Here is a 57,671-nt window from a genome sequence, read left to right as displayed (position 1 = left end):
GTGGCCAGTAAAAATCCTCAAAAGCAGGTGGATTTGCCGGATCAAAGGCAGGAATATCTTTTTTAAGCCATTGCACCAGCTCAAGATCGGTTTGTTTCAATCCCTCGACAATACAGCGCGCCAGTTGATAGGCACCATAGGTACTGAAATGGGTATTGTCCGCAAAGTCCTCCGTCTGTCCTTCGAATGTTCCCGCAGGAAAATGCACAAAAGCCTTTTTGGAAGCCTCTACTCCCCAGGCTTCATAAAGGGTCTTGCTCATGGCATTGAGGTCGATCATGGCCACACCATCTTCCTTGGCCAGTTGCCTTACTGCTTCGGGATAGTCGGAAAGGGTATTGACAATCTTCCCGTTTTCGTCAAATCTTCTCCTGTGCATGGAAGTCACCAAAACCGGTATCCCCCCTTTTTCCTTTACTGCTGCAATGTACTCCCTGATCACCTCCTGATAGCTTGTGAAGGGCTCTACATGGGAACCTCCTGGTTTCTGGTCATTATGCGCAAACTCAATAAACAAATAATCGCCGGGCTTCATGAGGCTCAGCACTTTTTTCAGCCTTCCAGAACCCTGGAAACCTTTCAGGGTGAGTCCCGATTCTGCATGGTTGGCAATGACTACTTTTTCCGCTTGGAAAAATGAAGGAAACATCTGTCCCCATGCTGCCCAAGGCTCATTGGCCTGGTCCACCACGGTACTGTTCCCGGCAAGGAAGACAGTCGGGGCAGAATAGTTAGGGCTGATTTCAATGGCTGCCACCTTAGGTTCCTTCCCATTGATCTCCAAGGTCAACTGATGGTCCCAATGCAAATAGTCGTGTTCCCGCGATTTCAATTTTACTTTTTCCTCCGTTCCCGTGATTTCAGGATAACGCACATTGACAGAAAATACTTTTTCTACTAATTCTCCTTTCTTGGTATCGGTCTTACCCAACATCAGCCTCCTGTTTTCCGCCCGAATGGTAGTGGATGAAGTTCCTTCGCTATCCCCCAAAAGCACTTTGACGTCATAATTTCCCTCAGGCACATCCACCGTAAAGAAAAACGGCGCATCACTGGTGCTAAAATCACCTTTCAGTCCGTCATTATCCCGGTTTATGGCTTTCACCGGCTTTCCCTCCAAAAAACCATATCCTCTGGAAATATCATACCCCATATCCGGCAATACCTGTTGGTACCCTTCTGCCACTTCACCATTTCCAAAATCAAACCTGTACCCGGGGGCTTCCTCCTTTGACAACACCTTGCAACTTACACTGCCAGCCGTCAATAGGCCCATTACGAAAAACTTTTGTAGAATATGCATAATAACTGTATCACTTTAATAAATCAGGGCCATTTATGATTTGGTTTATTTCCCATAAAAGCACCTTAAAGCAAGTTATCATACATCCCCCTAAAAACTGTACGGGCTTGTAAGGGTAAACCTAAGGGGATTAAGCATCAAAATAGTTCATAGTTTATCCGTCGCGAAAAAAGAGCAACGGAGTGAAGCCCTCCTACCGGAGGACAGGAGATCTCATCATAAATAAATGTCACTGCCACGTTGTTCCTCCTACCTTTGACAGGATACGTGCGGAGGAGTTCCCTTTGGTTGCTGAGCTTCGGTCCCTGAGCTCAGTCGAAGGGTCGAAGCATAAGGGAGCTAGGGGGTAAAGAGGGCGGACTGATATCTGTCCCTTAATATTTGAAAAAATGTTGACCTCTCGCAGTGACGTTCTCTCTCGGTTGTGCCAATCCGCCGCGACAGATCGGCACAACCGAGAATAATCCTTTAAAATTTAGTGGCCATAGCGGCTTAGCGAGAGATAATTAAACACACCTAATCAATATCAACCCCTTTACACATTCTTCCTCCCTATTCCTCCAGGTACTCCCCTACTTGTCCCATACACTGTATCGCGGCCAATCCCCATTGAGCGGTGGCATTGGTAGACACTCTGCCTTCCTCTACAGGCTGCAATACCTCGCTTCCTTCCACGGTATACATCTCCGGCTTTTCGAAACGGTAACCTGCATCCCCGCCGAAAAACTCATCCCAAGCCCTTCTGGCCAGTTGGGCATCTTGCTTTTCCATGGCCGCATAGGCAGTTAACCTGCTATGCCCCTGGCCAAGGTTTTTACGCCCAAATGCCTGTCCCAAGACTTCACGCTGTTCCCTATCGGAAGCATTGTATAACTGACAATACTGTATCCAGGCCTTTTTAAATTCCGGCATGTCTATATTCTGGACCAGCTCAGCACAGATTTCCATCAGGCCAAAAACAGCACTCAGATGTGAAACGGAAATCCGCTGGTTATCTTGGATTTCAAAAGCTCCCGTACGCAAATCCATGCGGCTTCCACCTGTAAAAAAACCTTTGGGCTGTGCAGCAATGGTCCGCATGCTGTTCACCAACTTTTCCTTGATTTGCCGGTCTCCTGTCCGCTCCCACTCGGTAAACCAAGCCGCCGAAACCGCCCCATAATCTGTCCCAAAACTCACATACACCTTATGGGGATCATCTTCTGTTTCCCATACCGATCGGTCACTTACTTTGCGCGTCGGTGGAATTTCCTTTAAAGTAGCCACAGCATTGAGCTGTTCGCGCATCAGGTCTCCGACCCGCTCATCAGCGGTCAGGTAGTAGTAAAAGCGGCGGTTGGCAGCGGTAGAAATCCGTAGCTGCTTGGCACTACAGCCCCAGTGCTGGACATTATGCCGGCTTCCCAACGGGGCAAACTTTCCCAGATGGTGCACATCAACTTCCCCGGTATGCCGGGTCATCGCCTCTGCCATTCGGAAAACATCGGCCCGCCCGGTGCGAAGAAAATAATACCACAGCCATAGGTCGGTAGAAAGCTCGGAATTGTCCCAGGCAAAGCCTCCCACATCATAACGCCAGCTATGTCGGTCAAAATCATAGCTGTGCATCACATCCCCAAAATCCCAGAACCCATACCACCGGCGGTCATCTACCTGCCCTTTGTAAAACTCAAAGTAATCGCTCAGGTATTCTTCTATTTTCGCTTTGTTGGGTGTACTCGTATCCGGTAGTCCCCATATCTTCCCCAAAACCCCGGCAGCATGAAGCTGTTCGGGGCTGACAGTAAGTCGGGCAGGTGTGGCGTTCCCATTGGCCAGTTCATTAAAGAAGGTATTGTTGGGAGTCTCTCCCAGGATATAAATGTTCATTTCACTGGTTCTGGCCACCCCTTTGGCCGTACCAAAACCGGGCTCGTAATCTTCATAAGTGATATTGAGCGCATCCAATTGCTTTTCATAGGTATCCTGTCCCATGCCATCGTGATAAAAGCGCAGGTCCATGGCCGGGGCATCCGGTGCCCATAACCAAAGGGTCACCTCAGCCTGCTCAGTATCCGCCTTTCGGATATCCAACTGAGCAGGATAGCTTTGCCAGAAATTCCGGATACCAAAGGCTACCCCACCGGAAGGCCCTCCTATATAGCCCAGCCCCCTGGAACGGTCACCGAAACCGGACTTCAGCCAGGAATGTCCTGCTGCTGTACGCTTTCGGATAGCAAATGCATCTGGACTGGTCTGCGACAAGGTGTAGTCCCCAAAGGCCGGGACATAGTGTAACCTGGAGGCAACATTCTCAGGAAACGCTGAGACAGGCGGTGTTTTCTCCCCCTTTACCTGTGCTTCACGTACTTTTCTACCGGCATCCCTTCTCAAGCCGGTCAATCCCCTGACGGCTTCTGCAAAGACACCCTGATCCTTTCCCGCAAATCGGACATGCCTGTCATGTAAGGCATCTTCCATAGGAACGTCAAAACGTAATCCAAGCCCCTTGATAAAATCTTTTTCCTCCTCCCCGTCAAAAATGATGGTGTGCATCGTCTTTATGGCCTCCGAACCGGCATAAAAGTAAAAGCGGAGTACAAAAGGCAACCAGCCCCTTTTCCCCTCATCGGCATGCTTGCCTTCAATCTTTATGACGGCCCTCACCGGTCCGCTTTGCTCTATGGACACTTTTTCTATCCTTCCCTGAAAATTCCCGGTACTGATGGTATCTTTTTCTCCTACCACGCCATCTTGCTTCATCAGTACCAAACGGCCATTTTTCAGGCTTTCTCTTCCATTCCGGCTGACCGATCTGATGATACTTTGTCCCTCCTTATTTATCCGACAACTGACCTCCCCTGTATCCACCAATATAGCCTCCTCATTTTCTGTAACTTCAATGGCCTTTTCTGGCTGCACTCCTTTTCCGGGAATCAATTGTAAACCTCTGCCCAATTTTTCCGGATCCGCCACCGCATGTCCGGTCCACTTCAAAGAACCATCCGGCCAATACGCCAAGGGCCAGGACTGTATCGGCTGTTGTTTTCCGGATGCATCAAGGAGAAAAAAATCTTCCTTTTTCACCTGCCCTTTTGGCCAGGGCACTCCCAGGGTAGTACCTCCTGAAAATACCCGCTCTTTATTTTCCAACCACCTTAGGGCAATCGGATCGGGCTGAACGGCTTCTTCACTTCTACTTCCAACTGCTTCTGCCAGGCCAGGTGCCAGATAAAGCGAAGAGGATAACAGTGCAGATTGTTTTACAAATTTTCTCCTTGAGGGAAAATGGTCTTTCATGGTCTTTTAGGTTTATCAGATTAAAGTTGATCCCCAATCAATGCTACATTTCTAAACCACAGATAGACGCTGATAAACACAGATAATTTTGTAGAGATTCATAATTGATCCTTTACTTACCTTTAATCCATCTGTGTTTATCCTATTTATCTGTGGAAAATACTATTTATAGTTCCAGCATAAAATTGGATCATTTTATTTTCCTTGGAATGTTCTCTTCCAATTGCTTAATCTTTAATTCATCAATTTCATGTCTGGACCAGGTACTTCGAAAGCCGAAATATCCGGAAGTCAACGGGGCTTCGTCCTTGTATTCAAAGAACTTTTCACCGTCCACCCAATAACTGATAAGGCCGTTTTCTACCCTGATCCTGATGGAATACCAGTGATTGGGTTTTAACAGATGGGCCTTATCCTTCAGGTCAGACAACAGGGTCTTTTCTCCGTTTCCCTGATATTTCCGGAAACGGGTAGTGGAATTATAATTGCCACCGAAGCCCACATAATACATGCTCAGCGAATCGTATTCCTCAAACCTCCCGTTTCGAGTAAACAGCTGTGTATTGCGCGGATCAGTGGCCATCCAAAACTGGTTGAGGTCTGATAGCCGGTCGTTCACCCCATCCCCAAGCACCACCTGGCGCTTATACGTGATTTCAAGGTTTCCTTCCAGCTTCTTTTTGAGCCATACAGTCACACCTCCTTTGGTGTCCAACACCAGCTTTCCCTCTTTGACCGAGACGGAAGAATGCGGGAGATCATCCATTTCCACCTCCCAAATTTCCGGATCCAGGTCGGTAGAAAAATCCGCCTCAAAAACCGCCTTCTGATCAGCAATCACCGTTTGTTTTGATCGCTCGCTGCTGACAGAACAAGTACAGGAAACCAGAAGACTTCCTGTCATACATATCAGTAAAGAGAGGTAGTTAAATGACATCATTCTTCCCAGGTAACCGTTACTTCAGCACTCAATTGTTTTACCAAACCGGTCACATAATTGGTAAAGTATTGCCTGTCGGTAAACTGCTCATCGGAAAGCTCCCATCCCGCTACCGCAAAGTATTCCACAGGTTGGTTTTCTTCTATCGAAAGCTTAGCCAGGTAGCTGTTTGACAGCGGACCTTCTTCGGGAGCCTCCGTGTAGCCTTGGTAAAGGGCTTTGGGCAAAATCAGGGCCATGCCCAACCACCATTCCTTTTCATAGCTTTGCTGATCATGGGTCAGGAGCACCAGCCAATCTTCATTCACCTCAATTTCACTCAGTTCACGGTCATTATGGATATTGACCAGACCTACCAATAGCGTTTCATCTCCTTTCAGTCCTTTGACAGAAACCGCATTCTTATAGGCATACATCCCTGGCCATATGCTGCTGACCTCCTTTACATCGTAGCTCCGGTCATGGGTCTGCCAATTACGGTAATCGTATTGAATGACCGACCTTGCGGGACCTTCTTCCACAACCTGGAAAATACTTTCCTCCACATTATTAATGGAATCATTTACCGTCACCCCCAGGCGGGCAGGCTTCCCTTCGATCATCAGGGCCATGCCGCCCAGCCCCACTGAGTTGCCTACAGCCAAAATATCCCGTCCCCAGTCATGCATCGCATGGTAATTATCTTCAACCGCCCCTGCAGCATCAATTCCTACGTTCTCGGGACTCATTGCTGAAGTTTTCTTGCCAAACAGATCCTTGGCATTACGCCCGTCAAAATAATGACGGAAGCCAACTTTATCATTTTCCCAAGTAGGCCCATCCGTCTGATAGGGCTGATAGCCTACACTTTTGGGAAGACCATCAGCGGGCAGCGTATCTCCCAAAGCAGGTTGAACGGCAATATCAGCTCCTTCCCGCTTCCCAAAGCGCACACTGGTGCGCGCCGGAAAATCAATCTCTTGATCAATCCAATCCAGATAAAACGTCTTGGAACCGTTTGGACTAAAGTCTGAAACAAAAAACAGCTCGTCCCATTGCCCGTCCCCATCCAGATCATCCAGTTGGGCAGGAAGGGTATCTCCCTCCATGGTGGTAAGCAAGGGGAATTGTCCCGCCCCTTCTTCCCAATGGGGAATGGAAGACCTTTCGAGGCTGACCGCTTTGTCCGAAAGGGCAATAGCAGCGGTGTTCTTCACCTCAAAACCCTGCGATTTTTGCTCCTCCTTCGATGGGCTGCAGGCTGCCACTATAAGGCAAGCGCCAAGTAACCAAAAAGATTGTTTCATATTTTCTCCATTTTTGTTGACCAAAAGAGAAGTTATAAAGAATTTCCCGCTAAACTCTTATGGTCTGTCATGGTTGGGTTGTGAGTTACTGGGTTATTTAGTTATTGGTTATTGAGAAATTCATGCCATGACTTGGAGTCATGGCATGAATAGTGCTTGGGCTTTAATGGACGATCAATTTATTCACTTCGATCTTATCAGCGGTTATTAAACGAACCAGATAAATACCATTGGAAAAACCTGAACAATCCAGCTCCAGCTGCCGGGAGGACCATTCACCTTTTATTTCCTTCCTGAGCAGCACCTGACCGGATTGATGGTCGGCAATTTCCACCAGGGCATCTTCTTTTATTTCCTGGCCAAAATCAAGGGTAAACTGTCCTGCAGTAGGGTTTGGATATATTCTGGAGGCATTATCCTCTTTTTCATTGCCATTGGTGCCCAAAACTATCGGGGTTTCGTAATTATTGGAAATCATGGGTACTTCAAGGCTCAGGTAATCATACATGGCATGATCAGCCCCTCCGTCACTCCTCCCTTGGGCAATTGTAATCGTATTCCCTTTTTTCTTCAGTTTTTCCACTGGAATCTTCACTTCATACACAGCGTATTTACCATGTATGCCTTCCCTAAGCAGGGCATTGCCCCGGGCATGGCTTGGGTAAAAACGTTCCAAAAGCTCGTCATCATTGACAAATACCTCCATACGGGCATAATGGGCTCCGGCAAAGGCAATGGTCAAAGTAGCTTCCCCTTCGGCCATTTTCCCTTTGATGTCAAAATTCACATTCCAGTTCCATCGCTGCCATTCATCGTCTTTCAGGTAGCCATTATGGGCATAGTTCCAATCCCTGCTCCAGTCACTTTCCCCAACGGTATATTCCAAAGGATTGGAAAAATCCTCAGCAAAGGTGGTCCATAGATATCCTTGGAAATAGTCATTACCATGAAAAAACTCCCTGGCTGTCCGGTCGGGAACCCCGATCTCCCAGATCAAACTTCCCTTCTCTCTCGGAATATCCCATTTAAGGCCGCCAAGATCGGTACTTTGTCCTGCCTCAACCCGAACATTCCCCAATTTATATTCTCCAACAGCACCGTCTGAAAAAGCATAAAGGGTATAGACTCCTGGCCGTACATGGGGGATTTCGAAGTTGCCCGTGGCATCTGCCTTTACCCAATACTGGTAATTTTTGGATTCAAACTGCCAGTTTCCCTCCGGTTCATGTTGGGCCAACCCTACCAAGGCCCCTCCGCCTGTCACATCGGGCAGGAAAGGATCTTCTATGCTAAACGTTCCGCTTACCGTACCCCGGCCACCGGCCAAAGGATATTCCGGTGTATCGGTCAACCATGCATATGGCCATTTGGCTTCTTCCTCTTTCGCCTGGGCTTTGGCATCCTCCCAAAGGGACTCCACACTGCCCTGTCCATCGTTAAGGTACAGTTTATAGGGCCCATAAATTTTGCTCCACTTTTCTCCGGATTCCAGGCTGGTAGAACTTCCATGGTAATGGTTCATCCCAAAATGCACATGTATAATGCCGGAGGCGGAACTCAAGTCCTGCTTGGTAGGTCCATCATTAAAATAATCGTATCCTCCAAAAACCAGCCACGAACCGATGTCGTTCTTCTTGCTGGCGTGACCATAGGTCCCTATATTCCAATATTCCACGTTGAAATCGTATTTGCAATCGTATTTCCCTGCCCTGACACCCGTATTGATCTTCGTGATTTCCGGGATCCCAGTAGGGGTCGCATTCGCATAATCAAAAGAGTTGGGCATTTCCCAATGCCGCAATGAATCCACACATATATATTCCACCTGATCCTGATCCAGCTTCCACACCATTCTCCATTCGCTAAAACCGGTGGACGGATAATCTTCGGGATGGTTCAAGATCGCATAGGTGTATACGCCCTGCCCATCTCTTTCCAATACATAGTGAATATCGATATCCACTGCCTGGGATCTTCTGCCCGGTTCCCATTTGCTTTTAAGGGAAATATCCACAAAATCCTCGTTCCACTCTTTGATGCTGTACTCACAGCTGGAGGGTTGCGTATAATTGGAGCCCCCGTCCATACTGAAGTAAATATCCCCGGCCATTTCCCGGCCTTTCAGCTGATACGAGCTTATATGGGCATTTCTTTTTATGATTCGCGCATGCACATAATCGTTTTCCAGGACAATTTCATTCGGGTATTCCTTCAGCAAACTGTTAGGATCCTGGTAAATGGAAATAATGGTCCGGTTGGCTCCGGCATCATATTCCCAGACCAATTGGTCAAAGCTTCTCTCCGGGGCAATGGTACCTTGATCAACCCAAGAAGCCACCTGTGCCTGCATATCGCCGCGGAGCTTGAGTTGGGCAGCCCCCTTAAGGATCACATTTCCCTGAGCGCCCCCTTCTCCGATAAAGAAATACTCGCCGGGCTGGACCACGCCGTCTTCTATATATAAAGTGCCGTTTCCCCCGGCACCATAGCCAAGATAGAGGTTTTGACGGGTGTAAAAGGAACCTCCACGCACCTCCACACGGCCATTGCCTTCTTTTCCTATATAGCCATGGGAACGGACATTGAGTTCACGCCCATCATTGACGATGACCGTTCCGTTCAGCACATCACTGCCCCAGCTCATCAACAGACCATCCACCGTCAGTTCACCACCTTCTAAAGTATTGATGCGACTAAATCGGTTTCGATTGGAATTTCCGGTAAATATGGGATTGTAGGGGTTTCCCGGCCCTATATTGACTTCCGCTCCGCCCCCGGGCGCCGTTCCGGATGCGTAATTTGCTGCATTCCAAAAGTCGGTATCCGCCTCACCCTTCCAATGCAGGGTTTGAGCAACAAGGGTACCGGGCAGCCATAGCAATAGCATGCCCAAACAAATATCCCGAAGGATAATCGTAGAAGTTTTCATGGTTAATAAGGGTTTTGGTTGTTAAAAATTAAAAGATTACAAAATCTTGTGCGCCGAGGCACTTTGAAAGATTGGAAAATTAGATTCAGGATTTTAATCAGTACAAGTAGAAAATCAACGGATATTGGATATTCATGCCATGACTTGGAGTCATGGCATGAATCACCTTGTTCTTTTCTCTTTTCTCTTTATTCTTTACTCTTCACCCTGATCGCTGGCCTTGCTGGCTGGGCCATTCCCGCGCCCAGATAAAAACCGGTGTGGGCGGGCTGGTTATAGCCGACGTTTTGCCAGGCTACACTTAACCTGTACACCGGGTCATGCATAAGGGTATAAAATTTATGTTCGGTCGGAATGGTAGTGGTAAAAATCCTTAACTCCTGTCCATCTTCCGTCCGCGCAATGAGTTCCTCGCGCCAATCACCAAAAATATCCGCACACAGGGCGGGGTTGGACTTGGTCCCATTGTTCTTGGCCAGTTGATGGTTCCTTCCAGAAAAAATCCTGTCAGACTGACTGTTCAGGTAATCCCACTTATCGATATCCACACCGTTTAGGATCTCCCTGAGCAGGTCTCCGTCCCACCAGATGCCCATATTACAGGAAGAGGGTTTCTGTGTGGAGATCATTTCTCCTTTGATGTTCCAAAGCCCTTTTAGCCCATCGCCGGATGCCCAGCATTCGTGGCCTTGGTGTCTGGGATCGATGTCAATGGCCAAGCCCCTGCCCACATCAGGGGAAGGGTAAGACCAGATGATTTCACCGGTCTGGGCATCGCGCAAATTGGCTCCATGCTCATGACGTACATGTTCATGGATTCCAAAAATCTCCATTCCCGGCCTCTCCGGATCCAAATCGGACAGATGTAAAGCATCCCCATGCCCTAAACCGGTACTATAAAGTCCTTTTCCATCATTATCTACTACCATGGCGCCAAAGACAACTTCATCCTTCCCGTCTTCATCCACATCGGCTACATGAAGGCTGTGATAGCCCTGACCGGCAAATTTCCGGTTTGCCGGATCACCATCATGGCTGTCAAAGGTCCAGGCTTTGGAAAGTTTGCCATCCCTCCAGTTCCAGGCGGCAATCACCGTCCGGGTATAGTAACCCCGGCTCATGATGAGGCTGGGCCGCTCTCCATCCAAATAGGCAATACCGGCCAGAAACCTGTCCATGCGGTTGCCATACCCGTCCCCCCAAAGTTCTTTGAGTTCGGCAGTACTGGGGGCTAGCTTGTCCGGATAGCGAGGCGGATCATAGGCTGCGGTAGCCAACTCCCTGCCGGATTCCCCATCGAAAATGGTCAAAAACTCAGGGCCTTCGAGGATATAGCCCTGATCATTTCTATAATCAGCATTGGGATCTCCGATCAGGTTTCCCAATCCGTCTTTTGTCCCATCAGCGGTTTTGCAGGCCACTTCAGCCTTTCCGTCTCCGTCCAGGTCATAAACCATAAATTGGGTATAATGTGCCCCCTCGCGGATATTCTTGCCCAAATTGATTTCCCAGAGCATTTCCCCAGCCAAGGTATAAGCTTGGAGAATGGGAGGGTCGGTGAGTCCCCTATGGGAATTATCATGGGATTTGCCAGTTTGGTGCAGGACAATTTCATATTGTCCATCTCCGTTAAGGTCTCCGACAGAAGCGTCATTTGGAGTGTAGCCCTCCGGCGTTTTTAGCGGTAGGGATAAATAAGCGTTTTCCCAAGGCCTGGAAGCTTGGGAGGAAGCCTGCTCTTCGCCATTGATCAGCGCCCTCACCTCATACCTTTCCTCTGCCCCATTAGGAGAGTCCACCAGATAACTGCTGGCCTTTTCAATTGGATGGGAATTGATTTTTTCCGCTTTTCCTTCAGCCGTGCCACGGTAGAGATTAAAAGCAATGTCTTCTGGTTCTGTGCCCAAAATTCGCCAGCTGACGAAGGTTTTTCCCTCTTGGGCTGGAAGGGCCACCAGTCCTCTGTCCAGATGTTCCATCTGACGGACTTGCTGTGCTTCAACAAAAAAATGAAAGGTAGTAAAGGATAATAGAACGGCAAGACCTAAGGCCTTGCCGTTTTTCCATATGTTGGTTAACATTTTTTATTCTTCTATAATGGAAAATTCTGCATTTATGCTATGCGAATTTCCAGTAAGGTGCTGTATTTCGGCACGAAAATTTGCAGCCAAAATACACAGCAGAATAGTAGTCAAATAAACCAACAGTTTTGTCTTCCAGCTTAAGCCGGACCTCCTTTTCATTCTCAAATACTTCATCATCAATTGGGTGATTGTTAACGTTGGCTTAATATATAGTTATTCTGCAATTATTCAAAAACCTATCTGAAATTATTTTTATCCAATCAAATACATTTTTTCGCACTTCACATGAAAATTCAACCTTTTAACCCAAACCATTGATCGAATGATTCAGGACCGTATTTCATTTCTAGATAGACCTGACAGGTCTAAAACTTGGAAGGTCTAAAACCTCACAAGTCTATTTGGAATTATTTCTGCTCCCAATGGAAGGGAAGGAACCAATCCCCACTGTTTAGCTTTGCCCTTACCCCGGCAGCCCTGGATACCGCCTCTGGGTTATTGGACTTGGACAGTTTTTCATACACCCTGTCCGCCAACACAGATGGATTTCTTCTCATGGCTATCCGAAGTAATTGAGGCCATCTGTGCCCTTCAAAGGCCAATTCCTGGGCCACCTCATCCATGATCAGGTCTTCTGTCCACTCTTTCTCTTCCTGATCGGAAGTGATGTTCTCAGGAAGCTCCTTGGCAGGCAAATAGGCCCTTCCACGTATACCAATATGACGGTACCATGGAGCCCTGAAGCGTGGAAAATCCCCCTCCCTCGCATCAAAATCATATGGATAGGGCAGGAACAGGGTATTCATGATTTCCGTTCTGTCATCTCCGGAAAAACCTTCCGGGGTAAATTCACTTTTTATCCCACTGTTTATGAAGGCTCTGGCCAATTTACTTGTCTGGTCCATATTATCCCGATTAGCCGCTTCAGCAAATTTCAAATGCACCGATGCCGCACGCTCCAGTAACCACTTCCCTTCTTCCTGCAATGGCCTTAGCATAGGGTCATAATTGACTGCATACTTATCGATTTCAGGTTCGGTGCTTTCCCAGTTTTTTGTTGATAGCACACCTCTGGCATCAAACTCAAAATTGTTCCACTGGGTTTCATTCTTCCACATATCCAAAATCTGCTGGGAAGGCTTCAACTGGTATTCCCCTTCTCCTGAATTAGTAAAAAGCCTGATAAAAGGATATTCTGGGGCAAAATCACTGTCAAAATGCATCACCCAAACCCATACCTGCTTCTCATAACGCTGATTGGAGCCGATACCAAAAATATGTTTCCATCCATCATTCGGACTATCGACAATGGAGTTGATATCATTACTTTTGCCGTATTTTACGCCAAAAAGTCCCCCATTCCCCCATCCTATCCTAAGGTTATCATAAAATTCTCCACTGCCAGAGGAAAAACTCCGAGTAGCCGTTTCCATAATATCCCTGTACATTTCCGCTGCTTGAGTATAACTTCCTTGCCATAAATACAGATCACCCAACAGGTTTTTCTTGTGTACAAAATATTTGTTTATGCCATAACCATTGGATGTTCCCACAAGGCCGATATTGGACGGGTACTCATCCAGATAGGGAAGGCCCTCCACAAATTCCACCAAGGTATTGATCAACTCGGGCAATGCCAGCTTGGGGAACAATGCAGAATTGTTGACATCATCGATGCTTTCCAGGCTTTTGGTCACATAGGGCACTTCTCCAAAGTGGATCCCCAGCTGCAAATACACCCAAGAACGTACGGCTCCGATATCCGAATACCGCTGGCTAAACTGTTCCTCAGTGATCCGGTTTTCATCCCGCATCTTCTGCAGGCCTTCTAAAACATCGTTACAGTTCAAAATCACCCTGTAAAAAGGCTTAGGGTCTGCATATTTATTATTGTCAGAAGCCACCACACTATGGTTACTTAAATCTACCAAGTCCGGGTCCGCCATCATCGTAGGCTCCATCAGGTCGGCACGAACCTCATTGAGCACCACGTAATGTTCTGCCAATCCCATCAGCTGGCCATAAACCCCCATCACGGCCACATCGGCATCCAGGGCATTTTGGTAATATTGTTCTTTCTCCAACTCTGCAGTGGGCTCCACATCGAGCATGCCCGAGCAGGAACTGATCCCTGCCCCGAGCAGTGCCACTGCCATATATTTTTTCACTGAATGGCGTATCGATTTCATATTTTGGGCTTTTATAATTTTCCTAAACTTTTGCATGGTTACAATCCGATTTTAAGTCCCAAGAGTACACTGCTAAACTGTGGAAGCAACCCCATATCCACTCCCTGGCCGAAAATGCTTCTGGTATAGCTGAATTCCGGATCATAACCAAGGTAGTTGGTCATGGTGAACAGGTTTTGCCCCGCCGCATACACATTGATGTTCTTAACAATAGTCCCATCCACCGGAATATCATAGCTGATGTTGATGGTTTTCAATCGTAGATAAGAACCATCCTCTATCCAGCGGTCTGAAAAACGGCTGTTTCCTGCCGGATCACCATAAGCCAATCTCGGCACATCAGTCACCTGTCCTTCTGCCCTCCAACGGTTTCTCACAAGCTGCAATTGATTATCGTAACCGGACATACTTTCCAGTTGCTGTCTTTGATAGTTGTAAATATCATTGCCATAGGAGAAGGTAAAGGCCGCGTCAAACGTAAAGCGCCTATAAGTAGCATGCGCAGTAAAGGCCCCATGGAAATCAGGATTGGGATTACCGATGATGGTCTTGTCCTTTTGGTCGATCATACCGTCCCCATTTTGGTCCACAAACCTGACATCACCGGCCCGAAAGGCCACCGGATTTCCGTCTGCGCCGATGGTGCTCAGACCTGCGGTAGCCGCTTGCTCGGAAGTACTGTACACCCCTGCTGTTTCATAGCCATAAAACACATTGGCGGCTTCACCTTCTTTGGTGATCACTTCACCTCCTGCTACAGGAGTGATCCTTTGGTCATAGGGAAGGGATTTGATTTCATTGGCATACTTCCCTATCTGGAGGCCAAGCTCCAATTTCACCTCTCTGTCCAACACCCTGGAACTAAGTCCGAGATCAACGCCCCGGTTGACCATTTCCCCGCTATTGGCCAGGTAATAGTCCAAACCGGTCACCGTTCTCAAAGGCTGATAGGTCAGCATATTGGAAATGGTGTTCTGATAAATATCCAGGCTTAAGCCAAATACCTTATTGGCAATGGCCAGGTCAAAACCTGCATTGATTTTATTATTGGTCTCCCACTGGATTTCCTTGTTGGCCAGATTGGCCCTTACCAAGCCCTGTACGGCGATGACATTCGCTCCTGTGTACAGCTGATATTGATGGTAATTTCCTATGCCATCATTTCCTGTCTGGCTGTAGCTCAGCCGCAGTTTCAACAGGTCCAAGCTGCTATTGGCCATAAAATCCTCAGAGGAAAGCAACCAGGCACCTTTGATAGAAGGGAATACCCCGAACTTGTGTCCAAAAAGGCTGATTCCTTCCTGTGCCTCTGTTCCAAACCTGGAAGAACCGTCCACTGCAAGGTTTAGGTCCAAGAAATATTTGCTCAGGTAATCGTAGCCGGCATCCAGGTAATAGCTCATCCAGATCCACTCACCCACTGTTCCATAATTCTGGTTCAAAGCAACCACCCCTGATCCCAGGGTAATAAAATCATCCGTACCGGAGTTAAAGGCCAAACCTTTGTCCTCTTCCAAATTGTTTTTATGGTAGCGGAAACCCAATCCCACATTCAGGTTATGGCCATATCCATAAGTGTTGGTATAATCAAAACGGGTATCGCTGTAGGAGCTGAAAAGCCGCTGTATCTGTCCTCCTATACGGTTTCTGACAATGGCATTCCCAACATTTTCCTCTTCTACACCCAAATCCGGCACAAAGAAAGATTCTCTGTTTTGGTCAATGGTCAGCCCAAAAAGGCTTTGCAAACTGAATTTATCATTGAACTCATACTTTGCATTGTAAGAGCCAAAGAAACGGAACCTTCGGTTTTCACCCTGCATGTTTTCGATAATGGAGCGAGGGTTACTGGTTCCCAAAGAATCCGAATCACTCAGGTTTGGAGACCTAACGCCGGCTTCATCATAGATATTGGGGGCCAGAAAAGGGGATTTGATCAGGCCCAAATTCAGTGGGCTGATGTCCTCTACCCCGTAACCATATTGGTACATGTCATTAAGTGCATAGGAAAAGGCCATGTTCGTACCGGCGGTAAACTTCTCGGTAATCTGAAAATCACCGTTGAAACGTACGCTGGAACGGGAAAGCCCCTCGCCCTCCATAATACTGCTGCTTTTCAAATGCCCCATGGACAGGGAATATTTGGCGATATTGTCCCCTCCAGATACTTTGATAAAATAATTCTGGTCATAACTGGTACGCATCACCTGGTTTTGCCAGTTGGTGTTGTTGTGATAATTATAATACCCCAATGTATCCGGAGTGCTATTCATGTACCGATGGTTTAGCACTTCATTGGTGGTCAGCCCACTGCTCGCCAGCATTTCGGCAAAATAAGGCCGGTATTCGTCAGCTTCCATTACAGGAAGGTTCTGCGGACGGATGTTCATCCCCCCATAAGTATGGAAGTCAATCCGTGTGGTCAAGTCCTTGGCCCTGGCCGTAGTGATCATGATGACACCATTTGCCCCTTTGCTGCCATAAATCGATCCTCCATCCTTAATAAAGGTCACCTTATCGATGTCCTTGATGTCAATAAAGGAAAGGGGATTTGAAGTATAGCCGCTCAAAATAGACCCTTCATACTGGTTCATATCGTAGATCATGCCATCAACCACCACCAGAGGCTGGGTTTCTGCATTTAGGGACGATAGTCCCCTGATAAAGGTATTGGCTCCTACGCCAATGGCCCCTGATCTTCTGATCATATTGACCCCAGCGGCCTCTCCCTGCATGGCGGTTTCCGGTGAGTTGGCCTTTCCTTTCCAGGCATCCGTCAGGTCCACCATGGAAACGGCCCCAGTAAGGTGACTGGCCAACTTATTCTTGTATGGCAACTGGGCATAATTGGCTCCCGCCTTAGCCAGTTCCAGATCGCTCAGGGCAATGTCCAAACTGCTTCGTCCTTTAAGGGCCACCTCTTTTACCAATTGGTCACCAAAGTTGACCTGAATGGTAGTGGTGTAGGCCGGCACCATCAGTTCAAACTCACCGTTGGAATTGGAAAATGTGGCGGACAGCTCCTTGTAGGCGATGCCTATCCCTTCCAGAGGTTCCCCGGTACGCTTGGAAATGATCTTGCCGGTCACTTTTTCCGCCAGGTACATGGCCTGAAGGTTGGGCTGCACTTTTACTTCTTGCACCTCCTGTGCAAACAATGCTCCTGCGAGCCCCATTTGCAGTGTCAGGGCAGCCGTACAAAATTTCTGTATAGTTATTCGCTTCATCGATTTCATATTTTGGGTTTACTCAAATACCGGAACTAATCGTAGATAATCCAGCACCAAAGAGTTCCAGGTATTGCTGGAAGTGGATTCTGCTTTCAGAATTAGTTTCAGCTGTCCGTAGTTCTCTACTTCATGCTCCCCAATAAATACCTCCGAAAGGTCATTGATCCCTACCATCTTGTTACCATAGGGAAGGTTGCTGACCGAATCAACCGCTATACTCTGCCAGTTATTTCTCGGAATATAATCATCGTTATTGGCCCTCCAGTAAATCTTGTATTTGGTGGAATGGGCTTGTGGCACCCTGTAGGTCACGTGGTAAGACGGGGTACTGTGATTGATCACCAGCAGGTCCCTCTTATTGGAGGCCCAGCTCCTGGCGCGGACATTGACAGGCCCTGAGCTGCCCGAAATGGCATCATAGAACTCTCCTTCTATTTTGATATCAGGGATTTTATCGGTCCATTTGAAATCAAAGGCATCCATCACATAGACCACTCCATTGGAGGCGTTGATTTTTCTAAGGACATTTTCCGCCTTAAAGGACACCTTTACACTGTCCACCGAAAGCAGGGTATCCGGTACATTATCATAGTAAGCCGATGTGGCCAACAGGTCCTTGGCAAGTCCAAGCTTGAAGGCCTTTGACATAAAATCTTCCGGCATGGTATCCCTATAGTAAGGCTTCATTGCTGCCTTATAATTTTCAAATGCCGCGTCATCCAGCATGATCAAGGTATAAGTGGAATCTTCAATGCTTAAGTCTGCGACATCGTACCGAAAATAATTGCTCGTCATCCCTGTAACGGCATCTGTCTCGTCCATACTCAAAATCAGGTCACTCACGGGATTATTGCTTTCTTCCTGGACGATTTCCCAAACATTCTTTTTGGGCATCATATAGCTGTCCACCTTATAAAGCACCCCGTTTTTGGCCAAGCGGTCAGCATATTCGAAACCGGCTGACTCGTCCACCGAGCTAATGCGGGTTTCTGTCAATACACTGATTTTACCGTTGAGCATCTTCACCCTCAAAGGTGCTTCCTCTGCTTGGTAACTAAGCCGCTCTTGGTGACCGATATGGTTGCCGACAAAAAGCTTCAGGGCCTCATCATCCCCGGAAATGCTTTCGGGAAGGTTTTGTAAAGCGGTATTTGTAGGGGCCCAAACCGTATAGGAGCCCGATGCCAGTTGTTTGTCCAGCCCGGATTTTTCCAGCAATCCGGCGAAGGTGCTCAGCTCTGCATCCGTGTGGATCAGCTGCACCAGGTTATTGTTCAGGTCCTGCGGGGCATTGTTATGCTCTGCCCATTGGTCTGAGCAGGAGAACAGACCAATGGCTAGCATACAAAGCAGGTATTTTTTATATTTTCTAATCATCTTATTGCTTTTTGAATTTTATGATTGAGACTTTCTGCCTGTGAAAATCAGTCTTCCGGGTAAACCAATGACCCGTCTCTGGCAAATTTTGGCCAGATCTGCTCATCTTCTTCGGGAATGAAGTGGATCATGTCCAGCCAAATCCCGTTTCTTCCTCCAGACTGATAATCCAATCTTATCACATGCTCACCGGTCGTAGGAATATCCAGCACCCCTACAAGCCTACCGGTAAAGTTCCCCCCATCACTTCCTGCAGATAAATACTCTTTGAAGCCCTTCGACTCCGCCTCCGCAGCGGACAAAGTAGTCGGGTACCTTTCTCTGGTATTCAGAATTCTTGCTCCAGGGATGGACTCCCCGTTGAGGGTCACTTTAAGCTGTACACCATCTCGGTTGTCGGTGGCACGATAACAGAACCAAATCTTATAGCGGCCTTTAACCAATACCGGCGTGGTGATCTCAGTCCAGGTCAATCTGTTCGTGGCCACCCCGATTCGGATATAGTCTCCGTGGTTGAAATACAATTCGTTCAGGCCCGGCGGTCTGTAGTTGATATTGTACTGAAGCCAGCTTCCTCCCCAGTCCATCTTTGAAAGCTCTCCCGGCTGGAAGGTATACTCTGAAGCCCCCGGCACCCTGAAATACTGGGTCAACTGGCGGATTTCAGGTTGATCTGCTATGTCCCAATACACAGCCGTTGGGGCTCTCAGCTTAATGGCAAAATGGTCGTCTACACTATGAACCACCCCATTGGTCACGGAATTGTCGCTTTCCCTTCTTATAAGAGGTGTACCTGGCTCATGTATGCCGAAGAAAACATCGTCATTGACCAGTACATCTGCTCCATCCAGTTTGATGGTCACCACCTCTTGTGGCGCTTTGGTTTCGTGTGCTGTGGCCGTCACCAAATCAGCAATGTATTTGATGTTCGGAAGGATATGATAGGCCATAAAAAGGTGGAGGCTATCAGCTGGATTGGTGGGCTCTCCCAAGTGGGAATACCGGTCTTCCAAGGCCTGATAAGTATCAAAACCTGCTTCCGCAAAGGTCGCATCCGATTGGGCCAATACCGTGTACCATACCCCTTCCTGCTCTTGGTTCAACACCTCATACCAGCCTGTAGTCTTCAGCGCTTGGGCAAAAATGGAATAGTCTTGCTTGTCCTCCAGCCATTGGGCTGCAGTTTTGGTAGGCGGAGACAGGACATTGTCAATGGAGTGCAGGATACCGTTGCCCAGTTTGATATTGCTTTGCAGGACATTCGCCTGACGGTTTACCCGTATAGAGGTCTGCCCCTCCACAAATTCAGCACCCGTCACCAAGTACTTTCCATACTCTGTAGGAATAGGCAGTTTCCCATCGGTAAAGCTGGAGGTGGAAATGGTATCCTTAAGCAGGTGGTAACGGACAATGTCCTTCGCCTGATCCACACTCAATCCCTCCAAACTCAGGTCATTTTCACTGAGGTAAGTATCAACAGCCGCATTATTGGGCGCAAAGAAGGTATAAAGACCATAGGCCCCCAAATAGCCTTCTGTCTCGGAGATTTCCAAAATCTTGGAAAGACTGGAAAACTGATCCGGGTTTTGCCGTAAGTAACCGCTTATATTGGCATCATCAGTAATATTGATATTGCCAGGCTCCTCAAAGTCACAACTGATCAGGCCCAGGAACAGGAGGCCAAGCATCAATGCCATGCCCCTTCTCCAATTTGATGTGATATTAAAAACGTTCATCTGTTCTGAGTTAGGTCTATTTTAGGTAATAAGGGTTTTGCTCCAGGTTTGGATTGGCATTGAGTTCACTGTTGAAAACAGGAAAATAATGACTTCGCTTATCCCTCAACTGGTTCAAAATCGAATTCAAATTGGTTTCAGGTGCATTGTCAATGGCCACCTGCAACATCAAATCCAAGTTCTCGTAATCGTTCATCTTGGATACCCTTAGCAAATCAAACCAGCGCTTTCCCTCAAAAGCCAGCTCACGGGCCCTTTCCCGCAAAACATACCGGACAATATCACTTGGAGATGAGGGGTTTTCTTCTGTTGCCCTAATGGCTCCGCCCCTTTCCCTGATTTCTTCCACTATTTCCAGCGCTTCCGCTTCTCTTCCAATTTGAGAAAGTGCCTCAGCCTTCATCAGCATCACGTCAGCCAATCGGTAAACGATCCAGTTGGCATAGGATTCCGAAGCCTCTCTGCGCGTGTTTTCTCCCAAACCAATGTACTTCCAGACTTCCCCGCTGCTCTTAAGGGACACATCAATGCTTCTGCCATCGATATCCTCCGGGAAGTTTACGTTGAACCCATAGATATCCTCCAGGACAGAAGGATAGGCCAGGAACCTTCTACCTTGGACGGTGCTGAACATATTATAGAAAGGATTGTTCTGGGGCGCATCATACTGGATTTCAAAAACACTTTCCACGGAATTGCCTTGTACAAACAGTTCCCTGTACCAGTTTTCCTGCTCCACCAAGGCATAGGGGCCTTCCAGTACCTTGTCGGCTGCAATGGCTGCCTCTTCATAGTTTTCCATCCATAAGTGCACATCAGCCTGCAAGGCATTGACCGCATATTTGGTCATACGTCCTTTGGAAGCTTCCAAAGATTCATGTTGCTCGTAAATATCCTGCTCGGCCAAATCCAGATCTACAAGGATCTGGGCCAACACTTCGGCTGAAGGGGACTTGGCATGGGTCAATTCGTCCTCATCACTGTCTATGGCTTCCGTAACCAGTGGCACATCCCCAAAGGCCCTTACCAGATAGAAATACATCATGGCCCTCAATGCCCTGGCCTCAGCGACATAGTTATTAAGGTCCTCCACCTGAAAGGTTTCATCCGTATCCAATGCAGCGGGTCCGTTTTCAATCAAATTATTGCACAAGCTTATCGTGCCATAAAAACCACTCCAGTCCGCAATGGGATTGGTTGCCTGGATATTGCCAAATATCACCTGGGTATCATTAAAATTCGCCCCGGTGTTCAAAGCGACCATATAGCCCCTCAATTCACCCCAAAGGAACATCTGTTCGGGCACCTGATATCCACGGTAGTCCCCGTTTAGGGAAGCATAGGCTCCCATCAGTGCCGAGCGCACCTGTTCCTTGGTCTTCCAAAAATCCTGCTTGACCACTCCATTGACAGGGCGCAGGTCCAACCAGCTATCGCAGGAAGTGCCCACCCAGGCCATCAGGAGCAGTAATGAATATGATATATATTTTTTAAGCATTGTTGTCTCTTTTAAATCCTCAAATTAGAACCTTGCGTTGATCCCTAATGTCACCGTCTGAGTAGGAGGTGTCCTTGCATTGTCATATCCTATCTGGAAAAGACGGTTGGCATTGGAACTAGTCAAACCTACCTCTGGATCCTGTCCGGTGTAGTTGGTCAGGGTAAAGAGGTTTTCGGTGGTCACATAAAAGCTCATGTCTTTTAGCTGGAGCTTTTCCAGAAATTCGTCCGGAGCGGTATAACGCACCGTCAGCGTCCTGAACCTAAGGAAAGAGCCATCTTCCACGTAGCGGTCAGAGCCCAGCCAGTTATAACCTCTTCGGATCAGTGCCCTAGGCATATCGGTCTCATCACCTGGTCTTCTCCATCGGTTCAATACCGCGGTGTTTTGGTTAGAATACCCGTACATGTTTTCCGTGCTCATTTTCGTACTGTTGACGATATCCACGCCGTATCGGAAGTTGAAGTATCCCGAAATTTGCCAGTTTTTATAGGTCACCCTGGGGCCAAAGCCACCGGTCAATTTCGGATTGGCATCTCCTAACCATACAATATCCCGGTAATCGATATTTCCGTCATGGTTGATATCCTCATACATGGCATCGCCAGGCTGGAATTCATAGGCGATGGTAGGATAATTGAACATCATATGGACAGCATCTCCGTTAGGGCCGGTAATGGCATTGCCATTGGCGTCTTTGGCGATGGTGGCCTCTCCGTCTTTATAGACTCCTTTGTACTTAAAGCCATAGAACGAACCCAATGGATTGCCTTCCTGAATGGTCACATAATAATTGCCATTTGAATTCATGGCCTCCAGGTTGTCGGTTTGATAGAGTTCGGAGATTTCCTGGATGACGTTCTCGTTTCGGGCGATATTGAAATCAAGATTGATCTTCAGATCTTCCGATCTGTAGGGAGTAGTGAGGACTGAAAGCTCCCAGCCCCGGTTGTCCATGGTACCGATATTCATGTCCACAGAAGAGAATCCAGAAGTACTCGGGATACGAAGGTTATCCAAAAACAGGTCTTTGGTACGCTTGCGGTACACATCCACACCGATCACTACCCTGTTTTCCAGCACCTCCAGGTTCAAACCAAAGTTGGTCTGCTGAACCGTTTCCCACTTGTAATTGGTGAGCTCCAAGTTATCGGGCACCACTCCGGTTTCTCCGTTATAGTTCCAGCCAAGACTGGAAAAAGTACTGAAGTGCTGGTAATTGGAACGTGGCGTGTTACCGCTTTCGCCATAACTGGCCCTCAAACTGAATTCGTCCATCCAGGTCAGGTCTTGCATAAATGGCTCTCCAGAAACCCTCCAACGGGCCGAAATACTCGGGAAAGTACCAAAGCGGTGATTTTGTCCGAACTTGGAACTACCGTCTCTTCGGATAGAAGCATTGATGATATAGCGGTCCAAGTAACCGTACTGTGCATTGGCCAGCATCCCGATAGACCGTGATTGACCAGTGGAAGAGGAAAGACTGATATTATCCGTCCTGCTTACTGAGGAAGGATCCTGCAAGAAGGATGAAGCAGAATTGGTCGTCCCTATATAAAGTCCGTCTCCTCGGCTTTCATAAGTGGTAAACATCAACAAGCCCATCAGACTGTGATCTTCGCCCAAATCAGGCGTATAGTACAGCTTACTGAAAGTCTGGGTGATCAAGTTATCCGAATACGAATTGGATGCACGGTTTACATTGGAATTGTTCAGGGGAAGACCAGTGGCAATCTGTGGCAAAAAGTCCTCTGTACGGTTATTGATGATATCAAAGGCTACATCGGACTGGAACATCAGGTCTTCTCGGATATGGTATTGCAGCGTAAACTTAGGAATGATCCGGTTGCTTTCCGTAACGTTAGAAGCCTCTTCTGCCATCGCCAACGGATTGTAGGTACCAGAGAAAGCTCCCTGAATATTGGATTCCGGAGAAAAATAATTCGGTGTCTGGTTACCAAACATATCGAATTCATATACCGACATATTGGGCATTTTTTCGTAGGCCACTGAACGTAAATTCGTTCTCCAGTTCCTGGTAGTAGTAGATTTGGTATAGGCAAGGTCAGTTAAGATTTTGATTTTATCCGAAACCAAATAATCCAAACTCACCCTGGTCGCAAAACGGTCAAATTCGGTTCCCTTAGTGGTACCCACCGATCCGTTTTTGTTAACCGAAACCCGATAACGGGTTTTTTCCCCACCACCGGACAAAGCAATATTATGGTCGGTCATATGTCCCAACTGGGTGATGTGGTCAATCCAGTCGGTATTGTTCCTATAATTGTAGAAGTAATACGGATCTTTGGGATCGTAAGAAAATTCCTTGTTGGCATTGATGTTCAGCGGCACCCCGAAGCTGTTCATATAGCCTTCTGCGATCAAGGTGGAATACTGGTCACCGTTCAGCATAGGAATCTGTTCCGGCTGCTTGGTCACCGAGCCTCTAAAGCTATAGGTAATGGTCGGCTTGCCCTTGGCCCCTCTTTTGGTGGTGATCACCAGGACCCCGTTTGATCCCCTGGTACCCCAAAGGGCGGTAGCAGCGGCATCACGCAAAACGGTAATGGACTCAATATCAGAAGGTGCCACATTCAAGAGCTGGGCATATTCCTGCTCATTGGCATTGGCAAAATCAAAGTTGGAAGTTTCTGTCTGGAAAGGAATTCCATCTACCACGATGAGAGGTTCTGATGAACCATTAATGGAAGATGTACCCCTGATCCGGATGGACATTCCCGCACCGGGGTCACCGGAATTGGAAACAATGTCCACACCGGCCATTCTTCCCTGTAGGGCCTGGTCAATAGAAAGCGCAGACATCTCTTTCAATAATTCCGCATCCACTCTGGTGGCCGAAGAAGTCAGGTCCCTTTCATCGATTTTCATCATTCCCTGATCGATGAGCTTGTCGGCAGTCACCTCAGCCACATCCAGTTCGGAAACATTAAATTCCAATTGAAAGTCAATCTCAGACCGACCGTCAATCGGCACGGTGATGGTTTTATAACCGATAAAGGAGACCCTGATCCGGTTTTGTTTGCTCTTTACCCTTAGGGAATAATTACCGTTGACATCGGTCGCCACCCCACGAAGGGTACGGTTCTCACTGTCCACCTCCACAACGGTGGCACCTATAATGGAAATCTGGTCGTCTTTGTCCAGGATCTGCCCCTTGACGATCTCCAGGGTTTGGGCCTGCGATTGCTGGCCTCTTACCCCCGTGCTTATCAAGGTCAGCCCCATGACAAACCACAAAAGTTTCTTGGTAAAATCTTGCATAAGAAATTGTTTGGTTATCGGGGTTAGTTAGTTTCTAATACACGGTCAATAGAATGCAGCACACAGTAGCTTCCCAGTACATTGCTGTCTGGGATAATAACATTGGCCACATTGCCTTTTTCATCCCTCACCGTCATGGTATAGGGCTTTTGGAATCCGTTGGCACTGTTGTCGATCCTTACTTCTTTGATTTCTCCCTCCACAGTTGCATAGTTGGTGGGGAAATCGGCCCCATTGGCACTGACGATTTTCTTTCCGTCGGGCACGATCACATTTCTAGGGACAAAATGGTATTTGATAAAATTGGAAATGGTCTCTATCTCCCCGGGGTCAGAGGTGGCCGGGTCAGCAGGGAGCACCCCATCATTCACTGCCTGATTGATGGCCTCGTCGGAAGGAATCAAAACAGTGAAAAACTGGCCCAAAGGCACGTCTTCAATGGATAGGGCATTGCTGTTATACAATGGAGAATTTTGCAAATACTCGGCAAATCGGCCAAACTGGGCATTTTCGAAAATCAGTTCTGGGATTACTTTTTCGGTATAGCTTACCAAGCCTTCCGTATAAAAAGCAGGACCATTTGCTGCACTGTAGGTTTCGTCCGTTTTCACCCGAATATTTTCTCCGCTATCGACATTTCCCGAAGCGAAAAACTCCCCGTTTTCGTAGCGGATATATTCCCCTCCAAACGTTTCTAAAATTCCGGATCCGGAAAGGTCATCCAATTCATCAGCACTGCCCAGTTTCAGGATGCATAGCTCCAGCATTCGGTTCAGACGCTCATAGGCCTGCGCGGGCTCACCGTTGTAGGTCCAAGGATTTCTGGCTCCAGGGTCATACTCAAAGCCTGCATCTCTTAATTGCTGATTGGACATTAGAATAAGTCCATAATATTGACCTGGATCAGAAATGGCCAAACGGTAGTTGCTCAACAGTTCCCGCATGATGCTGTACTGGGGATCCAGGTATGGGCGGCTATAAACGGTAAAAAAGAAATTTCCCTCCTGCACTTTATCCGTCCCATAAAAGAGGCCGTTACTCAGTACTTTTCGCTCAGCCACATCCGTAGCCGGGTCAAAACGTGCGGACTCATTCAAGGTATTGTTGATCAGCTCAAACTGGCTTGGCCAAAGTGCTGCCTGCCACATGTGCATGTTGACAAAATCATAAATGATCTGGTCCGGCACATTTTCCAAGCTACCATAAAATTCCAGCAAGACTTCATCCAAGAACTGTTGCAGGGCTTCATTTCTAGGGGCAAAAAGTGTCCAGCTATCAGACTGGGCATCGTTGCCCCCCTGCAGGAAATTCTCATTGTTTGGGGCAAAGGCATATGCGCCGGTAAAGGCTTTGACATGCACCTGCCCGGAAAGGTCGTATACGGGACCATATCGCTCGGTCAACTCAGGGTAGGCCGCCGCATCGTAGCTTACTGCGGTATTGTTTTCACGGGTTCTAAAGCTCATTTCCACTATGGAGCGGAAAAGGCTGTACTCCGAGTTCTGCCCCAGATAATCTGCTATATTCGGCATGGGCTCGATTACTCGGTCCACAGTATGGATATAACCGTTTTCGGCAATGATATTGGATTGGACCACATTGGCATTGGAGATCTGAGCCCCGGTATATGGCCTGTCATAAAAGCCCTCAATATCCTCTGCGGTCAGCTCCATGATGTCCAGATAATGCTGCATAAAATAGGGCAGGTACTTGTTATTATTGTCGTCGAGGTTATAGCTGCCAAAGCCATTTCGGTTGGCTGCAACGACATCCAATTGCTCCCCTTCCACATTTTCCTTATAGACCCCTTTGTAATAAGCGGTCTTTCTGCGGAAAGCAGCCGAAAGTGTATCCTTGCCGGGCCCCATCTGGTAAAAGCCCAGATCCCTGAGATTATAGGCATTGTACACCAGGGAATAGGCTACAATCTCCGAAGCCTTCTCGTCACTGATGTCCTCCACACCGTTCAGGTTGTTCTCTTGGAAATAACGCTCAAAGGCATCATCGGTCGGTGCAAATACCGTCCAATAACCGGCCGTGCTCAGGGTCTGTTTATAACCCGCTTTTTCCACCAAGGCCAGGTAATGGTCAAAATTGCCTCTGAACCGGACAGAGTCTGAGAGCACCTGATAGATCGGGCCCTCCAACCCCTCCGGCCGGGCATAATACTCATCGAACTCTTCCTTACATCCAATAAGGAAAACCCCGGACAAGCAAAAACATGCAAATAGCACTTTTGTAAATCTGTTCATAGATTATTGAGGTTTTGTTAATCAACTATACTTTTATTTATACAGCTTCAAAAAAGCATTTCGAACGATAGCAAAACACCTAAATAGAATTTTACTGTAAGAAGACTTTATCGAAATTTATAAAACTAATTTCCCCAAAGTGTTATGGTTCATACTGGTCGACTTCCCCTACAAACAACCGCCCGAGGCAAAAATTTCACTACTTTCACCACGGTTTCCGGAGCTGGTCCATAGCCCAAACAGCATTTACCAAGCCCTCTTAAAACCATTCAATCTACTGTACTAAATCGGTTTTTTATCCCATGCTCAAAACACAAGGGGTTTGGGCTTATTTTAGCGATAAGTAATACTATTTTTGCGTACATCTACTTTGAAAAAAAATTCTAGACCTGTGTAAGCACGGCACTTCTCTGGTACTAGAACCGTTTATTGAAACCATAACGTAACAGGAAGGCACACCCCCCAGCCCCTCTCAAGAGGGGAGGGCGATCCTGCGTTCAAGAAGGAACCGCTTTCCTTTATGCTGATTGGAGGCGGCGAAAACATTCTCGATATACTGCCCTGGATCCCTGTTTCAAAGCCTAACATTCAATAAAAAGCCGTAACGAAAAGTCTCCTCTTGAGAGGAGATTTAGAGGTGTGTAAATACGGCACTTCTCTTGTACTGAAAGTGGTTTAGTAAAAACCATAACGTAACTGAAAAACACACCCCCCCAGCCCCTCTCAAGAGGGGAGGGCGATCTTGCGTTCAAGAATGAACCGCTGTCCTTTCTGATGATTGGAGGCGGCCAAAACATTCTCGATATACTGCCCTGAACCCCTGTTTCAAAGCCTAACATTCAATAAAATCGGTAACGAAAAGTCTCCTCTTGAGAGGAGATTTAGAGGTGTGTAAATACCGCACTTCTCTGGAACTGAAAGTGGTTTAGTAAAAACCATAACGTAACTGAAAAATACACCCCCCAGCCCCTCTCAAGAGGGGAGGGAGATCCTGCGTTCAAGAAGGAACCATTGGCCTTTCTGATGATTGGAGGCGGCGAAAACATTCTCGATATACTGCCCTGGATCCCTGTTTAAAAGCCTAACATTCAATAAAAAGCCGTAACGAAAAGTCTCCTCTTGAGAGGAGATTGGTTTGTGTATCTATCTCAGAACCCCTATTTTAAAGTAGTTTTTTGTTGCTCACTAATTTTTTGACTTATGAGAAGAAAAATCATTCCTTATAACCCCAGATTAAAACTATTGGCCAGAAAACTTAGGAACAAGAGTACCAAAAGCGAAATCAGACTCTGGAGGTACCTGAAAGGCAAGCAAATGATGGGGTATGATTTCCACAGACAGAAACCCCTGCTAAATTTTATTGCCGATTTTTTTTGTCATGAACTGATGCTGGTCATTGAATTGGATGGATATACCCACCTATTTGAGGAAACCATAGCAAAAGATAGACATAAAGATGCGATGTTAAAGAAGTCAGGCATCACCGTATTGCGTTTTACAGACAACCAAGTTAGGGATGATATAGACAATGTCTTAAGAACCATTGAGAATTACATCTTGGACAAAGAGGAGATTTAGAGGTGTGTAAATACCGCACTTCTCTGGAACTGAAAGTGGTTTAGTAAAAACCATAACGTAACTGAAAAACACACCCCCAGCCCCTCTCAAGAGGGGAGGGCGATCCTGCTTGCGAAGGAGAGGCCTAGCCATTATGCTGTTTGGAGGTAGCGAGGACATGGATTAAGTGGATTTGGCGCTGGGAGCAATTTAAAGTTAAATTCCCCAAAGGAAGTACTCCAGAGCAGGATGGGATATAATGAAAAATAATTCTATTTTCGCTCTTGGTGCAATTTATTACTTGGAACAACATGTCCCGGATACCTGTATTCTCATTTCCCCTGCTGCTTTGCCTGATCCTATGCATCATAGGGCCTGGGCATGCACAAAAAGCACCGCTTAAATTCGACCAACTGACCGTAAATGATGGCCTGCCCCAAAACTCCATCTATGCCATTGCAAAGGACAAATATGGTTTTGTATGGTTCGGCACCTGGGGAGGTGCGGTACGCTATGATGGTTACAATGTGAGAGTTTTCCGGGCCCAAGAAAATGACAGCACGGCCCTTTCCGACAATCGGATCAATGCCATCGTTTCGGATTCATTAGAAAATATATGGATTGCAGTGGAACCCCACGATTATGTTTATAAGTACAACTACGAAAAGGAAACATTCAAACACTATCCCCCAGAGCTAGTACCCGCCAGTGTGAGCAAAAAAATAAGAGACCGTTTTTGGTTTTGGAGAAAACGGGCAGAAAACGAGCATTATATTTGGCTAACCTCCTATGAAGGGCTGCTGCAAATCAACCGGAGCACCGGAGACACCCTCATCTATCGCGCCGACCCGAGTGACCCGGGATCCCTTTCGGATGACCTGGTCAAGGACGTTTTCCTCGATGACACTGACCATCTCTGGGTGGGCACCCAATCCCGCGGCATCAACCATGCCGATTTGAAAACCAAACCGTTTTTCAACTACTACAAAGATCAACCAGGAAAAGGTTTGGTGGACAATGTGGTGCGTGCAATTTGTATGGACCAAAAAGGCCGATTATGGGTAGGATCCGAAAACCAAGGGATCACCTTAATAACATCCACAAAAGAGGGGACAGCTTATTCCTATATTGGCAAAGACAAGCTCATCGATCCACAAATCCGCTCCCTATTCAGTGACAGCCACGGTGTCATCTGGATAGGAACCAAAAGGGGACTGACCTATTATAATCCTCAAAATGATTCCTTTACCGATTGTAGTACAGAAGACATGTGTCACCGGAATGTCTTTGATGTCACCGAAGATCTTCAAGGGAATATTTGGGTAGCCACCTTTGACGGCTTGGCCCTTTATGATAAAGAAAGCGATGAGTTTCATTGCCTGAGCAACGAAATTGACCTTGCCGGAAAACAGATCATGGACCTTTATGTGGACCGCAAAAACCAACTGTGGATAGCCACGGAGGATGGAGGCCTCAGTAGGCTGGTAAGAAGCCAAGACCCCGAAAAGGAATTCAAGGTCACCAATTACACCCATCAGGAAGGCAAAGAAGAAAGTCTTGCCGGAAACCGGACCTATTCCCTCACAGCAGACCATCAGGGCAATATTTGGATCGCCACAACTTCGGGACTGAGCCGGTTCAACCCCAAAGACAGCACTTTCCATAATTTCACCATAGAGAACGGCCTTACCAATGAACTCACCATGGCTGTGGCCTATGATGGAGATCAGTCCGTTTGGGTCAGCCATACCAAGGGGCTGACAAAAGTGGATATCCTCAGTGGAGAAATGCATCACTTCAATATCCACGATGGACTCCAAGGCAATGAGTTCAAACAAAATGCAGTTTACTATCATCCGGAAAAAGGCAGGCTCTACTTTGGTGGCTCCAATGGCCTCACAGCCTTTACCCCCGAACAAATCGAGATCAATACCCATCCCCCAAAGATGGTCCTGACCCAACTAAATGTACTGCACCAGGACCTTAACCCAGGGGATAAGGTCAATAAGCACATTATCTTGGACCGATCCTTACTCACCACAGACCAAATCACCCTGACCTGGTGGGACAAGACTTTCCGCTTGGAATTTGCGGCCCTGCATTATGCCAACCCCTCGAGCAATAAGTACAAGTACATGCTCGAAGGATACGATCAGGACTGGATTGATACAGATGCTTCCAGGCGCTTGGCATCCTATTCCAACCTCCCCGCCGGTGACTATACCTTTAAAGTCTACGGAGCCAACAGTGACGGGGTGTGGAGTAAGGATCCTGCCACGCTGAAGATCAAGGTACTGCCTCCTTGGTGGCTGAGCTGGTGGGCCATCAGCCTTTATGTTCTGGCAGCCTGTGCCCTGGCATGGTTTATTTTCCGCTATCTTAACTCCAAAATCCAAATCAGAAAAAAGGAAGCCGTTCATCAGGCCAAGCTGCATTTCTTCACCCAAGTATCCCATGAATTCCGGACGCCCCTTACCTTGATCATTGATCCCTTGGAGAGGCTGATGGCCGAAAAGCCCAAAAAGCAAAAGGCTGGCCACTATTATCAGCTGATGCACCGTAATGCCAAACAGCTGCTGATGCTGATCAACCAGCTGCTGGATTTCCGCAAGGTGGAATCGGGGCATTTACAGTTAAATTTACAACAGTCCAATATCGTATCATTCGTCAGAGGGCTTGCTTCCTCTTTTGAGGAAATGGCAAAAAAACGCCAGATCATTTTCAAGGTGGAGACCGGAATGGATCAATGCATGATGCCCTTTGATGATGTCAAACTGACCATGATCCTGAACAACCTCCTGTCCAATGCCTTTAAATTCACACCGGATCATGGACAGGTCACCTTAAGCGTCAGTTTTGCAACAGCCTCCCAAAAGGGCATTCTCATAAAAGTAAAAGATACAGGCCACGGCATTTCCAAGGAAGAACAGGAGAAAGTCTTTGGGGTATTTTACCAGGCCAATAACAATCAGGAACAGAACAAAGGCTCCGGCATCGGACTTAGCCTGACCAAGGAATTGGTCAGCTTACACAAAGGAAAAATCACGATTGAAAGTGAGGTCGGACAAGGCACCTGTTTCACGGTTTTCCTGCCCAAACTCCAGTACACTACACCTATCCCGGTATCAGATGTACCTTCCGAGCAAGAAATCTATGGCCAAGAACATATAGATGAACCACAGGTCTCCCAAGCCAACAACCCGAATCTACCCCTGGTTTTGGTCGTGGATGACAATACCGACATCCGGACTTATATCGAATTGCATCTTAAAGAAGACTACCGCATTATCTCGGCCACAAACGGCCTGGAAGGCTTGGAAAAGGCCATTGCGGAAATCCCCGACCTGGTCATCAGTGATGTCATGATGCCTGATATGGATGGGCTTCAGCTTTGCCGAAAACTGAAACTGGATGAGCGCACCAGCCATATCCCTGTCCTTTTGCTAACTGCCCGGCAATCCGATGAGTCCAAAACCGAAGGTTATGAAACCGGAGCCGATGCCTACGTGACCAAGCCCTTCAACACCACCGTGCTCTTGGCTCAGATCCAAAACCTTCTGGAACAACGAAGGCGCTTGCGTGAGCTGTTTACCAAGGGGTCAGCCATAGAGTTTAAAAAGATCGCTGTCAACCCAACCGATGAACTCTTCCTTGACAAAACACGACAGCTGATAGAAGACAACCTGGAAACCGAAAACCTGGACATCGACTCTTTGGCAGCGCAACTGAACATGAGCCGTTCCCAGTTTTATCGAAAAGTGAAGGCACTTACCAATAAATCAGCTTCGGATTTTGTGACCACCTTCCGCATGAACAAAGCTTCGGAATTTCTGCTGAGCAAGGAATACAACGTGTCCGAAACGGCCTATAAAGTAGGCTACAGTGTGCCCAATAATTTCACCCGTGCTTTTATCAAACATTTTGGGATCAGTCCTAGCCAATACCTCAAAGAAAACACCAACTAACTGTTTAACAACACATTAAACAACCATCTTTTTTCTAGTATGTTCAAAAATGATAGGTTTCTGAACGATTTGGACAGCCCCAAAAAGCGGATTTTGGCCAAATTGACTTAAAGTTTAGAACTTCTAAGTTTAGGGTTAATAACATTGGTTATGTCCTCATGGTCGTTAAGGCAATTGACCAGGAAAAATACGTTCTGCGTGCTCGCGAAATGGTTTCTTTCCATGTCTGCCTCCCATGGGGATTTTATTTTTTTAAGGTTAACCACATGGAAATAATAGTAGGAATTGTTCAATGGCCGGAAGAGCCCTTTCGAGGGAAACTGCCAAGTTTTAACCAAAAAGCACTAAACGTTCGCCAAAGGAGAAAGCTTAATTGTCTAAAAAAAGCTTTTTAAATGAAGAAGAGTGATTTCCCAATTCCTCATAAAAAACAATACGATTATCCGTAATTACACCAGCAAATTTATTTCTCACGGATTTCACAGAATTACACGGAATTAAAAATCTTTTCTGTGGGCCCCTGTGCCTTCTCCGCCACGGCGGACAAGTTGTGAGAGATAGTTTGCTAATTTAGAAGAGCTACTGGTGTCTTTGCAGATATACATAAAAAACAACGACTTGTAAAAAAACTCCAGGTCTATTTTAACCCAAAATTGAGCTTAAATAGACCTGGAAACTTTTAGGCTGATTAAAAACCAGCTTGGCCTTTACATTAATACCAACCTGATGATTTCCTCAAAGTAAACTGCCTTTGCCTCTTCAGTAAGCTGCCAATAATAAGAAACGCCTCCCTCGTCAGCACCAAAACCGAAGTAGGTTCTAGGTCCGGCAGGGGAATCACCTGCTCCGGAATAAAACTCGGTTCCGGCATCGAAGCGTACAAATAACATCGCTCCGCCTGCTGAGTTGCCGCCATCACCTGCTGCGCTCTGTGCCAAGACTTTACCATTGGTAGCAGTATTGATATACAGTAGGTTCACTGGGGTATTTAGCCATGGAAGTAAATTATCCTCCCCGATGGACACCTCTTCAAAAGCAGCATCTCCCTTATCCTGAATTTCAGCACGAACTACTTCTCCTCCTGCTGGATTATGGGCTGCAGGATTTCCATTATTATCAAACCAGTTCAAACGATTATTCCTGGCTGCCCATTGGGTGTTGAGTATAAGGGGAGTAGTTAGTGCATTCCAGGCTGTTTTATCATTGCCGTCAAAATCCGAAGAGCTACCGCTACGTCCTATAATAATCAAATCCGCCGCATTAAGCATATCAATATCTCCTTGAGGCGCGCTGCTCAGCGAAGAGTTATAATACTTGGTAACATTAAAACCCTTTTCTTGTAACCAGCCGATCTGCTCATCGTCATTGGAATCATCCGTAATCACCACAATTGAATAAAGCGAGGTATCCACGGGCACTTCAACCGTCACCTCTTGGCTGGTTTCCACGACTGTTCCGTCTTCACTGGTAGCCGTCAAAACTACTGTATAAGTTCCCGCAGCTAAATAGGTATGACTTGGATCTTCTTCCGTCGAGGTGCCGCCATCACCAAAATTCCAGGAGTAACTAAGCACATTTTCAGATGCATTGGTAAAGCTTACGGTCAAGCCTTCATCGTCAAAAGTATAAGCTGCCATCGGAGGGCCTACCACGGTCAGTTCTTGGCTGGTTTCTACGGCCGTTCCACCTTGGGCCGTGCTGGTCAATGTTACGGTGTATGTTCCCGGTGCCTCATAAGTATGGCTTGGATTCTCTTCTGTAGAGGTATTCCCATCACCAAAATCCCAGGAATAAGCAACAGCATTTTCAGATGCATTGGTGAAGTTTACCGCCAGGTACTCTTTTTCAAAGGTATAAGCTGCTTTTAGGTTTTCTATAATGGTAATATCTTCGTCAGCTTCTACTATCCTCCCATTTGCTCCCGTAGCGGTCAATACTACCGTATAAGTTCCCGCTGACTCATAAGTATGGCTCGGACTCTCTTCAGTGGAGGTATTGCCATCCCCAAAATTCCAGGAATAAGAAGTGACATTTTCGGAAGAATTGGTAAAGGAGGCATTCAACTCATTCGTCACCGTTGTAAACCCAGCAGTAGGTTCCACCGGCTCCATGCCTTCCTCTTTACAAGAAGTGAAACACATTGCCGATAAAGCAATGAGCATTAAGAACATTAAATTTCCATAAATCTTTTTCATAATTGATTATTTTCGGGTTTGAATTGAGCTTTAAATTCAAAAAACGCCCATGCATGCCGATTATACTCTGCAAGCATGGGGATGTCTATTTTTTAAAACCTTTCTTAATAAACTGCAGGCTTTATTTTCCAAGACTGAATGTCAAACCAAATTATGGTAAAAATCAGGTAAAACCGTTATGCACTGTTATGGAGCTGGGCGGCAAATCCTTTTGGTTCTATATTGATTACTAGGGGCAGACAAATTTAAGGCTTTGGGTGGGACTAAGAGTATGGAGGATCAAAGGGGCCTAAATCGATGGCTATCGGTAGGAATGAACTTTCATAATTCGCTGAAAAGGCGGCTCACTTCGACGAGCTCTGTGACCGAACGCTATCTTGGATTAGAGAGAGGGGAATTAGACACTTCCGGCCCTGGGTTCGCTCCCATGGTTATTAATGTTTTGCCCTTACCTTTAGATTCACCTTCTAAGATAAAAGCGGCAGGAATAAACAGAAAAAAAGATTATTGCTTGTTAAGTAAGCATCTATTGAACTAAAATTAAATACGATTATCCGGAATTACACCAGTAAATTTATTTCTCACAGATTCCACAGAATTCCACGGAATTATAAAAACCTTTTCTGTGGGTTTCTGTGCATTCTCCGCCAAGGCGGACAAGTTGTGAGAGATGGTTTGCTAACTTAGAGCTACTGGTGTCTTTGCGGATATACATAAAATTAAAAATGAGGAATGTTAACTATCTCAAGATGCTGAACTGGCCGCCCCATTTTTACAACTCTCATTGCTAAAATCACGCATTAAACGCCCTTAAAGACCATTTTGATCAAAAATGATAGATTTATGAACGATTTGGATAGGCCGAAAAAGTGGATTTTGGCCACATTTACTTAAAGTTTAGAACTTCTAAGCTTAGGGTTAATAACATCGGTAATGTCCCCATGGTCGCATCAAGCGAAAGGCCCAGGATAAATTCATGCATTGTGCTCATTCAAAGAATTTATCCTTGGTCTAACAGTCATGGGGACTTTATTTTTTATTCCTGACGGTCCAAAACCATCGATCTGATCTTTTGAAGTCTCCTAAGCAGAAAAAAGCAAGAGATTTTCTCAAAAGGGACGAAAGAGAAGAGATGCAGCCAAGAGTAAAGAATAAAAAGCAAAGATTTGCACTACTTCCCTTTGCCTGACTTTTATCCGAAGGAATCGTCTAAGGATAATAAATATTTTGAATAGCACTAAGGGTCTTAAGGCATTATCAGTTAGAGTCCTCCAATTTCAGCTAGTTTTCCCTTCGAAATCGAGGCTGCTGCATTCCGCCTTAGCTCCATTCGCAGTGACGATGTATAAATCGAACCAAGTTTAATCAGTGCGAATTCGTGGACTCCTCCTTTATATTTCGCCTACCATCATAAATGTAAACAATCATCTATGTCGACCATGACATTACAGCATTGATTTATAATTGGGATTAACTACTTTACCGACTGAGATGTATTCATGCCTTTTGCAAAAGACTATTTGATGCGAAAGGCTTGGTCAATCAAACCCGAAAGACACATGAAAAATTACTTTATTCTATTTCTGTTAGTGCTCATCAGTTCCAGACCAGTTTTTGCCCAAAAGGACACTTTTCCGGATGGAAGCCCTGTTCCCGAATGGTTCCGGGAAATAGTGCCAACCGATATCCATCAACTGGGCAAACATTATCGGATCACGGATTTTGGCGTGGTGCAGGACAGCACCTTACTACAGACCGATAAGATTCAAGGCCTGATTGACCAGGCCCATAAAGAAGGCGGCGGGGTCATCATCATCCCCGAAGGAACATTCCTGAGCGGTTCCCTGTTTTTCAAACCCGGCACCCACCTCCATCTAGAAGAAGGTGCCGTGCTCAAAGGCAGCGATGACATCAGCCATTTCAAATTGCTCGATACCCGAATAGAAGGGCAAAACCGGAAGTATTTCGCTGCTTTGGTCAATGCAGACGGCCTGGATGGCTTTACCATTTCCGGCAAAGGCACCCTCAATGGGAACGGGCTACGTTTCTGGCGGTCATTTTGGTTGCGAAGGAAATGGAACCCTGAATGCACCAACTTGGACGAAATGCGTCCCCGACTACTGTTTGTTTCCAACAGCAAAAACATCCAGGTATCGGGCATCCGCCTGATCAATTCGCCCTTTTGGACCTCCCACTACTACAAATGTGAAAATGTAAAAATCCATGACCTGTACATCTTTGCCCCCCACCAGCCTGCCCATGAAAAGGCTCCCAGTTCGGATGCCATCGATCTGGATGTCTGCAAAAATGTCCTGGTCAAAAACTGTTACATGTCCGTCAATGACGATGCCATCGCATTGAAGGGCGGGAAAGGCCCTAATGCAGATAAGGACGAAAACAATGGCGGCAACTATAATATCATTATCGAGGATTGTGAGTTTGGCTATTGCCACAGTGCCCTGACCTGTGGCAGCGAGTCCATCCATAACCGAAATATCATCCTTCGCAGAACAAAAGTGTCCCATGCCACCCGCCTGTTATGGCTAAAAATGCGTCCCGACACCCCACAGCATTACGAACATATCCTCGTGGAAGACATTATCGGAAACGCCAAAAACATGCTTTATATCAAACCCTGGACGCAGTTTTTTGACCTAAAAGGAGAAAAAGGCATGAAGCATTCCGCCGCAAACAATATCACTTTCCGCAATATTGATCTTGAATGTGAGCTGATTTTCAATACCACTGCCTCTGACCAGTATCAGGTATCCCACTTGACCCTGAAAAACATGAAGCTTTCTACTGCCAAAGAACAGGACATCCATTTGGACTATATCGACCGTCTACAATTAAATAACATTACCGTAAATGGCAAAAAGCTTGCTGATAATGTACCTAAGTAAGACAATGTCAGCTTCAGGGTTAACTAGACAGGAAACGTCACTGCGAGACCTAACATTTGAGGAAATACACAAATCTAGATGACAGTATTTTAAAAGGCGGTTAAATGCATTAGCAGCCAGTAATGTGACTAATGAGAACTATTTTCCGTCCCGGTGGACCGCAATGCCGTTAATTTAGCCACAGATGGATACAGATAAACACAGATCAGTTAGCATATTTGCTATTGCCGCCTTCAATATCTGTGTTCATCTTAATTTATCTGTGGTTACTATTTACTTAGCTTAATAGCATTGCGGTGGACCGGGACCGATGGCCGTTTAATTGCGGGTTTCAAAATCTGTCATCGGTAACCCGACGAAGGAGGGGGAAGCAGTCTCATCTACCGAAGATGAGATTGCTTCATACTTGGGCATTTCGACAGGCTCAATGTCCAATTATTCGCTATGACGGTAGAGACCTTATTTCAGTCTTTTTTAATCGAATTCAGATTAATAGGGCTTTTATAAGCTGGCCAATAAAACATAGGTGATTAACACCTGTGTATATAGCAAATAACCTCACTGAGCCTGAGGCTCAGTTCTATACCCAATAACCTAAACAACTATGTACAAGCATTCTTCCATTTCTTTAAAACCCCAGCTTTTGCTGGCTTTGCTGTTCCTATTTTTCTCCGCGAAAAATCTATGGGCACAGCATGAGTCCAGTCCCCAAAAACAGTTAAAAGTGACCCAGGAGCACCAAGGCCCAGTAGTGGGACCAGCCCACCCGGATGTGCAGGCCAGCCGTAACCGCTCGGGTTTTGAAACGGGTCAAGTGGTAAAACTCGACGGGACCTACCATATGTTTGTCAATGAGATGTTTGAACGTCCCCATCGGGACATGTGCATTGCCTATTGGACCAGTGAGGATGCCGTCAACTGGAAGAGACGGGGCACCATCAAGGAAAGTATTCCCGGAAGATCCCCTTCCAACCCCCTTTCCGAAGTATGGGTGACGGGCGTGGAATTCAACGAGGAAGAAAATGCCTGGAACATCTTTTATGTAGCCTATAGAGGAGGGGATGAAGAAAAGGGGGAACTGGCCGGTTATGATTATTCCGGCAAAATCTGGCGCGCAAAATCTGTCATCCCTGGCAAAGAAGGCATTGCTGGCCCCTATGCGGACATGGGCATCATCATGCAGCCTGATGAAAATTCCCAGGCATGGGAAGGAGAACAGGCAGTCGCCACCTTTAACCCTTATAAAGCCGGGAATACCTGGTATGCCTTTTATGACGGCCACCAGCATACTCCAAGAGGCCCCTGGCCTACCGGGCTGGCCTTTGCCCCCAAGCTGAGCGGGCCCTGGACCAGAATGCCCGAGGGTTTCAATCCTGTTCCGATTGTGGATGAATTTATGGAAAACCCACAGGTGACCGAACTGAAAGAAGGAGGCTACCTGAGCATTTTTGACTCTATGGGCAACCAGGAAGTTGCCTTTAGCTTGTCTGATGACGGTATCCAGTGGAGCAGGGAAAGCCGTTTAAAAGTACAAACGGGGAACAATATCTGGGCCGAGCCTGGGGATCATGCCATGCGGACACCCCTGTGTGCGATAGAGGAAGAAGACGGCAGCTTTACCGTGATCTATACCGCCATGACCACAGTGGAAGGAGAGCGGTTTTATGCCTTAGGGAAATGCACACTGAGCTGGGAGTGACTTTGGCCGAAGGCGAAAAGGCTAATGTTAAAAGACTAAGGCCGAATGCCACCGTGAATAAGATAGCCGAGTTTTAACCTTTCGGGGCCATTCTTGTTGAATTTCAAAAACATCATTCCGAGGCTTGGTGGGGGATTGCGGGAAGGAAGCCGCGGGAATCTCACAATAAGAAGATTGCCTCACCCTTTCCTCCACACTTGCCCAAACGCAAAAGGGTTACCATTAACAGGAAAAGTCACTGCGAGCCTGTCTGGTCGACTAGGCAGGGAGGTAAGACGTAGCAGTCTCGATTTCATGAAAGGAGATTGCTTCTCCGCCGCACCTGTCTGCCCAGGCAGGGCTGATCGCAATGACGGTAGCGACCCTAATTCCCTACTTTTTAAATCGAACTCAGGTTTAATTAAGCCGGACTTTCGAAATTGGCACCTCTGACTCCAGGAAAGGCAGATAGAATTGGATAGTTTACGATCAACATTTAACATTTAACTTTCAATTTTCCGATCTTGAACATTCCCTCCTTTAACAAAACCAATCCAGCACATATCAGCACAACAAACTGTCTTCATTTTTTTATATTTGGTAGGTCTTGAAATATTTTGCCGGTCCCGTTTTTTTGCTGGTCCAGATTTGCAATCTGGACCAAATATTTAGGGGATTTGCAATCCCCAGCTGCGCACTTCAGTGTAGCACAGGTGAAGGGACAAGCCTATACATTTAAAAAAATGGACAAAAAACTGAAACCATAAGAGATACTATGCAACTGAAACGATTCACAGCCTTCTTGGCTGGCCTTATACTTTGGGCCAGCCTGGTCGAGGCCCAAGAACTCCCCTCCCAGACCGAAATTATGGACAAGATGGTGCTGACCAACAAGTACTTTATGAACAAATGGCCGGATCCGGGGGTAAACGTCATAACCAATAAAGAGCGTCCAAGCAACCTTTGGACCCGTGCGGTCTATTATGAAGGGCTGATGGCACTCTATCAGCTCAAAAAGGACCAGGCCTATTATGACTATGCCGTCCAATGGGGAGAAGCCCATAAATGGGGAATACGAAATGGTATCGAAAGCCGACATGCGGACAACCACTGTGCCGGACAGACCTACATCATGCTCTATGAAATGGATCCCCAGCCGGAAAGGATCCAGGTGATCCAAGCTTCCGTTGACGGGATGCTGGACACCTATAAAATCGACGACTGGGACTGGATCGATGCGCTGCAGATGGCCATGCCCGTTTTTGCCCAGCTGACCAGCCTTACCGGGGACAAAAAATATTCCGAGCGTATGTATGAAATGTATATGGACACTAAGGTTACCCAAGGGCTCTTCAATGAAGTGGATAACCTGTGGTGGAGGGACAAAGACTTTTTGCCGCCTTACAAAGAACCCAACGGCAATGATTGCTATTGGTCTAGGGGCAATGGATGGGTGGTGGCCGCTATGGTGCGCACCTTGGAATTCTTGCCCAAAGATGATCCACACCGCTTCGAGTACGTGCAAATGCTGCAGCGAATGCTAACATCCGTTTTGACCGTACAAAGAACGGACGGTTTCTGGAATGTCAGCCTGCATGACCCTACCCACTTTGAAGGCAAGGAAACCTCCGGGACTGCCTTATTCCTTTACGGCATGGCCTGGGGCGTGAACAACGGCTTATTGGAAAAGGAAGTCTATATGCCTGCCATTTCCAAGGCCTGGAAGGCGATCTCCTCTGAGTCCATCCATGACAGTGGTTTCCTGGGCTTTCTTCAAGGAACTGGAAAAGAACCCAAGGACGGGCAACCCGTAACCCACACCAGCAAGCCTGATTTTGAAGACTATGGTCTGGGCTGTTTTCTACTGGCCGCTACAGAGATGTACAAGTTGGTAGGAATGGAAAAGCAAGTAGATTAGATTCTCAATAAATTTAGCCATTAAAAAGTGAAGGGAATCAAGAGTATACAAGTACCCCTTCATGGCCTTTCACTTCTTAATGGCTTACCCCCGATTTCGGCTATTAAAACCTGACTATCAGAAACCTATAGAATTCCCCCCATCCACCGGAAGCACTGTTCCGGTCACATAAGCAGCTGCCTCCGATGAGAGGTAATATACCGCATCGGCAATATGCTGCGGCTTTCCCAAATACCCAATGGGGGTACGGGAAAGCACTTTTTGCTTTCTTTCCAGATCATTATTGAGGGCCTTCGCGGACATATCCGTTTCTATAAAGCCCGGCGCGATGCAGTTCACCCGTATTCCCAAAGGCGAAAGCTCCACGGCCATCGCTTTGGTCATTCCCTCGATAGCTGATTTTGATGCCGTATAAGCGATCACTTTAGGAATACCGTATTGGGAGGCCATGGAGCTGATATTGATGATGCTGCCGCTTTTTTGACGGGCCATTATCTTGGCCACTTCCCTGCTGATGGCAAAGACGGAAAGCAGGTTGGTCTGGATTATCCCGAAAAACTCTTCATCGGTCACTTCCAGAAATTCTTTTTTCATATTGATCCCGGCATTGTTTACCAAAATGTCAATTGATCCATGCTCCTTCTGGATTTTCTGCACCAAGGCGGGGATATTCTCCAAACGGCTCAGATCCTCCACATAGTAGTGGCAGCGCTCCCCAAGTGATTTTTGGGCCTCCATTAGCTTCTCCTCATTTCTCCCGATGATGATGGTATTGATATTTTGTTGGATAAGTTTCTTTGCAGTGGCCAGCCCCAGCCCGGAACCTCCCCCTGTTACGATGGCATTTTTTAAATGATGCTGTTGGTCCATTGTTTATGCTTTGGTTTTTGTTTTAGCTAACCAATAAAAATCTTGGAGAGCTTGGTATATACTTCTTTGTGACATAGGTTAGGCGGGGTTAATTGTTTAAACAGCTGCCCCGCTTCGCGGGACAAGGCTGTTTGCTTAACTGCTTAACAAAGCACTAGTAAATTCAGAACATTGAGCTGATATTACCTTTGCTTGGCGTTGACCCGCACAGAGGATTCACGGACAATCAAACTGGACCGTAGCGTGATCCTGTTGGTACTGCTCAAATAGCTGCCGGACTTATCCTCCAGCCTGTTGATCAGGTTCTTCATGGCCACTTCCCCCATTTCAAATCCCGGATAATCCACCGTGGTCAATTGCGGCTCTATTAACCTGCCTGCAAGGTCATTGTTAAAACCCACCACAGCTATTTCCTTAGGAACCTTGACCCCATGCTTCTTCAGGGCCTTGATGCAACCTGCTGCGCAGGTATCGTTGGACACGAATACCCCATCCGGCCTGGGAGAAGCCTGAAGCAGGCTTTCGGCTATTCTCTCCCCATCCTCCTCGCTCAGCCCAGAGACCATCACATTACCCTTCTCAAAAGGGATTTCATGGTCCATCAAGGCATATTTGTATCCCTTTAAGCGGTCAGCATAGACATTGATATCCAGACTGCCCAGCACATGGACAATTCTCCTGCAACCTTGCGCAATAAGGTGTTCTGTGGCTTCATGCGCCGCTTGGACATTGTCTATGATCACTCCGGTATGATCAGGATCTGAGCTGACCCGGTCAAAAAACAGGACAGGAATCCCTTTCTCGGTAAACGGGCTGAAATGGTCCGTCTTTTGGGTACTCCCCGCCAAAGAGACCAGCAAACCGTCCACGCGGCTTTTGAACATGGTTTTCACATTGGCCTTTTCTTTCTCATAGGATTCCAGGGATTGGCTGATAATCAGGTTATAGCCACATTCATTGGCCACTTTTTCCATCCCCGCCAATACAGACGATTGAAAAGGGCTGTTCAGCCGGGGAACGATCACCCCGATATTATTGGTCTGTTTGCTCCTAAGGTTGGATGCAAAAACATTGGACTGATAGCCCAGCTTATCGGCCATCTCCATCACCTTGCGCTTGGTCTTTCCATTTACCGCTGGATGGTCGTTTAAGGCCCTGCTGACGGTAGTGGGGGACACCCCCGTCTCCGTTGCAATATCATAGATCGTTACTTCCTTGTTCATTTTTACTATAGCTTAGGGGTAATGACACCTGTTCCAGCCTTAAGGTCAAATAGGACCGGTGCTGTTTTTAAGGGTTAATGCTCGAAATATAGGAAGATCTAAAACAAAAATGAAACCGATTTCATAGTATTCACCATTTATACTCCTATTAATATTTGCGATATATGCTATTCGAAATCCATCAGCTAATTAAACATAAATCTAAAACTGTGTATCCTCAATATTGCATGTGTTGAAATTCAATACTGCCTTTCTTTTATTGCTCTTTCCTACTTTTTCCATTGATGAAAAAGTAGGCAAACCTCGCCTGCGGGAGGCAGGAAATCTAGGCCATGGAGCATTCTTCAAATTGAGCAAATTTTGTTTTCGACAGAAGTACTTTTGACTCAATTTGATTTTGTACCAGCTGCTGGAGGCTAAAAATGAGCGGATCTCGCTGTTCCACAACGCGAGCTAGCTCATTTTCTTAACGCCTCCATCAACTGTCCCAAAACCGAATGCTCCAAAGGCCAAAACGGGTTTCATTTTAACATTTCGTTTCTTTAATACTACGTCAAAATCAAGTATCCCCATTAATCTAAACAACTTAAAAGTGACTAATCCCTCTATATTTCTAAAAAATAAAACAATCATTTCATGAAATCGGTTGCAAAGAAAAGATATTTTTAAGAGCTTTATATCCAATACCATTACCACTACGCCCTTACATGGTTGAAAACATAAAACCAGAAAGAAATGATGGCCCGATTTGAACCGTGAACGGTTAGAAGGCAACTACTATTAAGAAAAAGCAACAATGAACCTGAACAAGCTTCCCAAAATCATCCTACTGATCTACCTCCTTGTGCCAAGTCTCCCCCCAGAAGCAATGGCCCAAAACGCTCCCAACAACGGAGAAATATCTTTCACTTTTGGCGGTCCCATGACGATCATCTATGACCCCAAGGGCAGCCAGTTGGATTCCATTTCCGCCTCCTTGCTCGCTGAGGACATTTTAAAAGTTACGGGGACCAAACCCTTGCTCAGCACCTCTGCCGAAGATCTGGGAAGCAACAACATTATAATCGGAAAAATCGGGTCCGACCTTATCGGAAAATTCATACCCAAAAAAACACCAAGCATCCAACAGCTATTGGGGAGCTGGGAACGCTATCTCCTTCATCCAACGAAAAACCAAGCCAAGCAAAACATCCTGGTGATCGCCGGTTCGGATGACCGGGGCACGGCCTTCGGGGTATTCGACATCTCCAAACGCCTGGGGGTTTCCCCATGGTACTGGTGGGCGGATGTCCCGGTAGAAAAAACAGGGGAAGTCACCCTTCTTGACCTGCATTATTTATCCCCCTCCCCTTCGGTCAAGTACCGGGGAATATTCATCAACGATGAAGACTGGGGTTTGCAACCCTGGGCCGCCAAAACCTTTGAACCGGAAACAGGGGACATCGGCCCTCAAACTTACGCCAAAATCTTTGAGCTCCTGCTCCGCCTAAAAGCCAACTTTATCTGGCCGGCCATGCACCCCAGCACCAAGGCCTTTTTCCATTACCCCGGCAATGTGGAAATGGCCAAAGCTTATGGCATCACCCTGGGAAGTAGCCATGCAGAACCCATGCTACGTAATAATGTGGACGAATGGGACCATGATAAATACGGCGACTTCAATTATGTCACCAATAAAGAACAGGTGTCTGCTTATTGGGATAGTCGGATCAAGGAAAGTAAAGGCGTAGAAGCTGTTTATACTATCGGCATGCGAGGGGTGCATGATAGCGGCATGAAGGGGGTAAAAAGCAAAGAGGAAGCCGTTGGGCTACTGGACGGGATCATCCAGGATCAAAGAAAGATGCTGGAAAAGGGGCTGGACAAAGACCGGAACGAGATCCCGCAAGCTTTTACCGCCTACAAAGAAGTATTGGACATCTACGATGCAGGGCTTGAGGTTCCTGAAGATGTGACCATCATTTGGCCGGATGATAACTATGGCTATATCCGGAGACTTAACGGTCCCAAGGAAAATGGAAGACCGGGGGGCTCCGGTGTGTATTACCATGAATCCTATTGGGGAAGGCCGCACGATTACCTTTGGCTGAGCACTACCCACCCCGCCCTGATCCGGGAAGAAATGATGAAGGCCTATGCCACTGGAAACGATAAGATTTGGGTTTTGAATGTGGGCGATATCAAACCCCACGAATACAATATCCAACTATTTTTGGACATGGCCTATCAGGCCGTGCCATTTAAAGTTCCTGGCCATGTGCGGGAACATCACCGCAGCTGGTACGCCGACATCTTTGGTACCCAAGCTTTGTCCATCAGCGAGGCCATGTGGACATACTATGGGTTAGCTTTTGAAAGACGCCCGGAATTTATGGCCTGGAGCCAGACAGAGCCTACCACGGAGATAAAAGACCCCGCCTACGATCCTTTTGTCCATGGAGACGAAATCCAACAGCGACTTGCTGCCTATCATTCCCTGGAAACCCAGCTTAACGCTGTAGGCCAAGGTCTGAAATCAGGCCTGTACCCGGCTTTTTACCAGCTTTCCTATTATCCCGTCAAGGGGGCTTCTTTGATAAACCAAAAGCATCTTTTCCGGAAAAAGGCCCTGGCCTATAATCAAGAAGGACGTGCTTCTGCCAGTTACTATAAAGAAAAAAGCCTAGCGGCCCACGAAGCCATTCAACAGGAGACGGAATACTATAACAAGCATTTGCTCCAGGGAAAATGGCAGCACATTATGGACATGGCCCCCAGGAGGCTCCCCGTCTTTCACCAGCCAGAAATTGCATTATCAACACCTCCTGACACCCATGAAAATGTGGGAATTTCCCTTGAAAGACAGTTTACCGAAGGCCCAGCCCAGGAATTGGCCTTCAACTCCTGGACGAAAAGCCCGCACTTCTTTGATATTTATTTAAAAAACCACTCGGAGATATCCTGGGAACTTAAACCTTCCCAAGACTGGATCAAGGTCAGCCAGCTACAGGGCAGCCTTTCTGCCGAAAACGAGGAATACGAAAGCAGGGTTTGGGTAGCTATTGACTGGGAAAAGCTTCCCACTAACGAAGAGCTACACAGTGGCAGCATTACCCTTCAAGCTGGTATACGGACCTTTGAAATAAGAATAATGGCAGACGTTAGGACAGAACTGGAAAACCAGGCCCACCATGTGGAAGGTAACGGACTGGTCATCGTCTATGCGGAAAATTATTCCCAAAAGATCAACCAAAAGGGTCAGAATTGGTCCTTGGTAGACCATCTGGGCCACTCCGGGGCTTCCCTGCAGGCCTTCCCGCTACAAAGTGCCAGCCAGACCGAAGACATCAGCAAAAACGCCCACATCCAATACGACTTTCACCTATCAAAAGATCTGGATGAAGCAGAGATCACCTTTTCTGCCCTTCCCACACACCCCGTAAGCAGTCAAAATAGGCTTAGGATCGGAGTAAGCATCAATGAAGGTCCAGTAGAAGTCCTTGATTTCAAAACCCAAGGGAGAAGCGAGGAATGGAAACTGAACGTGCTCAGCAATATGGCCCACAAAAAGCTGCAGGGGCAGTCCCTGCAAAAAGGTAAAAACACCATCAAAGTTTTCTGGATGGATCCCGGTGTCGTTTTGGACTACATCCTGATCAAACTGGATAAGGCCAATACCGGATATGGACTGATAAAAGAAACAATTTACCAACACAAGAGATAAAAACAAACCGATGAAACTGCTGCAAACATGGCGCTGGTACGGCCCCAATGATACCGTAAGCTTACAGGATATCCGGCAGGCGGGAGCCCAAGGTGTGGTCACTGCCCTGCATCAAATCCCCCATGGGGAAATTTGGCCGATAGAACTCATCCGGGAAAGAAAGGGACTGATCAACAGCTCCGGACTGGACTGGTCTGTGGTGGAAAGTGTGCCGGTCCATGAAGCCATAAAAACCAGGAATGCCCAATGCGAACATTACCTAGAAAACTATAAAAGGAGCCTTAAAAATCTTGCGGCATGTGGCATCAAGACGGTTTGCTATAACTTCATGCCGGTCCTGGACTGGACGAGAACAGAACTGGGCCTCACCTTGGATAATGGAGCCAAGGCCCTTTACCTGGACTGGGTGGATCTGGCAGTATTTGACCTGAAAATCCTTCAAAGGGAAGGTGCGGAAGCATTTTACCGACCGGAAGTCCTTGCCCAGGTAGAAGCAAGGCATGCACAGATGGATGCTAAAAGGAAACACTCTCTAAGTGAAATCATCCTGATGGGAGTTCCTACGGAAGGGGGCGTTACCATAGAAGCCCTAAAGGAAAGCATTGAAATCTACCGATCCATAGGCAAATCAGGCCTTAGGGAGAACCTGGCCCATTTCCTGAACAGCATCGCCCCGGTATGCGAGGAAGAGGGGATACAAATGACCATCCATCCCGATGACCCGCCTTTCCCTATCCTCGGCCTTCCCAGAATCGCCAGCAGCAAGAATGACCTGGAATTTATCCTCAAGGCGGTGGACAAACCCTTCAATGGTATCTGTTTCTGCACCGGATCATTGGGAGCCGGAGGACATAATGACCTGCCTGAAATACTGAAAGCAGTTGGAGATCGCGTGTACTTTGCCCATCTGAGAAATGTCAAAAAAGATTCTCTCGGCAATTTCCATGAATCCGACCACTTGAACGGTGACGTGGACATGTATGCGATCATGAAGCTTTTGGTTGATTACAACCAAACCAGGAGCAAGCCCATCCCCTTTCGTCCCGACCATGGACACCAAATGCTGGACGATCTTAAAAAGGAAACCAATCCCGGCTACTCGGCCATAGGAAGGCTTAAAGGCCTTGCGGAGCTGAGAGGGCTGGAAATGGGGATTTTGGGACCATATGGGTAACTGGGATCTAGCTAAAAGTCGAGAAATACGGATAGACAACTGACATTCAACCAAAAAAAGACCAGCATAATTAACCACAGAGGCCCCAAAGGTTTCACAAAGGCCTCTAGATTTTATTTCACAAACCGCCTTTATGGAGAGGTATTGTCCTTATCGATGTCCTTCTCCAAGTCACTAGCAAACATAATACCTTGTAATTCGGATAGTTAAATAATTTCTAATTACTCATCAAGAATATTAGAGCATAGGACAAGAATCGTATAACAGAACAAGCCAAATCACTGGATAACAATCTTTTAGATCAAAAAAAATATCATTTCATGGTGATCGGATTCCCCTGACCAGGGCATCCATCTCATCATGGGTTATTAATTTGGGGTTTATTAATTGATTAAGCCTCCTTTCTGGTGAAGGGAGGCTTTTTTTGATCAATGGCGGTCTTTTTTTAGCTGATTTTATTAGGTTTGCCTTTGCTCAAATTAGAATCTGATTAGAATCGGTATTTTTCAAAACTTTAAATTGGAATAATTTGTCTTAGTCTTACTAACTTCAACTTTGCAACAAATGCACCCAAGTAGATGTTGGGCCAGGAGTTCTAATGGCTAAGGGACTCAATGGTTCCAGCAGCAATAGCCTAAGGAAATTATCTGCCAGATAAAATTATTATTGAATAGTCTATGAACAAATTATCTCCTTACCAGCGATTATGGAGACTTTTGCAGAATTACCGCTTGGAAATCCGCCATATCTACGTGTATGCGGTTTTCGTCGGGCTGGTGAACCTGTCCCTTCCGCTGGGGATACAGGCCATTATCAACTTTCTCCAAATGGGGGAGATATCCACATCCTGGTTTATTCTGGTCACTATTGTTTTAGGAGGGATCACCATTGCCGGTGTTTTGCAGGTCATGCAACTCCGGATAGTAGAGAACATTCAGCAGGATATTTTTGGCAGAGCCGCCTTTGACTTTGCTTTTCGCTTTCCCAATATCTTCCAGGATGAGCTGGATGATATCCACGCACCTGAGTTGGCCAATAGGTTCTTTGATACCCTTACCTTGCAAAAGACCCTACCAAAAGTCCTGATCGACCTTTCATTAGCTACCTTCCAGATCTTCTTTGGCATGGTCCTTTTAGGCATATACAGTCTCTATTTCATTCTGATTGGGCTGGTACTGGTAGTGGCATTGTATGTTTTGGTAAGGATTACGGGAAAAATAGGCTTGGAGACCAGCCTCCAGGAAAGTAAATACAAATACAAACTGGCCCATTGGCTGGAGGAAATTGGAAGGGTAAGGAGAAGTTTCAGGCTCAGCCAGCCTTCCATCTTTCACCTCGATAAAAGTGACAATATCACCTACGATTATATCAAAGCCAGGGAATCCCACTTTCAGGTGCTCATCAAACAGTTTAAATCTTTCATAGGTTTTAAGGTATTTATGGCTGCAGGCATCCTGGTTCTCGGCAGCCTGCTGGTCTTTAACCAGCAGCTGAACATCGGGCAGTTTGTGGCGGCTGAAATCGTCATCATCCTTATCATCAATTCGGTAGAGAAACTTCTCCGGGTTTGGGACAATGTTTACGACACCCTAACCGCATTTGACAAAATAGGCTTTGTACTTGACCTGAAACTTGAAGAAGATCGCGGCCAAAAAGAAATGACTCCCCACACCACCAGCTCCCTGCACCTGGAAAAGGTGCATTTCAACCACAAAGGCAGGCCTACCCCTATTTTCAAGGATTTAAACCTATCCATACCTGCCGGCGAAAGGGTCATCATCACCGGGCAGACAGGATCGGGCAAATCCACCCTTTTGCAGCTGCTTGCAGGAATATACCACCCCACAGAAGGGAAGATTTACCTTAACGACCTTCCCTACGACCAATACAACAAACAAAGTCTTTATGGCAATTTGGGCATGGTCCTGTCCATCAACCAGATATTTGAAGGCACCTTAAGAGAAAACATCACCATGGGCCGTGAAATTTCCGATGAAGTACTTGCCGAGAGCATCAAAGCCCTGGGCTTGGAAGAATATGTCCAAAACCTTTCACATGGTTTGGATCATCTCCTGGATAGTGGCGGAAGAAGGACTCCTCGCTGCATCACCCAGAAGATCCATTTGGCACGCGCCATCTGTCACCGTCCTGGGCTGCTCCTGATGGAAGATCCCCTGGCCAATATCCCCCATGAGGAGCAAGAATCCATCATCAATTACCTGACCGATAAACAGCAGCCATGGACCCTAGTGGTCATTACTGATGGCGAATATTGGCTAAAAAACAGTTCTATGACCTTGACCCTGTGATGGCTTATGTTAAATATTTCTGAAAATTCCATTGCCAAACATATAGCGAAACACCGGTTCAAAACCCTTAATGAACTGGACAAGGCCAGCTATTTTAAGTTTTCTAGAAAAACGGCCATGATCCTTGCCGGGCTGCTTTTGCTCACCCTGTTCCTTCCGTGGACGCAGAACATCAGCACCAGTGGATATGTCACCACGCGTTCTCCGGAACAGCGCCCGCAGGCAATTCAATCCATCATTTCCGGAAGATTGGAAAACTGGTATGTACAAGAGGGCGATTTTGTGGAAAAAGGAGATACCATTGTGTTTATTTCTGATGCAAAAAGTGAATATTTTGACCCTGAACTGATCCAAAGAACGGAAGAACAGCTCCAGGCCAAGGAGCAAAGCACCGATTCCTACACGGCCAAAATAAAAGCCATCCAACAACAACACCAGGCCTTGCAGGAAGCTTTGAGGCTCAAGCAACAGCAGCTGAACAATAAAATCCTCCAGGCCAAAAACAAGGTAGAGATGGACAGCATGGATCTGGTGGCTTTCCAAACCAACCAGAACATCGCAGAAAACCAATACGCGAGGACCAAGGAGCTGTATGAGAAAGGGCTAAAGTCACTTACGGAGCTTCAGCAAAAAGAGCAAAAACTTCAGGAAACCCGTGCCAAGGTCAGCATCCAGCAAAATAAGCTGATCAACCAAAAAAATGAGCTGCTGAACCTGGACCTGGAAATCGCCAGCACGGAAAGAGACTATACCGACAAGATCGCCAAGGCACAATCCGATATACAATCCGCGCTTTCAGCCAAATTCGGCACACAGGCAGAAACCAGTAAACTGAGAAACCAAATCAGCAATTATAGCATAAGGAGGAACCTCTATTATATCACTGCTCCGCAGGCAGGATACATTACCAAGTCCATTAAAAAAGGCATAGGGGAGCTGATCAAAGAAGGTGCGGATATCGTAACCATCGTCCCTGAAAAATACAACCTGGCAGTGGAGATTTATGTAAAACCGCAAGACTTACCACTGATCAGACAGGGCAACAGGGTCCGGTTGCGCTTTGACGGGTGGCCTGCCATCGTCATCAGCGGATGGCCTGAAGCATCCACGGGAATTTTCACCGGACAAGTGGTGGCCATTGACCGGTTTATCAGTGATAACGGCTTCTATCGCCTATTGGTCACCCCAGATCCCAATGACCGAAACTGGCCCGAAAAACTAAGCATAGGAACAGGCTCACAAACTTTCCTGATGTTGAATACTGTTCCTCTATGGTACGAATTATGGAGACAGCTCAATGGATTCCCAGCAGATTACTATGCCACGGAAAAGGAAACCCCCAAACCATTGAAACTCAAAGCCCCGTTAAAATCCGTCAAATAATGAAGTGGAACTGGTTCAAAAAACAAAGTATGCTCCTGCTTTTGGGAGCTTTTATTTGTGGAGGAACACTTCCTGCCAAAGCTCAGGAGCAGCTTTCTTTTGAGCGATACATCAAGGAGGTCCTGGACTTTCATCCCCTTTCGATGAAGGCCCAGCTCAACCTGCAAAAATCCGTAGCCACCTTAAGGACAGCGCGAGGAAACTTTGACCCTGAGGTCGGCGCAGCAGGCAACCAAAAACTTTACGAGGATAAACTGTACTACCGTAAACTATCCTCCGAGCTGAGGGTCCCTACCCTAGTAGGACTGGATGTGGTGGCCGGCTATGAGAAAAACGTTGGACGCTACCTCAATCCTGAAAACCAGACCGCCGCCAATGGCCTGGTGAATGCAGGGATAGAACTCAATGTCCTGCAGGGACTGCTGATGGACGAGAGAAGAACGGCCCTCCGAAAAGCCAAAGCCTTTGCAAATATTGCTGAGCAACAGCAATTCTTGGAAAGCAATGAGCTCTATTTCAATGCCGCGGAAGCTTATCTCCATTGGGCCAACAGTCATCAGTCACTCCAAGTGGTGGAAGAAAGTGTAGTACTGGCAAAAACCTATTTTGACAATACCAAAGCTTCTTACGAAAACGGGGAAAAGACAGCCATGGACACCCTGGAAGCCTACACCATGTGGCAGGACCGGCTCAATCTCCTTCAGGCAGCCATGGCCAGCTTTACCGCCACCTCCAATTACCTCAACAACTACCTCAGTGCTGCTGACAGCACTGTACAGGCAGCCAACTTTTACCCCGACGAACTGGGACAGGTGATTGCTTCGCCTGTGACAACATCCATGACCATGGACTCCCTTTACCAGCTTCCAGAAATCCAGCAAACCCAATTTCAGATAAAGGCACTGGAAGCGGAAAGGAGAATGAAACAGGAAAAGCTGCTCCCCAAGCTGAAGCTCAAATACATGCCCCTGCTCACCCCTGATGGGGACGGGCTGCCAGGCTTCAACCAAAATGACTATAAATGGGGCTTTGATTTCAGTTTTCCTCTGCTGCTGAGAAAAGAACGAGGCGATGTGCAGTTGTCCAAAATCAAAGTGCTGGAAAAACAATACGAGCTGGAATACAAAAGCTTGGCGACCTTCAATAAGATTACCAACAGTCAAGCGCAGATTGACCTGATCACTTCACAGCTGACCAACCAATCCAACAACCTGGAAGGCTATGAAAGGCTTTTATGGGCGGAAAACGAGAAATTCAAACTAGGTGAGAGTTCGGTATTTTTGCTTAACAAAAGGCAGGAAAAACTCTTGGAAGCCCAGTTGAAATTCATTGACCTACAGACCAAGCAACAACTTTCCTATCTGAAGTACCAGTATTATACCAACCGCTTGCTTCCGGAAACCGCCCCATAAGCTTTAAAGAGAAAGTGCCTGCAGCTCATTCTCGTATTCTTGACTTTTATGTTTTTTACATGCCCTATTATTCTATTCCAAAACAAAACGACATACTATGATTAAAAAGGCTCTTTTACTTTTAACGCTCATTATTGGTCCAGCAATGACCTTCGCCAGTGAACTCTATGAGCCTATCATAAGCTTTCAGGCTGACCGATCCGCCCTGAACCGCAAATACGCCAACCACCACTCTGAAGAATATTATGAAAGGATGAAAGTCTTTTACGACAGTTGGCTGGAACAGCTCCACACCATCGATTACACTGAGCTGAGTGCTGACGATAAAATCGATTATATTGCTTTTCGCAATTATCTCGAAAAGCAACTTTACTTCCATCTCAACGAGTACAAGCAATTCCGGGAAGTAGCTGGAGTTCTTGATTTCGCGGAGGAATTGGAGGCTTTTTACCGGTTCAGAAGGACTGCCCACAGGCCGGATGCCATGGCCATTGCCAAAAGTTTCTCCTCTGCCAGCGAAACGTTAGATCAAAAGATCAAAGCCCTCCCAAAAGCCAAGCCATTCAACAGTTGGCAGAAAGCTGACAGGGCCGCCACCGTCATTCTGGAATTAAAAAAATCCTTGGCAGAAGCCTGCGCGTTCTATTTTGACTACGATCCTGATTTCACCTGGTGGACCAAAACACCTTGGGAAAAGCTTGAAAAATCCTTGGACAACTACGCAGAAACATTGAAAGGCCATTATGAAAATGCCATTGTGAAGGATGATGGCAGCGGGATAATCGGCAAACCTATCGGAGCCGAGGCTGTCCAAAAAGAACTGGAGTTTGAATTTATTCCCTACTCGGCTCAGGAACTGATTGAAGAAGCGGAAAAACAGTTTGCCTGGTGTGAGGTAGAGATGCTCAAAGCCTCACAGGAGCTCGGGTATGGCAAAGACTGGAAAGCCGCCTTAGAGCATGTAAAAAACACCTATGTACCCATTGGGGAATGGCCCGGTGAAGTCAGCGACATGGTATTGGAAGCCAGCGAATACGTAGAAAGCAAAGACCTGATCACCATTCCTGAAATGGCCAAGGAAACATGGCGGACCAAAATGTTGTCAGCAGAAGCCCAACGGGTAAGCCCTTTCTTTTTGGGAGGCGAGGCTATCCTGATATCCTACCCTACCTCTGGCATGAGCCACGATGAAAAACTCATGAGCATGAGAGGCAATAACCCTCACTTTTCGAGGGCCGTGGTACATCATGAGATCATTCCCGGCCACCATCTTCAGCGTTTTATGATGCAGAGGCACAAGGCCTATCGTAGCCTTTTCTATACTCCTTTTTGGATGGAAGGATGGGCGCTATATTGGGAAATGAACCTTTGGAACAAGGATTTCCCCAGAAATGCAGAGGATAAAGTAGGCATGTTGTTTTGGAGAATGCATCGCTGTGCCCGGATTATCTTTTCCCTCAATTACCATTTGGGCCAGATGAGTCCACAGGAATGCATTGACTTCTTGGTTGAGAAGGTAGGCCATGAATATGCCAATGCTGAAGCTGAGGTAAGAAGGTCTTTTGAAGGCAACTACGGCCCGCTATATCAAATTGCCTACATGGTGGGCGGCTTGCAGTTTTATGCACTCAAATCAGAAATGGTAGACCATGGCAAACTCAGTGAGAAAGCGTTCCATGACTTTGTGATGGCCAATAACACCCTTCCTGTGGAACTGCTAAGGGCCAGGATCAAAGATGAAACGCTTCCCAAAAACCATAAGGCCAGTTGGCACTTTTTGGAAAAATAGCCACACCTGTCCAGCAAAGGCCCCGAAAGACTTCAACGGACAGGGCCGAAAATGCAGTAGCTTATCTATTACAGACTAAAAACACCTTAAAATCAAGGGATTTGCTGCTATCCCATATGATAGGTGGTGCACCAATCATGATTTTCAAGCTGCCCGGGATTTGCAATCCCGACCACATCTATAAGGGATTTGTAATCCCTCTCTTAGTTTAAAGAAAACAAACCATGAAAAACAACCTAATTTCCTATTCCAAGCCCTATTTGACCATCCTGCTGCTCGTCTTTTTCGGCGGTTGCAGCCCCCTCACAAAACAGGCGGGCAATACTTTGTACCCCACAGAAAAGGTGGTCACCCCTTACCATAATGAATGGACGGTCAACCACTATCAAAGCCGCATCCACTCCTTCAAGGAAGCCCCCTTGGATTTTGGGGATATCGTCTTTATAGGCAACAGCATTACCGAGCAGGGGAGAAACTGGAGCGAAAAATTTGACATGCCCCATATCAAAAACAGGGGGATCGCCGGGGATGTTACTGATGGGGTTTTGGCCAGGCTAGACGAAATCATCCATTTTCAACCCAAGGCCGTATTCTTACTTATCGGCACCAATGACTTGTCCAACCTCCACCAGGACCAAGAAAGCAGGGCCAATATTATTTATCAACATAAAATCCCATCGGCAAAGTATGTAGGCAAAAACATCCTCAAAATTGCCAAGCGCCTGCATGAGGGATCGCCTGATACAAAAATCTACCTTCAAACCGTCCTCCCCACTTCCAATGAGGGCAAAAAGAAAAGTATCCTGACCGTCAATGGGATGATCCGGAAATTTCAGAAAAAGAAATATATTGAGGTCATTGACCTACACCAACGATTTGTGGATCAGGAAGGTCTAATGAACAGAAAATTCAGCCATGACGGCACCCACCTCAATGATGAGGGTTATCAGGTCTGGGTAGAAGCAGAAAAAGACATCCTAAAAGCCCTTAACTGATTGGTTTAGGTTACTAGGTTTATTAATTATTGGTGATTTAGTTGAGCAATCAAGACAGGGTAAGGAGAGCTCTACATCTGGCGATTTCTGCCTTTCGATGCTTCGACACTTTGACTGACTCAGTGAACACATGCTCAGTGACCTCAGGCTGAAGGGCCGAAGTTTAATAGAATGGAATAAAAGTTTCAAGTTCCGCACAAATACCTCTATTGTCCCGTCGGCTGCGACGCGGGACTAAGTAAGCCAGAGCTTTCAGCTCTAATGATAGAGACCAGAGCTTAAAGCCCTGCTTTAGCTGTGCCGTCCGCCGCGGAGGATTGGCACAACTGAATAAAAAATTAACCACAAATGGACACAGATAAACACAGATGGCGTGATTCTTTCAGCATACATCTGTGTTAATTCTTTTTATCTGTGGACAATATTTTGTCTCGAGCTGTTCGGGATTTGCAATCCCGAACCCATATATCTGGGATTTGTAATCCCATTTACAGATTTAAGTAAATAACTTGACCAGAAACAACCCGAAAACACCTATGAAAAAAGTACTCTACCTACTCCTTTTCTATCTTCCCCTGGCCTGCCAGTCCCAAGTCCTCAGAAAACCCATCCCTGACAAACTGCTGGTGCTGACCTTTGACGATGCCCCTGCCAGCCACTATTCGGTAGTGGCCCCTTTGCTCAAGCAGCATGGTTTCAATGCTACTTTTTATGTATGTGAATTTCCCCCCAATTATGCCGACAGCAGCAAATACATGAACTGGAGGCAGATACAGGCCTTGGACAGGATGGGCTTTGATGTGGCCAACCATACCCGCAATCATGCCCATGTGGACAGGCTCAGCCAAGCTGAAATTAATGAACAGTTGGCCTATATCGAAGACAAATGCGATTCATTGGGCATCCCTAAGCCTTCCAGCTTTGCCTATCCGGCCTATGATATCAGCGAGGCATGTTTTGAGGTATTGGAAGCCCGGGGCTATGATTTTGCCCGTGCCGGAGGCAAGAGGGCCTATGATCCGGAAAAAGACCACCCCTACCTGATTCCCAGCTGGGCCACCAAGGAAGATAATAAGGACGAAATCATGGCCGCCCTAAATGAGGCGAAGAATGGAAAGATCGTTGTCCTCACCCTGCACGGGGTTCCCGATATCGAGCACCCTTGGGTAAACACCCCTACTGCTTTATTTGAGGAATACCTGGATTACC

The 57,671-nt window shown here is 46.7% G+C and carries 29 protein-coding genes (1 of these 29 running past the window's edge); 13 read left to right on the top strand and 16 right to left on the bottom strand.

Annotation, left to right across the window (positions count from 1 at the left end; translation table 11 throughout):
• The 13 genes from ACYVAA_RS06260 to ACYVAA_RS06200 all read right to left on the bottom strand — a co-directional run.
• On the bottom strand, positions 1-1,303 hold the 5' portion of the coding sequence (locus ACYVAA_RS06260) for a rhamnogalacturonan acetylesterase (RefSeq protein ID WP_460539605.1). The gene continues 41 nt to the left of window position 1, outside the view; 1,303 of the gene's 1,344 nt are visible here — the first part of the coding sequence; its start codon is at positions 1,301-1,303; the stop codon falls past the left edge of the window.
• Positions 1,304-1,855: 552 nt separating this feature from the next.
• Entirely contained in the window at positions 1,856-4,582 is a 2,727-nt protein-coding gene (locus tag ACYVAA_RS06255) for an exo-rhamnogalacturonan lyase family protein (protein ID WP_460539603.1), read from the bottom strand.
• A gap of 190 nt (positions 4,583-4,772) precedes the next feature.
• Complete coding sequence (locus tag ACYVAA_RS06250) at positions 4,773-5,522, bottom strand: DUF6250 domain-containing protein (protein WP_460539602.1); 750 nt, start codon at positions 5,520-5,522, stop codon at positions 4,773-4,775.
• A complete protein-coding gene (locus ACYVAA_RS06245) occupies positions 5,519-6,808 on the bottom strand; it encodes a DUF4861 domain-containing protein (protein WP_460539600.1) in 1,290 nt (429 codons plus the stop codon). The genes ACYVAA_RS06250 and ACYVAA_RS06245 overlap by 4 nt, the downstream gene beginning before the upstream one ends.
• Before the next feature lie 163 nt (positions 6,809-6,971).
• Positions 6,972-9,737 (bottom strand): polysaccharide lyase family protein, encoded by a 2,766-nt coding sequence (locus ACYVAA_RS06240; RefSeq protein ID WP_460539598.1) that lies wholly within the window; start codon positions 9,735-9,737, stop codon positions 6,972-6,974.
• Between the two features lie 188 nt (positions 9,738-9,925).
• Positions 9,926-11,818 (bottom strand): rhamnogalacturonan lyase, encoded by a 1,893-nt coding sequence (locus tag ACYVAA_RS06235; protein ID WP_460539596.1) that lies wholly within the window; start codon positions 11,816-11,818, stop codon positions 9,926-9,928.
• A 410-nt stretch (positions 11,819-12,228) separates the two neighbouring features.
• Entirely contained in the window at positions 12,229-14,010 is a 1,782-nt protein-coding gene (locus ACYVAA_RS06230; protein ID WP_460539594.1) for a RagB/SusD family nutrient uptake outer membrane protein, read from the bottom strand.
• Positions 14,011-14,048: 38 nt separating this feature from the next.
• Positions 14,049-17,237, bottom strand: a complete 3,189-nt coding sequence (locus ACYVAA_RS06225) for a SusC/RagA family TonB-linked outer membrane protein (protein WP_460539592.1) — start codon at positions 17,235-17,237, stop codon at positions 14,049-14,051.
• An 18-nt stretch (positions 17,238-17,255) separates the two neighbouring features.
• On the bottom strand, positions 17,256-18,617 hold the full coding sequence (locus tag ACYVAA_RS06220) for a fasciclin domain-containing protein (RefSeq protein ID WP_460539590.1): 1,362 nt from the start codon (positions 18,615-18,617) through the stop codon (positions 17,256-17,258).
• Positions 18,618-18,664: 47 nt separating this feature from the next.
• A complete protein-coding gene (locus ACYVAA_RS06215; protein WP_460539588.1) occupies positions 18,665-20,353 on the bottom strand; it encodes a fasciclin domain-containing protein in 1,689 nt (562 codons plus the stop codon).
• A gap of 16 nt (positions 20,354-20,369) precedes the next feature.
• Positions 20,370-21,851 carry a RagB/SusD family nutrient uptake outer membrane protein gene (locus ACYVAA_RS06210; RefSeq protein ID WP_460539586.1) on the bottom strand — a complete coding sequence of 494 codons (1,482 nt, stop codon included), beginning with the start codon at positions 21,849-21,851 and terminating at the stop codon, positions 20,370-20,372.
• A gap of 24 nt (positions 21,852-21,875) precedes the next feature.
• A complete protein-coding gene (locus ACYVAA_RS06205) occupies positions 21,876-25,136 on the bottom strand; it encodes a SusC/RagA family TonB-linked outer membrane protein (RefSeq protein WP_460539583.1) in 3,261 nt (1,086 codons plus the stop codon).
• Positions 25,137-25,159: 23 nt separating this feature from the next.
• A complete protein-coding gene (locus ACYVAA_RS06200; protein WP_460539581.1) occupies positions 25,160-27,388 on the bottom strand; it encodes a fasciclin domain-containing protein in 2,229 nt (742 codons plus the stop codon).
• 1,200 nt (positions 27,389-28,588) lie between these two features.
• Here ACYVAA_RS06200 and ACYVAA_RS06195 point away from each other — a divergent pair.
• Both ACYVAA_RS06195 and ACYVAA_RS06190 read left to right on the top strand, forming a co-directional pair.
• Complete coding sequence (locus ACYVAA_RS06195; protein ID WP_460539579.1) at positions 28,589-28,966, top strand: endonuclease domain-containing protein; 378 nt, start codon at positions 28,589-28,591, stop codon at positions 28,964-28,966.
• A 290-nt stretch (positions 28,967-29,256) separates the two neighbouring features.
• Positions 29,257-32,910, top strand: coding sequence for a hybrid sensor histidine kinase/response regulator transcription factor (locus ACYVAA_RS06190; protein ID WP_460539577.1), 3,654 nt, complete (start codon positions 29,257-29,259; stop codon positions 32,908-32,910).
• 707 nt (positions 32,911-33,617) lie between these two features.
• Here the strand turns inward: ACYVAA_RS06190 and ACYVAA_RS06185 are convergent.
• Positions 33,618-35,105: a PKD domain-containing protein gene (locus tag ACYVAA_RS06185; protein ID WP_460539575.1), complete on the bottom strand. Its 1,488-nt coding sequence runs from the start codon at positions 35,103-35,105 to the stop codon at positions 33,618-33,620.
• Positions 35,106-36,664: 1,559 nt separating this feature from the next.
• On the opposite strand from ACYVAA_RS06185, the gene ACYVAA_RS06180 reads away from it, so the two are divergent.
• The 3 genes from ACYVAA_RS06180 to ACYVAA_RS06170 all read left to right on the top strand — a co-directional run bounded on the left by ACYVAA_RS06180 (position 36,665) and on the right by ACYVAA_RS06170 (position 41,604).
• Entirely contained in the window at positions 36,665-38,008 is a 1,344-nt protein-coding gene (locus tag ACYVAA_RS06180; RefSeq protein WP_460539573.1) for a rhamnogalacturonidase, read from the top strand.
• 604 nt (positions 38,009-38,612) lie between these two features.
• Positions 38,613-39,707, top strand: coding sequence for a glycoside hydrolase family protein (locus tag ACYVAA_RS06175; RefSeq protein WP_460539571.1), 1,095 nt, complete (start codon positions 38,613-38,615; stop codon positions 39,705-39,707).
• Positions 39,708-40,461: 754 nt separating this feature from the next.
• A complete protein-coding gene (locus ACYVAA_RS06170) occupies positions 40,462-41,604 on the top strand; it encodes a glycoside hydrolase family 88/105 protein (RefSeq protein WP_460539569.1) in 1,143 nt (380 codons plus the stop codon).
• Positions 41,605-41,721: 117 nt separating this feature from the next.
• Here the strand turns inward: ACYVAA_RS06170 and ACYVAA_RS06165 are convergent, their stop codons facing one another.
• On the bottom strand, positions 41,722-42,474 hold the full coding sequence (locus tag ACYVAA_RS06165; RefSeq protein WP_460539567.1) for an SDR family NAD(P)-dependent oxidoreductase: 753 nt from the start codon (positions 42,472-42,474) through the stop codon (positions 41,722-41,724).
• A gap of 182 nt (positions 42,475-42,656) precedes the next feature.
• Positions 42,657-43,697, bottom strand: coding sequence for a LacI family DNA-binding transcriptional regulator (locus ACYVAA_RS06160; RefSeq protein ID WP_460539565.1), 1,041 nt, complete (start codon positions 43,695-43,697; stop codon positions 42,657-42,659).
• A gap of 796 nt (positions 43,698-44,493) precedes the next feature.
• Between ACYVAA_RS06160 and ACYVAA_RS06155 the strand changes: the two genes are divergently transcribed.
• The 8 genes from ACYVAA_RS06155 to ACYVAA_RS06120 form a co-directional block, all read left to right on the top strand.
• Positions 44,494-47,400 (top strand): glycosyl hydrolase 115 family protein, encoded by a 2,907-nt coding sequence (locus tag ACYVAA_RS06155; RefSeq protein ID WP_460539563.1) that lies wholly within the window; start codon positions 44,494-44,496, stop codon positions 47,398-47,400.
• 10 nt (positions 47,401-47,410) lie between these two features.
• Positions 47,411-48,574: a mannonate dehydratase gene (uxuA, locus tag ACYVAA_RS06150; RefSeq protein ID WP_460539561.1), complete on the top strand. Its 1,164-nt coding sequence runs from the start codon at positions 47,411-47,413 to the stop codon at positions 48,572-48,574.
• Positions 48,575-49,251: 677 nt separating this feature from the next.
• Positions 49,252-50,883: a peptidase domain-containing ABC transporter gene (locus ACYVAA_RS06145; protein WP_460539559.1), complete on the top strand. Its 1,632-nt coding sequence runs from the start codon at positions 49,252-49,254 to the stop codon at positions 50,881-50,883.
• A 6-nt stretch (positions 50,884-50,889) separates the two neighbouring features.
• On the top strand, positions 50,890-52,266 hold the full coding sequence (locus ACYVAA_RS06140; protein ID WP_460539557.1) for an HlyD family secretion protein: 1,377 nt from the start codon (positions 50,890-50,892) through the stop codon (positions 52,264-52,266).
• The gene (locus tag ACYVAA_RS06135) at positions 52,266-53,678 is read left to right on the top strand and encodes a TolC family protein (RefSeq protein ID WP_460539555.1); all 1,413 of its coding nucleotides are present in this window, start codon (positions 52,266-52,268) and stop codon (positions 53,676-53,678) included. The genes ACYVAA_RS06140 and ACYVAA_RS06135 overlap by 1 nt, the downstream gene beginning before the upstream one ends.
• 97 nt (positions 53,679-53,775) lie before the next feature.
• On the top strand, positions 53,776-55,467 hold the full coding sequence (locus tag ACYVAA_RS06130) for a DUF885 family protein (protein WP_460539553.1): 1,692 nt from the start codon (positions 53,776-53,778) through the stop codon (positions 55,465-55,467).
• Positions 55,468-55,691: 224 nt separating this feature from the next.
• Positions 55,692-56,462 carry an SGNH/GDSL hydrolase family protein gene (locus tag ACYVAA_RS06125; RefSeq protein ID WP_460539551.1) on the top strand — a complete coding sequence of 257 codons (771 nt, stop codon included), beginning with the start codon at positions 55,692-55,694 and terminating at the stop codon, positions 56,460-56,462.
• Positions 56,463-56,998: 536 nt separating this feature from the next.
• A partial coding sequence (locus tag ACYVAA_RS06120) for a polysaccharide deacetylase family protein (RefSeq protein WP_460539549.1) occupies positions 56,999-57,671 on the top strand: 673 nt, incomplete at its 3' end.

The organism is Echinicola sediminis (assembly GCF_054777495.1).
The sequence above is the reverse complement of the archived record's forward strand: the minus strand, read 5'-3'. Positions and strand labels throughout refer to the sequence as shown.

Bases quoted from the DNA above. Each gene is read 5' to 3' on its own strand.
- ACYVAA_RS06250 (WP_460539602.1), bottom strand. From the start codon at position 5,522: ATGATGTCATTTAACTACCTCTCTTTACTGATATGTATGACAGGAAGT.
- ACYVAA_RS06180 (WP_460539573.1), top strand. From the start codon at position 36,665: ATGAAAAATTACTTTATTCTATTTCTGTTAGTGCTCATCAGTTCCAGA.
- ACYVAA_RS06225 (WP_460539592.1), bottom strand. From the start codon at position 17,237: ATGAAGCGAATAACTATACAGAAATTTTGTACGGCTGCCCTGACACTG.
- ACYVAA_RS06190 (WP_460539577.1), top strand. From the start codon at position 29,257: ATGTCCCGGATACCTGTATTCTCATTTCCCCTGCTGCTTTGCCTGATC.
- ACYVAA_RS06125 (WP_460539551.1), top strand. From the start codon at position 55,692: ATGAAAAACAACCTAATTTCCTATTCCAAGCCCTATTTGACCATCCTG.
- ACYVAA_RS06155 (WP_460539563.1), top strand. From the start codon at position 44,494: ATGAACCTGAACAAGCTTCCCAAAATCATCCTACTGATCTACCTCCTT.
- ACYVAA_RS06230 (WP_460539594.1), bottom strand. From the start codon at position 14,010: ATGAAATCGATACGCCATTCAGTGAAAAAATATATGGCAGTGGCACTG.
- ACYVAA_RS06140 (WP_460539557.1), top strand. From the start codon at position 50,890: ATGTTAAATATTTCTGAAAATTCCATTGCCAAACATATAGCGAAACAC.
- ACYVAA_RS06175 (WP_460539571.1), top strand. From the start codon at position 38,613: ATGTACAAGCATTCTTCCATTTCTTTAAAACCCCAGCTTTTGCTGGCT.
- ACYVAA_RS06240 (WP_460539598.1), bottom strand. From the start codon at position 9,737: ATGAAAACTTCTACGATTATCCTTCGGGATATTTGTTTGGGCATGCTA.
- ACYVAA_RS06200 (WP_460539581.1), bottom strand. From the start codon at position 27,388: ATGAACAGATTTACAAAAGTGCTATTTGCATGTTTTTGCTTGTCCGGG.
- ACYVAA_RS06145 (WP_460539559.1), top strand. From the start codon at position 49,252: ATGAACAAATTATCTCCTTACCAGCGATTATGGAGACTTTTGCAGAAT.
- ACYVAA_RS06195 (WP_460539579.1), top strand. From the start codon at position 28,589: ATGAGAAGAAAAATCATTCCTTATAACCCCAGATTAAAACTATTGGCC.
- ACYVAA_RS06220 (WP_460539590.1), bottom strand. From the start codon at position 18,617: ATGATTAGAAAATATAAAAAATACCTGCTTTGTATGCTAGCCATTGGT.
- ACYVAA_RS06205 (WP_460539583.1), bottom strand. From the start codon at position 25,136: ATGCAAGATTTTACCAAGAAACTTTTGTGGTTTGTCATGGGGCTGACC.
- ACYVAA_RS06255 (WP_460539603.1), bottom strand. From the start codon at position 4,582: ATGAAAGACCATTTTCCCTCAAGGAGAAAATTTGTAAAACAATCTGCA.
- ACYVAA_RS06135 (WP_460539555.1), top strand. From the start codon at position 52,266: ATGAAGTGGAACTGGTTCAAAAAACAAAGTATGCTCCTGCTTTTGGGA.
- ACYVAA_RS06165 (WP_460539567.1), bottom strand. From the start codon at position 42,474: ATGGACCAACAGCATCATTTAAAAAATGCCATCGTAACAGGGGGAGGT.
- ACYVAA_RS06160 (WP_460539565.1), bottom strand. From the start codon at position 43,697: ATGAACAAGGAAGTAACGATCTATGATATTGCAACGGAGACGGGGGTG.
- ACYVAA_RS06215 (WP_460539588.1), bottom strand. From the start codon at position 20,353: ATGAACGTTTTTAATATCACATCAAATTGGAGAAGGGGCATGGCATTG.
- ACYVAA_RS06130 (WP_460539553.1), top strand. From the start codon at position 53,776: ATGATTAAAAAGGCTCTTTTACTTTTAACGCTCATTATTGGTCCAGCA.
- ACYVAA_RS06185 (WP_460539575.1), bottom strand. From the start codon at position 35,105: ATGAAAAAGATTTATGGAAATTTAATGTTCTTAATGCTCATTGCTTTA.
- ACYVAA_RS06170 (WP_460539569.1), top strand. From the start codon at position 40,462: ATGCAACTGAAACGATTCACAGCCTTCTTGGCTGGCCTTATACTTTGG.
- ACYVAA_RS06210 (WP_460539586.1), bottom strand. From the start codon at position 21,851: ATGCTTAAAAAATATATATCATATTCATTACTGCTCCTGATGGCCTGG.
- ACYVAA_RS06235 (WP_460539596.1), bottom strand. From the start codon at position 11,818: ATGTTAACCAACATATGGAAAAACGGCAAGGCCTTAGGTCTTGCCGTT.
- ACYVAA_RS06245 (WP_460539600.1), bottom strand. From the start codon at position 6,808: ATGAAACAATCTTTTTGGTTACTTGGCGCTTGCCTTATAGTGGCAGCC.
- uxuA (WP_460539561.1), top strand. From the start codon at position 47,411: ATGAAACTGCTGCAAACATGGCGCTGGTACGGCCCCAATGATACCGTA.